The following is a 57,671-nucleotide window of genomic DNA, read 5'->3' as shown; positions in this document are numbered from 1 at the left end:
CGCGTCAACGAGCCGGAACTGAAAATTCTCTTCCTGCGGTTTGCCGAAAAAATGGATCCGCTTCGTTCAACGGTGCCGATCAAGGCCGCAGGCTGACAGTCCGCTCGACCAACCAAAATCGTATACTGGAATAAATGATGGGCCAAACGCGGCCGCGTCTGGCCAAGCCGACGCTCGACAAGGATCTCGAAAAGCTCTCCTCGGTGGAAGACGCCGCGCGCCAGACGTCGCGCGGGCTTGCAGCACCCGGTGCAGCGCTGCTGTTCATCGTGCTGGTGGCAATCTTTGCCGCTTCCTATGTGACCGGACATCCGGGTGCTGTGGTGGTGATCGCGGCCTCCGCGCTTGCGGCCTACATGGCGATGAATATCGGCGCCAACGACGTTACCAACAATATCGGCGCGGCGGTCGGCGCGCGCGCGATGACGATGGCGTTCGGCCTGGCGCTGGCGGCAGTGTTCGAAATCGCCGGCGCGGTGATTGCCGGCGGCAGCGTTGCCGGTACGATCGCCAACAACATCATGCGTGCCGGCGTAATCACCGATCCGAACGTGATGATCTGGGCGATGATGGCGGCACTGCTTTCCGCAGCCGTGCTGATCAACGTCGCGACATGGCTCGGTGCGCCGATCTCTACCACCCATTCGATCGTCGGCAGCGTGATGGGTGCAGGCATCGCGGCGGCCGGTTTTTCGGCAATCAACTGGGCGACCGTCGGCGGTATTACCGCAAGCTGGGTCCTGTCGCCGCTCCTTGGTGCCGCGATTGCCGCCGGCCTGCTGTTCCTGATCAAGGAAACGATCATCTACCGCGAGGACAAGATCGCTTCTGCCCGGATCTGGGTGCCGATCCTGATCGGCCTGATGGCGGGCGCTTTTGCGGGCTACCTCTCGCTTGTCGGTCTTGGGCAGTTGATAACGGTGTCAAAACTGACAGCGACCGCCATCACGCTGATCACGGGTCTTGCCGTCTGGCGACTGGTCATCCCTGTCATCGCCAGACAGTCGCGCGGACTGGAGAACCGCAACCAGTCGCTGCGCAAGCTGTTTCGCATTCCGCTGGTGTTTGCCGCGGCGCTGATGTCGTTCGCGCATGGGGCGAATGACGTGTCGAACGCGATTGGTCCGCTGGCAGCGATCGTTGCGGCAGCGCAACGCGGCGGCATGTCCGCACCTGTCGGCATACCGCTGTGGGAGCTGGTGATCGGCGGCCTTGGTATCTCGCTCGGCCTTTTGCTCTACGGGCCGAAACTGGTGCGGCTGGTGGGTGCCGAGATCACCAAGCTCAATCCGATGCGCGCCTATTGCGTCTCGTCTTCGACGGCGCTGACGGTGATCGTCGCGTCCTGGGTCGGTCTGCCTGTGTCTTCCACGCATATTGCGGTCGGCGCCGTGTTCGGCGTCGGGTTTTTCCGCGAATGGTACACGCGCCATTCGCGCCGCCGTTACGAGTATATGCGGGTCAGGGCCGGCAAGGATCCGGATGTCGGTCAGGAGCACGAACACGACGAGAACGAGGTGAAACGCCGTTTTCTGGTACGCCGCTCGCATTTCCTGTCGATCATCGCCGCCTGGATGATTACGCTGCCCGCATCGGCTGCGCTTGCAGCGCTGGTCGCGACGGTTATCTTCGCGCTGTTCGTCTGAGTTTCGAAAGTTTTCCCATGCGTGCCAATTTCCGGATACAGCGCCTGTTCATCGACGCACCTCTTGCGAAGGCAGAGCACCAGGAGGTGGGAGCGGAGCATTTCAACTATCTCGCCAATGTGCTGCGCTTGACTGAGGGTGCCGAGATCCTGGCGTTCAATGGGCGCGACGGCGAATGGCTGGCGAAACTCATCTTTCCGAGCCGCAAGAAGATCGCGCTTGAGCCGATCGAGCAGGTGCGCCCGCAACCGCCGGCACCAGACCTGCATTATCTATTTGCGCCGCTGAAGGTGGGACGGCTGGACTATTTGGTGCAGAAGGCGGTCGAAATGGGCGCCGGCACGCTTCAGCCTGTCATGACGCAGCATGTGCAGGGCAAGATCACCAGCATGGAACGGCTGCGGGCGAACGTGATCGAAGCTGCCGAACAGTGCGGCATATTGTCAGTCCCGCAGGTCCTTTCTCCGAAGAAACTCGGCGATATCCTCGACCACTGGCCGTCTGACCGGCGCATCATCTTTTGCGACGAGGGCGATGAGGGACAGAACCCGCTGACGATCCTGTCGACGATCGAGGAGACCAAGCTGGCGCTGCTGGTCGGCCCGGAAGGCGGGTTTTCCGAAGAAGAACGGGCACGTCTGCGGTCGCTGCCATTCGTCAGTGCCATTCCGCTCGGTCCGCGTATCCTAAGGGCCGATACCGCAGCGGTTGCAGCACTTGCCGTGGTCCAGGCTTCGATCGGCGACTGGCGTTAAACATGCTCCCAACCGGCGCGACAGATTTGACACACAGCTGCCTGTTTTTCTAAACCAGCGTTGAAAGAAATTCACTTGCACCGCACATCATTCCGGTCCACTCAGCCGGACGTTCGCTCTCTAAATACGGCACTCCGAACAAGGTAGTTTTCATGGCCCGCGACACCACCGACCAGACCCCGCTTTCTTCGGTGGCCGAGCTTTCCAGCTACATGGCCGAGGGACCGCGACCGAAGGAAAAATTCCGGATCGGGACCGAGCACGAAAAGTTCGTCTTCTTCAAAGCCGATCATTCGCCCGTGCCCTATGCCGGTGAAGCCAGCATTTCCGCGCTGCTGAATGGCATGCAGGAACGGCTGGGCTGGGAGCCGATCACCGATGGCGGGAACATCATCGGGCTTGGCGAACAATCTGGCATGGGCGCGATCTCGATCGAGCCCGGCGGCCAGTTCGAGCTTTCGGGCGCGCCTCTGGAAACGCTGCATGAAGTGGCGAAAGAGGCCGAGCAGCATATCGCCCTCGTCAAGGAAATTGCCGAGCCGATGGGCATCGGCTTTCTCGGCATCGGCGGCAGCCCCAAATGGACGCGCGAAGAAACGCCGCGCATGCCGAAATCCCGCTACGACATCATGACCCGATTCATGCCGAAGGTCGGCAGCAAGGGTCTGGACATGATGTACCGCACCTGCACGATCCAGGTGAACCTCGACTTCTCGTCCGAGGAAGACATGGCTGCGAAGATGCGGGTGTCGATGAAGCTGCAGTCGATCGCGACCGCGCTGTTTGCGGCATCGCCGTTTACCGAGGGAAAGCCGAACGGATTGTCCTCCTGGCGCGGCGACATCTGGCGTGACACCGACAACAGCCGCTCCGGCGTGCTGCCCTTCGTGTTCAACTCCGATTTCGGCTATGCCGATTACGCAGAATGGGCGCTCGACGTGCCGATGTATTTCATCGTGCGCAACGGCAAGTATCACGACTGTACCAATATCACCTTCCGGCAGTTCATGGACGGCGGGCTGAAGGGCACGGTCGACGACTGGCAGCCGACGATGGGCGACTGGATCAACCATCTTTCCACGCTGTTCCCGGATGTGCGGCTGAAGAAGTTCCTGGAAATGCGAGGTGCCGACGGCGGTCCGCTCGATCGCATTTCCGCCCTGCCCGCCTTTTGGGTCGGTTTGCTCTATGACGAGACGGCGCTTGCGGATGCGCAGGAGCTGACGAAGGACTGGACGTTCGAAGACGTCGTCCAGATGCGCGACACCGTTCCATCAAAGGGGCTTTCTGCAGAGATCCGTGGCGTGTCGGTTCTCGATATCGCCCGCGAGAGCGTGCTGATCTCCAAGGCCGGCCTCAACGCCCGCGCGCGCAAGAATGCCGAGGGCGACGACGAGACGATTTTCCTTCGTCCGCTGGAAGAAATTCTGGTGAAGAAAGCAACGCTTGCCGACGAAATGCTGGCGCTGTTCAACGGGCGCTGGGAAGGCTCGGTCGAGCCGGCGTTCAAGGACTACGCTTACTGAAACCCGCATCCGAGTGGCCCGATAATCCGCTTTGAGGCTCTGCCTTTCCGGCTATAATGGGGCAATCACCCGTGCCGGAAGGGATGCCCATGCTGCCATTGTTCGACATGATGATGAAGGCCGGAGGCGGCCAGGGCGGCGGCGCATCCATGGAGGCCTTCGCCAAGCAGTTCGGTCTTGCCCAAGAGCAGGTTTCGGAGGCGATGGCGGCGCTGATGCCCGCCTTTTCCTCCGGCTTCAAGCGCAAGTCTGCAAACCCTTACGACCTTTCTGACCTGATGAGCACCGTGTTTTCCGGCGCCTATGGCAAATATTTCGAAGACATGGGCAAGGCTTTTACACCGCAGGGTAAGGCGGACGGCAATGCCGTGCTGGAGAAGCTGTTCGGCTCCAAGGAAGTTTCCCGCGCGATCGCCGCGCAGGTGGAGAAGTTTACCGGCATCGGCCAGGACATCATCGAGAAGATGATGCCTGGCATGGCCAATACGCTGATGGGCGGCTTCTTCAAACAGTTTACAGGGCAGATGGGGGCGCCTTTCGCGACCCAGTTTCCGGCCGGCGGCGATACGTTCGGCCCGGCGCTGGAGACGATGCAGAAGCAGTGGATGACCGCGATGGGTTTTGACAAGGCGGCACCGAATCCGGACGCGACGAGCAATCCCTTGGACAATCCCTTTGCGCAGGCGATGCGGGCGATGTGGGGCCTGGAAAAGCCAGAGCAGCCGCAGCCTTCCGCCACCGCTCCGGGCGCTGCCCAAACCTATGCGGATCTCGTCAACCGGATGTTCGACAGCGGCGTCGAGGCGAATAAAGGCTACCAGAAGAGCCTGGAGACGATGTTCGACGGTTACTTCGGCACTGGAAAAGCGGCCAAGCCCTGAACGAAAAAGTCACTTGAACGAAAAAGCCCGGCGCGGATAAACCGGCCGGGCAAAGGCAGGGCTATTGGCAATCGCCCTGCGGGGAAACTTGAGGCTCGCTAGAGCCGCTTGAAGCGTGTACGCGCATGCTCGCGGGCGGCACGCGTCAGAAGCCGCGACGGGTCATCCAGAACGCCCGAACGATCGAGCGCCTTCACCACATCGTGGCGTGTAATGCCGATATCTTCGAGCTGGTAATCGTCGAGGTCGTGAAGGGAATTGGCCTCGAAGCGATTTCGAAGAGCGCGCCATACGGATTTCGTTCGAAGCATGATCTGCGCTGCAAAGCTGGTCTTCGCTGCTGCACGGTAAAGCTTCAGTTCGGTTCCGTAGTTGGTCGTGCTCATCGGATCATCCTTTCGTAAGGCACGGAGAGGCTCACCCCTTCCACAACGGCTTTGCGGAAAGGTTGCCCTTTGTGAAGGCATCCGGGAGGAGGCCTTCACTGGTTCTGATTTTGCATCGTGTTTATGCGGGAAAATCTATTGATCAGTCCAACGAATGTTTCTAATGATATGCATCAATCGCTCTTATGAATGACGTTCATCTGGAGGCCCGCATGTCCGCACCGCTCGACATTGATCAGCTACACACGTTCATCGCCATCATCGACACCGGCAGTTTCACCAAGGCGGCCGATCGGGTGTTCAAGACCCAGTCGGCGGTGTCCATGCAGATGCGCCGGCTGGAAGAACGGATCGGCAAGCAGCTGTTTGCCAAGGACGGGCGCGGCAACCGGGTGACGGCCGAGGGCGAAAAGCTGATGAATTACGCAAGGCGCATCATCAGACTCAATAACGAGGCGATCGCCGCCTTCGACGACAACCGCCTGGAAGGTTCGATCCGGATCGGCACGCCGGACGACTACGCCGACCGCTACATGCCCGAAATCATCGGACGGTTTGCGAAGACGCATCCCAATGTGGAGCTCTACATCGTCTGCGAACCCTCGGTCAGCCTTGCCGAGAAGATGGCGCGCGGAGAGCTGGATATCGCGCTCGTCACACACAACCCGCGTCAGCGGATCTCCGACGTGGTTCGCACCGAGCCTTTGTGCTGGGTGGGTTCGGCCAACCACACGCTGAAGGACGACGCGCCGGTGCCGCTTGCGGTCGGTCGGCGTGATTGCCTCTGGCGCCAGCTTTCCTGTTCGGCGCTGGATGCGTCAGGCCGCGAATATCAGGTCCTGTTTACGAGCTGGTCGTCGACCGTCGTTGCGGCGGCCGTGCTTGCCGGCATGGCTGTCTCCGTCCTGCCGGAATCGGCGCTGCGGCCCGGCATGAAGGTTCTGACGGCTGCCGACGGTTTTCCGCCCCTGCCACCCGTGCAGATCGGCCTGATGAAGCGGCCGGGGGTCTCACCGTCGCTGATGAACGCCATCACCGACCATATCACCGCCTGCCTCGACAATATCTCGCCGGCCGTGGTGCCTGACGATCTCGATGCCGACACCAAGGCGTTTCCGCGCATGGTGCGGTCGCGCGGTTCGGTGATGCCCGGCTGGTAATGCAGACAAGAACGTCGCCTGCCCTCAGTTGAGGGCAAGCCACACGGCCTGCCAGACCCAGAGCGCGCCCAGCGTGAAAAAGCCCAGCATAAACAGCGGCCGGCGATAGCGCAGGCGATTGCTGGTCACATGCACATAGGCATGGGCATAGCGGGAGGCGACGAAGAGCCAGGAGAGCGCCACCGTGCCCCAGTTGTCTGCGGTTGACGCATAAAGCACCAGGCAGACGACGTGAAACAGCACCGGCAGTTCGAACTGGTTCTTGATGTTGTTGTGAACCAGCAGGCTTTCTGCCGGTTCCTGCAGGTTCTCGCGAAACTGCGCTACCTCGACGCGGCCCGACCTTACGGCGGCAACGCGTTTCTTCGACAGCATCCAGTAGAGACAGAAGACGAGCGCGACATGCGCGATCATCGGCCAGAGCGTTGCATTGGTGGAAAGCATTGATCCTCCTGTCGTCATAAGAATGCATAGACGAAGCAAAGGCCGCCGACAACGGGCCGACGGCCTTCGTGAGACAGACTTGGATTATCGCGGCGTCAGGGTTTCGGTGCCGGATCCGTCCTGGCCGGAAATCGTCCAGGCACCTTCCAGCACACCATCATCGCGCACCTCATAGACGACGAGGCCGACTTCGCCATCCAGCACGTAGCCTGCGGCAAAAGCGTTCTCATAGAGCATGCAGATGCCGTTCGACGTAGCCTTCTTGCCCGAACCCGTCTTCCAGACGATGGCACAGGTCGTCTCGCTGGTCAGCTTGATGGTGGCGGTGCCGTCATAGGCGGATCCGTCGAGATTGGTGCCCTCAACCGTGTACGCGCCGGCCTTGACGGTCTGCGCCTGGGCAGGCGCAATGAAAGCGGCGCCCAGAAGCACCGCAGCAAGAACTGTTCTCTTCACGAAAGTCTCCCCTTAAGTCGATCTCTATCGACGACGAGAAGATATCAAAATTTGTGCTGGCGGATACTGGGGGCACGAAATAAAAAGGGCCGGGCTACTATGCCCGGCCCTGTTGTTTTGGACGTCGCTACGTTCAGGCGCCGGAGCCCGGATAGTTCGGGCTTTCGCGGGTGATCGTCACGTCATGCGGATGGCTTTCGCGCAGGCCAGCACCGGAGATGCGAACGAAGGTCGCCTTCTCCTGGAAGTCCTTGATGTCCTTGCCACCCACATAGCCCATGGCAGCTTTCAGGCCGCCTGCGAGCTGATGGATGACGCCGGAAACCGGACCCTTGTAGGGCACCTGGCCTTCGATGCCTTCCGGCACCAGCTTCAGGGTGTCGCGGACTTCAGCCTGGAAGTAACGGTCGGCGGAACCGCGGGCCATGGCACCGACGGAACCCATGCCGCGATAGGCTTTGAACGAGCGGCCCTGGTAGAGATAGACTTCGCCCGGGCTTTCGTCGGTGCCGGCGAGCAGCGAGCCGATCATCACGGCCGACGCGCCGGATGCGATCGCCTTGGCGACGTCGCCGGAGAACTTGATGCCGCCATCGGCAATGACCGGAATGTCCTGCGCCTGTGCCGCCTCGACCGCCGACATGATGGCGGCGAGCTGGGGAACGCCGACGCCGGCGACGATACGCGTGGTGCAGATCGAGCCCGGGCCGATACCGACCTTGACGGCGTCTGCGCCTGCATCGATCAGCGCCTTGGTGCCGCTTGCGGTGGCAACGTTGCCGGCCATGACGCGGACGTGGTTGGACAGCTTCTTGACGCGGGTGACGGCTTCGAGAACGCGGGCCGAATGGCCGTGCGCGGTATCGACGACCAGAAGGTCGACGCCGGCTTCGATCAGCCGCTCGGCACGCTCGAAACCATCGTCACCGACGCCGATCGCGGCCGCGGCGCGCAGGCGGCCCTGCATGTCCTTGGAGGCATGGGGGTTGAGCTGCGACTTTTCGATGTCCTTGACGGTGATCAGACCAACGCAGCGGCCTTCGCCATCGATAACCAGCAGCTTTTCGATGCGGTTGGTATGCAGCAGGCGCTTGGCCTCCTGCTGATCGACGTTTTCCTTGACGGTGATGAGACCCTGATGGGTCATCAGCTCGTGGATCTTCTGGGCCGGATCCGAGGCAAAGCGCACATCGCGGTTGGTCAGGATGCCGACCAGACGGCCCGAGGCTTCGACAACAGGAATGCCGGAAATGTGAAACGTCTTCATCAGGGCCAGCGCATCGGCGAGCGTCGCGTCGGGGCCGATCGTGACCGGATTGACGACCATGCCGCTTTCGAACTTCTTGACCTGGCGGACCTGTTCAGCCTGCTCAACCGGGGTCAGGTTCTTGTGGATGACGCCAAGACCACCGGCCTGCGCCATCGCGATGGCGAGACGGCTTTCGGTGACGGTGTCCATCGCCGACGAGATGATCGGGATGTTCAGCTCGAAATCAGTGGCAATGCGCGTGGCGACGCTGGTCTGGCCCGGCAGGACTTCGGAATGCCCCGGCTGCAGCAGCACGTCATCGAATGTGAGGGCGTCGAGACCGGTCGGCGTTTCTATAATACGAGCCATTGCCAATTCCTTCGATCTTAAAAATGCGGGACCGCTCAGGACCGTGAATACGTCCCGACGTTCCGGCAACAATTGCTTGGAAGTTGGCGAGGGCTGGTAACACGATAATGACAGGAAGGGAACATTTAAAACCCGGAGGCAGGCCCTCCGGGTTTGCATAGCTGTGAATTTACCGCGTCAATATTCGTCAGATATCGAACTGGTAGCTCTTCGGCACGAAGCGGTAGCCGGTTTCCTGCTTTTCGGCGTAGCCGACGGCGGGGAACGGCATGTGGTAGCCGAGGAAGGCGACCTTGTCGGTGGCGATCATGTCGAACACGCGCTTGCGGGTTGCGGCCGCCTTTGCCTTGTCCATGTCGAACTTGACCTCCCAGTCCGGGCGCTGCAGCGACAGGACGAAGTGGTTGGCGGTATCGGCCGTGAGGATCAGGCGCTTGCCCTGCGATTCCACGTTGAAGATCATCATGCCGGGCGTATGGCCGGGCGCGAGCATGCCGGTGATGCCGGGTGCGACGTCGTCGCCCTCTCCGATGAAGGTCATCTTGTCTGCCAGAGGCTTCACATTGGCGAGCACGGACTTCTGATTGCCTTCAGCGGGCGTTCCGGCGCGGGCGCCGTCGACCCAGAAATCATATTCCGTCTGACCGGTGATATAGGTCGCCTTGGGGAAGGCCGGCTTGCCGTCTTCCATCAGGCCGCCGATATGGTCGCCGTGGAGATGGGTCAGGACCACTTTCGTTACATCGCCCGGCATATAGCCGGCAGACGCCATGCCTTCGACCAGACGGCCGGCACCCATGGCATGACCCGACTGGCCGAAGCCCGTATCGAACAGGATGACGTCGCTGCCGGTATCAATGAGCGTCGGGGAAAAGCCGTTGACGAACTGATCGGTCGGCAGAAAGTTGTCTGCGAGAAGCGCGCTGACGGTCTCGGCCGACTGGTTGGTTCCAAACGTCTCGTTCGGAGTGCCGGAAGCGCGGGAGCCATCCTTCACCACGAGAACATCGAAGCTACCGAGCTTGAATTTGTGAATGTCGGGAGGGGTTACGCGATCGATTGCCAATTTCTTCTCCTGTGCCAGCGCTTTGCTGCTCATCAGCGCCTGGCCACTCCATATAGCCGGCGCCGCGAGGACGGCCAGTCCGGCACTTCCCAGCAGCGTGCGGCGTTCCATGCCCTTTGGTTCGTCCTTGAACGTCATGATCTCATCCCTCCGTTTGAAAGCTTTCGGGGGTGCACTGAAAATGCCCAAGCCCCGCACACGAATAGATAACAGGCGACAGGCAAAGGGAAACAAGCCTCACGCAGACGTGACATGGTCTCCCGGAAATTGACATTGTGCAATTGGCTTCATGCCGGAACAGGTCTAGAGCGGGGACGTTGAAGTGCGTCGCGTATCGCAGGCCCTCCCCATGAACCGCATCATTCCGCTTATTCTGGCCGTCGCTCTGTTCATGGAGCAGATGGATTCGACCGTCATCGCCACCGCACTTCCCACCATCGCCGCCGATCTCGGGGTCAGCCCGATCACGCTGAAACTGGCGCTGACATCCTACATGGTGGCGCTTGCAATGTTCATTCCGCTGAGTGGCTGGATGTCCGACAAATTCGGGGCAAAGAAGATCTTTCGCCTGGCAATCTGCGTCTTCATCGTGGGCTCGATCCTCTGCGCAATCTCCGAGTCACTGCTGCAGTTCGTGATGTCGCGCTTCCTGCAGGGCATGGGCGGGGCAATGATGACGCCGGTCGGCCGTCTGGTGCTACTGCGAACGACGAAGCGCAGCGAACTTGTTTCCGCCATGGCGCTTCTGACGATCCCGGCGCTGGTCGGGCCTTTGACCGGGCCGCCGATCGGCGGTTTCATCACCACCTATTTTTCCTGGCACTGGATCTTCATCATCAACGTGCCGATCGGCATCGCCGGCGTGATCCTGACCGGCATCTACCTGCCGCACGTGCCGCCGGTGGAGACGCCTCGAATGGACTGGTTCGGCTTTCTGCTGACCTCGGTTGCGGCCTCCGGCGTCGTCTTCGGCCTGTCGGTGATCGGCCTGCCGGCGCTGCCGCCGGTCGTCGGCATCACGGCCACGTTTGCCGGCTTTGCCGCCTGCATTCTCTATTATTTCCATGCCAAGCGGCACCCGTTTCCGGTGCTGAACCTCACGATCTTCAACGACCGGGCTTTCCGTGCCTCCACCACCGGCGGCACGATGTTTCGCATCGCGACCGGGGCGATCCCCTTCCTGATGCCGCTGATGCTGCAGCTGGGTTTCGGCCTCAATCCGTTTCAGTCCGGCCTCATCACCTTCGCCGGTGCGATCGGTGCGCTGACGGTCAAGTTCCTTGCAAGGCGGGTGTTTGCGATGACAGGCTTTCGAACCGCGCTGATCTTTGCCGGCATCCTTGGCGCAGCATCGACGGCGGTCAACGGGTTCTTCACGCCGGACACACCCCATATCGTGATCATCGGCGCGCTGCTCGCGGCAGGGCTATTCCGCTCCCTGTTTTTCACAGGTGCCAATGCTCTCGGCTATTCGGAGATTACGGACCAGCAGGCGAGCCAGGCGACGTCCATGGCCTCATTCCTGCAACAGGTGAGCCTGGCACTCGGCGTCGCGTTTGCAGCCTTCATTCTGGAGATGTCGTCGACGTTTTCCGGCAGCCAGCTGGCGCTCGCGGATTTCCATCTCGCGTTCTTTATCGTCGCCGCTGTTTCGGTATTTGCGGTGATCCCAATCCTCAAGCTCGACCCGATGACCGGCGCCGACGTATCGGGACACCGGCGCGGAGTGCGCGTCGGACAGGTAGAGCCGACACCGGGAGCCGGCGAGTAAACTCAGTCCCGGCCGAAGCCCTCGTCGCCCGCCTGTTCCCGCGGATCATCCTGTGCTTCGTCTGCTGCATCATCGCCGGGATGGTCGCCGGCCGCTTCGTTGGCGAGCCTGTGGGCCTGACCTTTGAAGTGTTTTGCAAGCAGGAACATTTCCACCGATTCCTGGCGCGACGAGCCGGGCTTGATGTGGATGACCTGCTTGAAATTCTTCTTCAGCATGTCGAGAAGGTCCTTCTCGGTGCCGCCCTGGAAGGTCTTCGCCAGGAAATGTCCGCCCTCGCCCAGAACCGAGACGGCAAAATGCGCGGCGACTTCACACAGATGCATGGTGCGCAGGTGGTCGGTGCGGTGGTGACCGGTGGTCGGTGCCGCCATATCGGACAGGACGACATCCGGCGTGCCGCCGATCGCTTCCATCAGCTGGCGCGGCGCGTCGTCATCGAGGAAGTCGAGCTGCAGGATCTTGACGCCGGCAAGCGGCGCCATTTCAAGAAAATCGATAGCCGCGACGCGCATATCGTCATCGCTGGATTCGGTGACCTTGGCGGCGATCTGCGACCAGCTGCCGGGGGCTGCACCCAGATCGATGATGCGGCGCGCGCCCTTGAGCAACTGGTGCTTCTCGTCGATCTCCAGAAGCTTGAACGCCGCCCGAGCACGATAACCCTCGAGTTTGGCGCGCTGGACATAGGGATCGTTGATATGGCGCTCCAGCCAGCGGCGTGAAGACGCCTTCAGCTTGCCCTTCTTGACCTTCTGGCCAAGCTTGCGACCGGTGCGGTTGCCGCCAACGGATGGTTTCGTCATTGCTTGCGTCCCGTTTCCTGCGTCTGCCCGTGGCCTGAATTATTCGTCTGATGGTGGCCCTGGCCTGAACCGTTGCCTGACCCCTGGCCGAACCTTCGTCCCCTGCCGCGGCGCCAGACACCGTCATCAGCCATCATATCCGTCAAAAGACCTTCGCGCAGCCCGCGATCGGCAACCCGCATGCGCTGGCTCGGCCAGCGGCGGCGGATCGCTTCGAGGATGGCGCAGCCGGCAAGAACCAGATCGGCCCTGTCAGGACCGATGCAGGCATTGGCGGCACGGCCGGCGAAATCCCATGAGAGGAGCTTTGCCTGCATGGCGGAAACCTCGGAATCCGACAGCCAGAGACCATCGACCTTGCGGCGATCGTAGCGTGGCAGATCGAGATGGACGCCGGCAAGCGTGGTGACCGTGCCGGATGTGCCGATCAGATGAAAGTCCTCGGCACCCTGCTGGTGCGGGGAACCGATCGGCGGGCAATCGAACTTCGACAGCATGCCCTCGACCTCATCGACCATGCCGGCAAAGACGGCCGGCGTGACATCACGGCCGCCATGGCGTTCCGACAGCGTCACGACGCCGACCGGCAGCGAGGTCCAGTGGGTAATGTGGTTGGCGAGCCGCGACGAGCGGCTGTCGCCGATGCGGATGACCGCGATTTCAGACGAACCGCCGCCGATATCAAACAGCACGACGGAGCGGGCCTCGCGACCGACCAGCGACGAGCAGCCGGACACGGCAAGCCGCGCCTCGGTTTCGCGATCGATGATTTCGAGCTCGAGACCGGTTTCCTCTGTCACCCGTGCCAGAAACGCCTCTCCGTTTTCGGCAGCGCGGCAGGCTTCGGTGGCAATCAGCCGCATGCGGCGGATCGGCCGGTGCGCAAGTTTCGACGCGCACACGCGCAAGGCATCGACGGCGCGATCCATCGCTTCCGTCGACAGGCGACCGCTTGCAGCCAGCCCCTCGCCCAGACGGACAATGCGCGAAAACGCGTCGATGACCCGGAACTGGCCCGGCCGCGTCGGCTGGGCGATCAGGAGACGGCAATTGTTGGTGCCGAGATCAAGGGCTGCATAGAGTTCGTCGCGGAAGCCTGCGAACTTGTCGGCGCCGGGAGAACCGTGGCTTTCATGCCCGAGCGCCGCATAACCGGCATGGCCTGCGGCCGAAACCGTCTTGGCGGTGACCAGCGGTCCCTGCTTGGCCTGCGTCAGCGGCCGACCCTGCGGGCCCCGACCGGCACGCTTCTTCTTGCGGCTCTGATTGCGATCCTGCTGCGGGCCCTGCTGGCGCGGCTGCTTTCCGACCGGCTTCGCGTCACCGCGCAAGCCTTCGCCCGCCGACGCATCAGCACCAATCGGTCGATCGCCACTCTCCGCAGATGGATTCGGCGCATGTGCGGAGTTCTCCGTGACCGCGGAGCGCGAACGGGAGCGACGGCGCTTGCGCTTGCGCGGATGCGGTGAGCCCGGCTCTGGCCGCCCTCCGTCGGACGTGCCACCATCCGGTTTCATGCCGTGCGAGCGTCCGGCCTGGCCGGCCTTTTCAGCCGGGCTTGCGTGCGCCATCGACGCCGCGTCACGGTCTTTGCCGTTTCGCTTCGCCTTGCGGCGCCGGGAGTTCTTGACATCCCTGCGCAGTTCCGCCGACGCCCCGCCTTCCGGCGGCTTTCCGCCGCTATCGGGGTTCATCACTTTATAAGTCCATCTCGCCGCGCAACACTTTGAAGCATGCAGCTGGCGTCTGATCGTTTCGTTGACCTGAAGATAACAGCCTCAGGCGCATTCGCCAACGGCTTTTTAGGGCGCGGCAAGCAGGACCAAAAATGATGTCGATTTTTTTCACAAAGGGTATTTGCAAGCGTCAAGTGTTTGGTTATAAGCGCCGCACACCGATGAGCCACAAGGCTTTTCCTGCTGGGGAATAGTTCAACGGTAGAACGACGGACTCTGACTCCGTTAATCTTGGTTCGAATCCAGGTTCCCCAGCCAATTCTCCCTAAAAGCCCGTAATTCCTTGATTTTCCAGTCGTGCCGGATATCGTTTTGGCATCATTGGCGACCTGATGCCCAGAACTGGTGCCCAAAGGTGATGCCCACGCCGCCCGAGCGCGGTGTGCCAGGCCTTGGGGAAAACACAGGGCAACACCTATGGCCGTACGCCACGAGGTCGAAAATCTGATCCGTCGAGGAAACATCTTCTACTGGCGGGCTCGCATACCGGCCGCCTTCCTATATTGCCGTCCTGGCAGTCGTCTTTCACTCAGCCTTCATTGTTCTGATCATAAGAAGGCTCAGATCATCGGCCGGACGCTTAATACCCGGCTCGCCGAACTAAAGATGAATTCGAAGGAAGTGATGACCACCAAGCAGCAGCTTCAGAAACTGTTCGAGCATATCCGTGACGGAATGCTCGGTAAGCTCGAGGACATCAGCTTGATGGCCAAGCGGGAGGGTCGCGCTGGTCACGTTTCCGAGATGGAACTCGATCTCGTAGCCGGTTGGGCCTACCGCCTCCTGGCCAAATTTGGCGCGCGCAGACCCCTCCCGTTAGAGGGCGACTGTATTGGGCTGAAATATCTCTTGAAGCATGGTGTGCCGGTCTCTCATATCGATGCGATCCGTGCGAACCATGTTGACGGATTGAAAGTGGCGGCGAACCCCGCGGTGGAAGCCGCTGTCCGGAACCTGATGGTCTCATTCGGCATTCCCGACGACGTCGTGAACCGGGAGCGGGCCATGACAAAGTTTTTCGAGGCCCGCTCAGACGCGTTGTTCGACATCGACCACCGCCATGAGTTGGTGGATAGAAGCCTCAGCGATTTTTTTGGCGGCAGCCGGGTGGCCGAGAGCACGCTGGAACCAACCGCAGCCACCACTTCACCACTCGCGCCTTATGAGGAGGTCCTGGAAAGACCGCCTACACAATCCACACAGGAAGAATTACCTGAAATCGCCCATCTCGATCTTTCACCCTCTCAGCCTGGCTTGCAAGCGACTACGCGTCTGGATGCAGAGCCGAGCCGCAGAGCGGTTGCAGTCGCAGACTTCGAAGACGAATGCCAGAAGCTGATCGCCAATATGGGCGTTGAATGGGTTCCGGCTACCGCCAGAGATGCGATGGCTCTTGTACGAACGTTCAAATCCGTCCTCCTTGAGCACGGCGTCGAGCATTCTGGGCAGATCGAGCAGTATCACCTTGGCATGTTGCGTCAGCACTTCAACGACATTCCGACTCACTGGGGCAAGAGCAGCCGGATGCGGGGAATGACGGCCCCCGAGCTTCGCGCAGAAGGCCGGCTCATGAGGGAAAAGGCCGAGGCAGAGGGCAAGAAACCGGAGGTTGGGCTGAGCGCGGCGACCATCCGAAAGCACCTTGGCAATCTCACGCATTTCATGAAACATCTGCGAGGCCACGGATATGTCATGGACGATTGGACGCTCGTTGGGCTTAGGCCTCGTAAACCAAATGCAAGCTTGATTCGTGAACAGCAATACAAGCCGACGCCGCAGGATATCGCCCCAATTTTTTCAAGCCCGATCTATGTTGGATCTCGCGATTTCGACAGGGGTCGGAAGAAACATGGGTCTAAGATCTTCCATGATTCCGTTTACTTTCTGCCGCTTCTCTTCACCTATCTAGGGGCACGTCGCAAGGAATTTGCGGGTTTAAGTGTCAGTGATATCGAGCGCGATGAAGACGGGTTCGTCATTGTCATTCAGTCAAACCAGATTCGCCGGCTGAAAAACGGACAATCGAAAAGAGTGCTTCCACTCCCAGACGAACTCGTACGCCTGGGCTTCATTCAATATCAGACAGCGATCAAGAAGCTCGGCTACGAGGCTCTCTTCCCTGATCTGTTTTCGGATAAAACGGACAACGACCCAGGCGATCGGTTCTATGATATCTTTACGCCCATCATGCGGGGAGCGCTTGGTCAAAACATGTGGGAACGAGCACTGCATGCGTTGCGGCACGGCATGGCTGACACGCTAAAGCAGGCAGGTGTCACAACGGAGGTCATCGATGATATCTCAGGCCGGATAAGCATGGGCAGCGAGACGAACATGCGTTACACGAACCCGGCGGGCATTCCATTGATGCGCAGCGCTTTGGCTAAATACCCGATCATCACATCAGTCATCGAACCAAAATCCCTGCAGCTTCTTCCTTGGATAGCAGAAAGACAGCCGCCCCCTTGGGCGCGTGGAGGAAAGAAATAGGGCATGCCGAGGGTCGGAAATAATTTCCGCATCGGCCCTCGTATTGCCTTATCGCAAACTCCGTCTTCGAGACCGGACTAGGATTTGGCCGTACGCTCTGAGCCCCCAAGGCATCGCAGCCCTGTCAGTCGAGTTTCAGATGACTTAACACGGCTGTTTCGTCGTGACGCCGAGTTATCCACGATATGGTTCCCACGAATAATGCCGAACGTCGTGAACTTTTCGGAAACAGCGCCGCTGTCTGCCTGCCGGTGCGCCTGACGACAGCAAAAACTGTCTCTCCTACCTCAGACTTCACGACAGTAGGCGCCTGGAAACCGATTCAGAATCAAACGGCGTTCTACGAAGTAATGGGGGGAATGCCATCACCTCATACGAACGCCGTTTGCAAAGGTCGACCTCACTTTAAAGCTTGATCCGTCAGTCCTCGGTCAAGACGTCAGGCGTGAAGAGAAGGTGGATCTTCCGACGGAAGCCCCAGGCACTGCCACCGTACTTGTCAACCAGGGCGTCGAACACCTCGTAGGAGGCAGCCTCATTGAAGCCTTGCTCCACCAGCCGCTTGACGATGATGTCTTCCGTGCGTTCGAGCTCGTGCTCGCGACCTTTGACAGTAGCCGCGACAATGAACCAGTGCATCAGCACTCGTGCGATGTCATCCCGGTCAGGTCGCTTCTCTGCTTTCTGTTTTGCTCGCAGCGCGCGCTGCCGTTCCTTTTGCTCACGGCTCCGCACCGCATCCGATTTTCTCGCCATACCGTCCTCCTGTGTCCTTGGCTCCCTCAAATGGTTGGAGGATCAGCCTACCGGCGCAAGCGGTTTCCGCGTGAATCAGAATTTTGGAAATCGGAATCGGCGCCGCGGAGTTCCGAATCGGATGAGCGCAACTTAATTCGATGTGCCCGCACGTTAAGACAAATGGTGATGACTTGCACGGTTGCAAACGGCGTTTGGGAATCGACAATTCAGAACTCTGAATCAGAAATCCGCAATCCTGAATCAAATGATCGCAATGTGTTTCAAGTTGCTGACACGTTGAGCTGAGTTAGCCGCGGCTCAGTTTGCATCAAGTCAAATCACTAACACCACCGGCCTGCCCGAGAATCCAGCCTTCCCAGGTTTTCACCGCCTCATCGGCTGGTGCACCTTCCGATCTGGTACCCGTCACGACGTCGATCATGCCAAGCAAGCCGACGGTGGCATCGAACCGGTCTTCTCCCGATTTGTCTGCCCCGAACCCATCGTCGATGAGCTCAAGCATGGCCGACCCATCGACGTCAGGGCGTTGCGAGATCCACCGTCCGAGATGGTGGCCAATAGCGCGACGACCGGACTGCTGCCGTTTGCTCCAGACAGGCCGACGCAAGATGCCAAGCTGGCCGTAGACATCTCCGGGATACGTCTCGGCAATCACCACGCAATGCGAGGCGGTCAGATCCGACAGGTTGCCGTCGAAGGGCCAGAGGCCGACGTCGGCCATCCTCGGAAGGATCACGTCTCGCCAGCCGGCAAGCGCCGCCTTGCCAACCTGATTGCCGCCAAGGGTCCAGAACAACGAGCAAGCCGCCTGGCGATCAGCCGTCGCACGCTCGCATCGCCGCAGCAGATCTTGTGCGCCTTCAGTCCCGAGCCCCTCGAACAGGTGGGCGCGCCGCGTGCCACCCGGACGCATTGGATAAAATGGGCGTTGCATCGAGATCTGGTCGCGGTGGCCGGCAACGGTGAACCAGTCGGACCAGGCTCCCTTGCCAAAGCCGGCCATTGCTTCCCGGAAGGATGTGAATCCGGTTCGACGTCCGTACCATTCCGGCAGACCGATCGGGAAATCAAAGCCGGCCAGCACTGCGCCGCTGATTGTCGCGCGCCGCTGCAGGCGATCGATCAGCGACGCGGTCTCCCCGACAGGCTCCGGCGCATCGATAGTCCAGCCACCCTGCCTTGTCCCGACAGCTACCGCCATCCATCGCTTGGACTTGTCGATGCTCCAGTCGCAATGTGCTATCACCGATACGTTCATGCCGTCTTCCCCCCACCGTTCAGGTGAGGGCCTTGTACCAGAACCAGTCGGGCTTGCTATGAGGGCTTGGCTTCGGGCTGCTAGTCGTAGGTTTCCCGAAGAATGGCCATGACCGCCGGTCCATCCAGCGCCTGGGCGTCGAACAGAGCACGCACCAAGGCATCGAGCGGCGGCCGATTGAGCTTGAGCACTTCCGTTGCCAACTCCAACCCCGTCTCGATGCGGACATGAACGCGGTCGGCGAGGTCCCGATCGTAGGTAAGTGCATCTGCAGGCGACTTGTGCGGCATGTACAGCAGTGGACGAACGTCACCCAGGCCAAGGGTGGTTTCCATCGCCAGCGCGAGGCTGGTCGCTCTGGCAAGGTCGGAGTTGTCGGCACCTGCTGACCCGGTCGAGGCCGACTTCAACAACAGCAGCTCCGCGGCACGACCAGCCATCAACATCGCCATCATGTTCTCGTGCCAGGCGAGGGTATCAGACCCGCCTCCGTAACTCAGCATGTTGTATCCGCCATCCCTGGCATCGATCGTAAGACCCTTCACTCCGCCGAGCCCAAGCGCGTGGTGGACAACAGCGTGTCCGGCCTCATGGATGGCAAAGCGCCATCGCACATCATGAGGTAGCGCCGGCCGGTGATCACGGATGCCTGCCTCGAGATCATCATACCGCAGCGGTCGCTTTTCCCGACGCGCGGTCAGCCGTGCCTGCCGGATGACGCGTTCGATGTCGGCGCCGGTCATGCCCATCGCACGGGTTGCGAGCTGGCGCAGCAGCGGTACCGCGTCGGCGGAGAGACTGTCCGCTCCAGGGCACTTTAATGCCACCGACGCTGGCGCCCCTCCAGAATGAACAGTCTGGGCTGCCAGTGCGGTTGACACCGAAGCGGGTAAGGCCGCGCTGGGATGTGAATGGTTCATAGCTGACCTCCTTCTTGCACAGCCTCGACGGACCCCTCAAAGGTCTCTGCCGCAAACGCCTCGCCGACAAGCTTGTCGAGCCGCTGTCGCTCAGTTGGCGCAGCACTCTGCGTCAGCACATCGATATCCTCACCGAGGTGGTGGGCAATGATCCCTGCAAGCGCCAGGATGTCGGGCTTGGGGATCTCGATATGGGTCTCAAGCCGGCCTGAGCGCCTGATAGCGTCGTCGATGTGTTCGGGTCGGTTTGTGGCGCCGATGACGATGACGCCCTCGCTTTTGACCGCACCATCGAGCAGTTCGAGCATCTTGTTGACGATCGTGTTCCAGTAGTCCGCATAGTCTCGATTGGGATCGACGCGCTTGCCGATGCCATCGATCTCGTCGATGAACAGGATGCTCGGAGCCTGGGCTCGCGCCTCAGCGAAGGTGCGGGACATCTTCGTGATGACGTCGTTGAGATGGCCCCCCTCCAGCCAGGTCGACACCGACGTCACTACCAGCGGGACCTGCAGCGTGTTGCACAGCGCCCGCGCAAAGCTCGTCTTGCCGGTGCCCGGCGGACCTGACAGCAGAAGCTTTGTGCTCATCTGCGACCACTCCAGGTCGCCGGTGCAGTAATCGCCAAGGTCGAGTTTGAGATCGAGCGCCCAGCGTTGCGCAGTGCCGTAACCGGAAAGTGTCTCGACCGTAACCGGTCGCTTGACGTGGCCGGAACTCTCATCCGGCAATGGCTCCGGCCGGATGATCTCTGCTCCCGACGGCTTTTCCTTCCTCTTCCACGCGGAGGAGTTGTCGGCATTCTTTGTCTCATCAACGGCCGACTGTCTTGCCGCAGGGTTCGCCGTGGATCTCTGTGCACCGTCGTCTTCGCCATCTTCGGCGTTGTGGGCGGCAAGCTGTCCGAGCACGATCAAAGCCTGCTCCAGAGGTCGACCCGGCCGAAGGGCAAGAACGAGATCGTTCAGCGTCAACAGCTTCGGATCGAGTTCCTGGAGACGCCGGTCACCGGGATCGATATCGCTGTAGACCGCCTGCAGCAGATTGGTCACCAAGGCGAGATCGACGGTGTCGGTGTGGAGCTGCAGATCGGCTGCGGCCCTGATCTGATCGGGGATATCGTTAAGCTGTTTAGCGATGGCGACGATCGGATAGTCACTGCCGAGCGCTGTCTCCAGACGATGCTTCATCGTTCGGCTATCGCGATGGATTCCTTTGCCGAGGAAGTGAACGAAACGGCGCCGTGTCTCGATGTCGGGAGGGACCTCCGTGTCGTGGTCGTAGAAATTGTCGCCGGTGGCGCCAGCATAGGGACCCGCGGGAACGATGCCCGTCATCTCGATCAACTTCAGAAGAGCGTCATTCCCGCCGTCCACCGGCGACAGCATGGTGATGATCGGTGCGGGTCGCCGCACGATGTCGATCACTTGGGCCAGGGTCATGCCACATGAGGAGACGGCACGCGCAAGCAGCAGGGACGCGGCAATGTGGACGACGCTGACCGGAGGCGCAGCAAGGCCAACCAGCCCGACGGCGTAAGCACGCCGGTCGAAGGCATGTCCAGGTGCGGCCCCCAGGGGCGGAGCGGAGCGATGCACGGCCAACCTTGAGACCAAGCCGGTCAATCGCCCTGCCGCGCCAAGGGAATGATGACCCGCCTGCGTGCCCGCCTCGCCGGTCTGTGGTCTTGGTGGTGCATGCAGCATGGATCCAAACGTCCTCGTCAACCAGACAAGATCGACGCCCGGATTGAAGGTCAGCGAACTGGTGTCAAAGGCCGGTGTGTAGCGGCGGACGAGATGACCGCCGATCTCGATGATCTTCAGGTCGAGCAGGCCGTTCGTCAGAGCATGGCGTCGGGTTTCTCGGGCGGCGAGATGACGAAGGCGGCGAACGGAGAGGTGAGAGAGCTTATCCATCAACGATTCTCCTCGGTCGCGGAAATAATTTCCGTTTTGGCAAACCGGGAGCGCGACCGACCGCGGGTTTTTGGTGGCTGCGGCGTGCTCCTCACGCGTGGACCCTCAAGCGCCCGCTGCCGGTGGGACCGAGCCACGTGAGGAGATGTGGCGGTCGTGACGGCGGACTGATCGGAACCAGACACCGGGGCTGAACGGTCCTCGAGCCAGTCGACGACCAGGCGGCAGGTGGCATTGCCGTGATCGGCGAGCTGCGTCAGCGGCACAGCGATGGCCGCGGGGATCGCCGCGCGCTGTCTTACATAGGCGAGCGACAGGCCGACTAGGACGGCCGGATCTAGGTGGCGGGTACAAGGCGATGAGACTGCGATGTCCGTCTCGACGGCATGGCAGATGATGGCTGGCCGTCGAGGTGACGGCGTAGAGGTGTTGGAAGCAGTGATCTTGGAAGACATGGATGGGCTCCGCACGCGGCGTCCGGAATGCGGACGGCGTTCATAGGAAGGGGGATTACGGGGGACAGAGAGACCGACGGTCACGAAGAAGCCCTGTGCGCCACAGCGCCGATTGGGGCTCAGTCAGTGCGTGGTCAGCCCGATCAGCTATCGAGTGAGCGACGGGCAAAGCCAACGCGGATGCGCAGCGGCTCGCGGATCGGCGGTAGTGCGTCCGCTGGTTCGTCGGCGACATCGAGGAAGGGCTCATCGACGAAGCGATCGTCGTCGCCCTCATAGCCAAGGGCGTTCAGATTGATCATCGGCCGATGCGTCGCCGCCGGTTTGAAGGTCTTGGTCGCTGGAACCGCGCCCGCCATGCCTAGAGCTTTTCGAGCTTCACTCTCGAGGAGCTGCTGCACCCGGATGCCGAAGCGGCAACGCAGCTCAGCCATGCAAGCGGCCGCACCATCGACCTCGAGAAGATCGTCGATCTCCGAGAGCGCCCAGATGCCGGTCTCATGACTGCTTGGACGGCTGGCACCATCGACGATCGCCACCCCGACCGCATCGACCATCAGACGCTTGTGGTTCTTGTACAGCCAGTCCGGCAGGATCATCGCCGCCGCCATCATCCTTGCTTTTAGTTCCTCAAGGCGGCTCGTGTCACCATACGAGGCAAGTGAGCGCTTGAGGTCGAGGATGGATGCGGAGTGGCGTTTGCGGTTCACCACGATCAAGTCTGGCGTGTAGCTGCCTTTAGCCGGTGCCTCGCAGTCGAGCTTGATGCCGTCGAGGTCATGCCAGGCGTTTCCGCCGATAGCCTCGATCGCCGTCTTGACCAGCGGCAGCTTGATCGACTGCGTCAGAACCGTCAGATCCGGGTTCGCCTTCGAGAGCCGTTCGACCGCCTGCTCGAGCAGTTTGCCTTCGCGGAACGAGATCGCCCGAACAAGCGAGGCAACCTGAACGTAATGCCCGAGGATCTCGTCGTTGGCAGGTTCACCATCCGCGATCGCGGCAATCGCTTTGTCGAGCAACACGTCGAGATCGGCTTCGACGTCGTCGAAGTGGACGCGGTGTGGAAAGCGTCGGAGCACCGGTGGCTCGATCGCCGTGATTGAAGCGCGGTTGCCGAAGCGGCGAACTGTGTGGGGAGCTTTCCCGTTGGTGGCAGAGTTTGTATGAGTATCCATAGCCCGATTCCTTTTCGCGAAGGCTGAGGGTCAGGCCCTTGTCAGTGTGTCCAGCACTGGCTTGGGCCGTTCGAAGTTCCGTGGATGGGAACGTCTCAAGGATGGCAGGACCCTGCCGGGATCTCAAGGATCCATCTCGGCCGAAGAGAACAAAGCCGGTACAAGGTTAACGGCGGGCTCACGTCGGCAAGAGTCTTAATGGCCGGCGCATGGCGGCAAGTGTTTTTGGAAGCTGACGGTGCCAGCCTCCAATGGTCGTGCTCAATGTACATTATCGGGAATGAAGTCTTCTGAGCTGAATTGCGGGAAGTCTCGGGTTTCGATGTACGTCTCCACGCCATGGTCCCCGAAGAACCCGAGAGTTTTGTCGTCGTCGTGCGCATCAGCCGGCGCGAGTGGAGGTGCAGCCTCAACCTTGACCTTCGCCACGGCAGCTTTTCGAGCTCCGGCACGGGAACCAAAACCGAATGCTTCGTTCACTGCCTGCTCAGTCTGCGCGCGCTTCACGCTTTGGATCGACTTGGTCGCGGTCTTGCCCACTTCAGACGCTGCCGTGACGTCGCTGTCTTTGGTCTCAGTCACAGCGGCTGGGTCTGGCCAGGCCGGCGACTTGGTTTTCGACGTCGCCCACTCCAAAGCCGGCAAGACCTTCACTTCGAGCCAGGAACGCAGATGCGACGCTTCGGGCCAGCTATCGATGCCGGCCATTGTATGGAGGATATCCCACACCTGAGCCCAGCAGCTCTCTTTCGGAAATGTTGTGTCCCAGACCACGCTCGGATCGAACCCACCCGGTTGCACGAACAGCGCCAGGCTCTTGAGCTCAGCCTTTGCCAGACGGGCTAGGAGCACAACCTCTTCGGCGAGTTTCGACTTGACGACCCGTTTGCCGGAAAGTGCTGCGGCAATCTTGGTCTGGATCTCTGCGATGTGCGTGAGGAACAGCCTGAGACCTTCCTTCACTTTCGCGACAATCATCGCTTTGAGGCCATCCACGCCGCCAACATCCGCCGGGTCGACAGGCATCGCTGAACTGTTGTCGGCACCACTGGCCAGGATCGCCTGCACGTCCTTGACCTTTATCGAGCCGGCTTCTTTGCACAGATCGATCGCAGTCTGGATTTGATCTTCTGTCGCCGCCGTCAGTCGGAACAATACGGTCGAATTGACGCCGAGTTCGACCAATGTCGACCGGTACGGCGCAAGAGAGCGATGAACGGCGCGGAAATTGCGGGCGTGCCGTTCCGTCATGCCGCAGCACGTTCCAGCCCATTTCCCAAACGTCTTCTCAGGAAGAATTTCGCTGGCATCGGCAAAATGCTTGCCGAGTTCAAACGCCTGCTCAGTCGATTTTCTGCCGAGACTGTGGATGTGCGAGGCGCTGGCCTCAAGTCGCTCCTTGGTGTCGCTGCCGATCTCGTGAGCAGCGTAGTCGAAAGAGGAGAGAGAAGCAGTCCGAGTTGATAGAGTTTTCATGTCATTGTCCTTTGAATGCGTTAAGCGTCACCACATGTATTAATGTGGTGACTCATGATAGTTTGATTGACTATCAAAGGTTTGTCAAATTTTGCTCTGCCGAGACATTAAGTAAATCTCGCGGTTTTGCTTTACAAAATACTATTTATACTAAGCCAATTTGCGGATTTTTGGCACAGAAAAAATATCTTGCTTGCTGCTTTACTTCTGCGCCCTTCCTGTTCTCCAGACGTCATTTCATCGGGCCTTTGAGGAGTGCGCATTCGATGTTGACACCCGCTGATCCAGCCAATGACAATTGCAGCATCTTTTAGGGCCGGCGCACCGACCAACACGTGGCTCACCAGCAGACCAGCGGTGCCTCACGGGATGAAATACCTCGTTGGCAAGTTTCGAGAATAAGGAGCGGAAATAATTTCCGGTAAGGCTCGGGGCGATGAACCGACGGCGACGCGCTGTTGACGCTTGGGAAGCGCAAGTACTACCCAGCGCGCATTTCGCTTGGCATCGACATGGATGCAGTCCACTCACATCAGGCGATTTGGGTGTTACCCTTCACCAACACGAGATGGTCTGGGCGAAGCTCCTGCTCCCCGTCCCATCGGTAGGCGCATGGGGTGCTTGGATAATCCAGGCATGCGGCGTTGGGGGCGTCCAGCACGGGCGAACCATGCATCTTGTAATGCCCGAAGAAGACCGGCTTCGCCGAGCGGTCATAAAACCGGATTGCGGAGCTTTCGGGCACGGGTAAGTCCGGCAATTGCTGATCGGGCGGAATGGAAAGCGCCGCGGCGTGCCATGTCCTGTTACCGGCCTCCCACCACCGCAGCCGGGCTGATGTTCGGCGATGCCCTTTGAAGTCAAGAAAGTTTACTCCCTCCGGCAGCTCTGCTTCAGGACCTTTCAGGATCGAAAGAACGGCGTCGGCAAAGGGCGTCGGCTCGTCTTCGAAGGCTAGTTCCTGCAGATCCTGTCTGCGCAGGCGTCCGTCTTCTACGCGATCCGTGATGGTCGAAATATGCGCATCGTCCCAATAAGCATGAACCAGCCGTAAGCCGGGCAGGTCGAGGTAAAGCGGTAGGGTGAGAAACCAGTCCAGAACGTCTTGAGCTTGGCGGCTTCCCAAGGGAAACTCTGCTAGAAATGTTTCGTGCTGCGCGGTGTTCTTTGGCGTGTGCGCCCTGATAAACCCGCTCTGAACCGGGCCGGAGCATCGGCCTGGTGTGTGATACAGCAAAGCGTTGAGTTCATGATTGCCCATTATGGCAATCGCGGCCCCTTCGCGCTCCATGCGCCTTACGGTGTCGATCACGGCAGCGTTCGCCGTCCCGCCGTCGATGAAATCGCCGAGAAAGGCTGCGACACGTCCTGCCGGGTGTCGCAAGCTCGTTGATGTTTCTTCATATCCGAGCTGCGCCAGAGTGCGATTGAGCCGGTCGATATCCCCATGGATGTCGGGAATGATGTCCAGTCGAAGATGCGGTTCAGTCATAGCCAGTCTCACCATTGCCGTGTCTGTCAGAAGCGGCGCTGACTGTCATCAGGACCGCGCGTCTCCCTTGACGTATGAGCGGAAATTATTTCCGGCTGGATCCGACCAATATTATTTGACTGCAATTTCTCGCAGCAGCAGCTCCGCTTGAGCCAGCACCGTTTGCACAGCCTCCTGCTCAAGGTCGGGCGGATATCCGAACCGCTTCAGAATACGCTTCACCAGAATCCGCATTTTCGCTCGGGCACTTGCCTTGTGCTGCCAGTCGACAGTGACCGAGCCACGCATCTGCTCGACGAGCTCGTGGGCAATTACGCGGAGTTGCTCGCTTCCCATTGCCTCAACGGCGCTGTCATTACCCGCTAGGGCATCGTAGAAGGCAATCTCCTCCAGAGTAAGCCCCATCTCTTCGCCACGGGCGGAAGCGGCCTGCATCTCCTTCGCCAAGGCAATCAGTTCCTGGATCATCTCGACAGTAGAAATGGCATTAGCATGGTAGCGCGTTACGGCTTCCTCCAGCCGACGTGAAAAGGTTTTGGCCTCGACCACGTTGGATTTCGAGCGGCTCTTAATCTCGCCGTTAAGCAGCTTTTTCAACGCCTCCAGGGCAAGATTTTTTTTCTCCATCTTCTGGACGTCGGCGAGGAACTGGTCGGACAAAACGGAGATGTCAGGACTCTCGAGGCCTGCAGCTTTGAGGATGTCGACGATCTCGGCATTGGCTACAGCCTGATTGAGAAGTTGCTCGACAGCCAGTGACTTTGCCCTATCGGAAATCTTGCCAGTGGCTGTGGTCTTGACGAGTGCTGCTCTAACAGCTTGGAAGAAACCCACTTCATCCCTGATCTCGGCGGCATCATCACTGGCAGAGGCAAGCGCATAGGCCTTGCTGAGTTCCAGAATTGCATCCTGATATCGCCGGTGAGCTTGTTTCTTGGACTCTTGGCTCTCGACTTTTGCGGCTTCGGCCTGCTGCCATTTCAGGATCCAGTCGATGCCGTCTGCAAGTGCTCTGAGCCGCTCGAAGGGCTTACCCGATATGCCGAGCATGTAGTCATGACCAGCGAACATGCCGCGGACGATCTCGTACTTCTCCAAGAGGAGCGCGACGGCCTGTTCCTCATCGATCCCCGTTTTGTCACGGTCAGACTGGGAATACTGGGCAAGCGCCTTTTTCAGGTTGGTGGCGATGCCGATGTAGTCCACCACGAGGCCGCCCGGCTTTTCCTTAAAAACACGATTGACGCGGGCAATCGCCTGCATCAGCCCGTGGCCTCGCATTGGCTTGTCGACATACATCGTGTGCATGCAAGGCGCATCGAACCCCGTCAACCACATGTCGCGCACGAGGACGAGCTTTAGCGGGTCCTCGACCTTCCTGGCCCGCTTGGCAAGATCGTCGCGGCGCCGCTTGTTGCCGATATGCGGCTGCCAGTCGAGCGGATCGGAGGCCGAGCCGGTCATTACGATCTTGATTGCGCCTTTGTCATCGTCATCGGAATGCCATTCGGGACGAAGGGCGACGATCTCCTTGTAGAGATCAACGCAGATGCGCCGGCTCATGCACACTGCCATGGCTTTGCCCGGCAGGCCTTCGATCCGCTTTTCGAGATGCGCAACAAGGTCTGCAGCGACCTGCTTGAGGCGTTTTTCCGCACCTACCAGCCGTTCAACCGTGGTCCACTGAGACTTCTGTTTCTCCTGCTCGGTCAGCGTCTCATCTTCGAGCATCGCCTCAATAGCAGCGTCGATCTTCGGCTTCTCATCCTCATCCAGGGTAATCCGGGCGATGCGGCTTTCATAGTAAATGGGCACTGTTGCACCGTCTTCGACGGCCCGGCTAATGTCGTAAATATCAATGTATTCGCCGAAGATGGCCGGCGTATTCACATCGGTTGCCTCGATAGGGGTGCCCGTGAACCCCATAAAGGAAGCATTCGGCAGCCCTTGGCGGATGTAGTGGGCATAGCCATAACTGCGCTCACCGGTCTCCCGGTTCAGCTTGACGTCAAATCCGTACTGGCTGCGGTGCGCTTCATCTGCCATGACGATTACGTTTCGGCGCTCGGTCAGAACCGGAAACACCTCCTCGCCCTTTTCAGGCGTGAACTTTTGCACGGTGGTGAAAATTACGCCGCCGGAAGCGCGGTTCAGTAGTTTGCGCAGATCGTCGCGACTCTCGGCCTGTTCCGGGGTCTGGCGAATGAGGTCCTTGCACAGGCTGAAGGTGGCGAAGAGCTGATCATCAAGATCGTTACGGTCGGTGAGCACGATCAGGGTGGGATTTTCCAGCTCACGGGATCGCACGATCAGCCCGCCGAGGAAGGCCATCAGCAGGCTTTTGCCCGAACCCTGCGTATGCCAGATCACGCCGATCTTTCGGTCTCCCTCCGGCTTCACCGCTTCGACAGCGCTAGTGATGGCTTTACGGGCACCGTGGAACTGATGGTAGCCGGCAATGATCTTGAACGGACCGTCTCCGAGGTCGCCAAACACCGTGAAGTCCCGGATCAGCGCCAGAAAGCGCTCTTTATCGAACACACCGCGAAGCAGCGTATCCATCTCATAGGGGCCGTGGGGCGTGAAGTCGCCATCTGCACCGGTCACCGAACGCCAGGGCATGAAGCGTTCTTCGTCTGCCGTCAGCGAGCCGATCCGCGCCAGCATGCCGTCGGACGCCACCATCACAGCGTTGGTGCGAAACAGCGACGGGATCTGCTGCTTATAGGTCTGAAGTTGCTGGTAAGCCTGATCGATGGTGGCGGTCTTGCTTGCGGCATTCTTGAGCTCAACGATGCCGAGCGGCAGGCCGTTGACGAAAACCATCACGTCAGGCCGGCGCGTGTGCTTGCCCTCGGCGACGGTGAACTGGTTGGTGACGAGAAAATCGTTGTTCTCTGGATTCTCGAAATCGATCAGCCAGACTTTGTCGCCCTTCACCTCGCCATCGCCTATGCCAAATTCGACATCGACGCCCTCGGTGATCAGCCGATGAATGCGGCGGTTCTCTTCGATCAAGGACGGCGTTTCCGTGATCGAGAGTTGCCGGATCGCCTGTTCGCGGGCGTCTGCCGGGACGTTCGGGTTCAATCGCTCGACTGCAGCGGCAAGCATTTTGGAAAGCAGCACATCCCCGTAGGCAAGACGGGCGGGAGCCGAACCATCGGGCGAAATGACCTGCGAGGGCTGGTAGACATAGCCGAGCTCCTGCAAGGTCCCGAGAACGACCTCCTCCACCAACCCTTCGGAAAAGCCAGAAGGTGACGTCGAAGCTTGTCGGTAGAGAATATCTTCCATGGCCCCCTCCCGCCGCCTATCTCAGACGAAGCGCTCCTTGATATAAGTGATGGCCTGGTCGCCCGTCATTTCGCGCGAGGAATTGCCATTGCGGACGTAGAACCGATCCTGAGCAGCGCCGCCCTTGTCGGCCAGCTTGATGTAGATCGGCTTGTTGGCCGGCAGGATTTCAACCCGGCAGATTTCCTTCTCGTCAACTTCCGGAAAGGCAAGCTTGAGCTTGGTTGCCGCAAAGGCTTCGCCGAACGAATTGATGATCAGGGTCTTGAGATGGAGCTCGAAGTTGTCGCGGTTGGCGAACTTGAGGGATTTGTAGTCATTGTCCAGACCGGCGATCTCGCCACTGTCGGCGACGCCGATTAGAAGCGTACCACCATGGGCATTCGCGAAGGCGGCAATCGTTTTCATGATCACGCCCTCCAGCTCCTTGTTCACGGTGCCAAGCTTGATGTCCCAGCGCAGGGTCTGCTTGAACTCGACCTCCTCGTTCTCTCCTTCGGCAATCATATCCTCGAGCGAGACCTTTTCGGCGACCGCATGGGTCTCGGCCAATCCCTCAAGCCAGGCATTCAGGCTGTCAGCGAGCATCTTGCGGCGGGTCTTGAGGAACAGCTCGTAATTGTCGATCTGCCACAGTTCCCGATCATCCGGGACGAGTTGCAGGCCGAGCGCGTTTGGCTGGTTCTGGGCGACGCCGGAGAGATAGGCCTCCGTTTCCTTGGCACCTTTGGATCGGTTGGCGGTCTGGGTGAGAATGGCGCGGTTGGTCAGTTCCTGCGCCAATTGATAGCGAAGCCTGTTCTCCTGGCCATAACCGGCTGCCTTCAAGTTGGCGAAGGCGAAGATGTGGTCGTATTCCAGCTTGTACTTCTCGCCCATCGGTTGATGGATCGAAACGCCTGTAGTGAGACATTTTGCGCCCCGGCTCTTCAAATGCCAGCGCAACAACCCGAACAAAGGGTTTTGCACGGCACTGCCCACGAATTCGTCCGGCGTGATCGCGATGTTGCCGCCACGATCCTCGCGGATCACATCCAGAAGTCGATCAAAGGGCGTTTCTGACGTCGCGACAATCTTGAGGTCATGATCCAGCTTCTGCGGAAGCTGGCTGACGTAACGCCGGCGAACCTGAGAATAATAAAACCACTTCACCACTTTCTGAATGTCGTTGTGGCTGAGATTGCAGTTCATCCGGTGGCAATAGGCGACGATCGGGATGACCGCATAAATTGAGTTGATCTCATCGGTATGGTCGACGAAGGCATGGCCGCGCAGCAGGTTCGCCACATAGTCCAGAACCTTGCCGTCAAGCGCCTTCCAGACGTCGCGGATCGCATCGTTGTTGTCCACCGAATGCAGCTTGCGCATATCGGAGCCGCCCTGGTGCAAAATAGCCAGCAGCGCGTAGACGATGAAATCCAACTTGAAGATGAAGCCGTGCTTCTTCAGCGCGTCGAGCTTCTTCTTAAAGACTTCGCGGGCCTGCGGCCAGTATCCGGAAATCTGCGCCAGCGCGAGCTCGGCATCCGTCAGCGCCACGCCGCCGGCATTGACGATGTAGAAGATATCGATTGCTTCGCGCAACGAAGCCTTGATCGGGATGTTCTGCTCGGGGAAGTCTCGGTCCAATATTCCTTGCACCGCCGCGAACGTATCGTCGATCTTGTTTTCGTCATCCCGCGAAACCTGGCGTCCTGCCTCTTCGAGATCTCGGACGACATCTCGTGCCCGCTTTTCACGGCTGAAGATTTTCGTGATGTTCAACCAGCGTGGATCACTCTCCATGCGCTTCTGGTAGTATTCGATTTCCCGCGTTTCGACATTGACGTGAAGCCCGCGGGTATCCTCGGTGATCTCCTCGAGCGTATAGTAGGGCGGCAGCTCGCCGCGGATCAGCATGTACAGCGTTGTGACGCGTTGCTGGCCGTCGAGCAGGATCTTGATCGCCCCCTGGAGCGGATCATAGACGTGACCGCCCTTCAATTCGGGTGGCTGGTTGGTATCCCAGGTCAGGATGGTGCCTGTCGGATAGCCCTTGGTCATCGAGTCGATCAGCAGCTTGGCGTCTTTCTTCTTCCAGACATATTCGCGCTGGAAGGCCGGCACGAAGAGTTGCCGTTCGTCGATTTTTTCCAGAATGCTGCTGATTTTCATGATGCAAGTTGATCCTTCATCAAAGTTCGGTCGTGCAGTTCTATTTTCATAGATCGCGACAATCTATTGTCACCAATCCTATCGGACCGTGTTCGCCCTCTGGCTCTCGAATGGGCCGAGACAAATAGCCATCGGTTGGAACGATGTAGTAAGGAATCTCTCCGTTACGTATCTGCGTCCGACCATTCAGTTTCCCTACACTCGGAAAAAATAGACTTCGGCCTTGCTGGGAGCAAACCAGGAAATGCCAGGGCACACATCGCGCTTCCAACGACGCAAGATCTTGATAGCCATGCCTCTGGATTTTGCGAGCAGGACCAATCAGGCAACCCGCCTCGTAAGGGGACGGCATGGCAGACTTTCGCCACCGCGATTTCGCGCTCTCCTTTGAGTAAAAACACAGGATCGGCAGTAGTCGGTCACGCTTAGCTTCTGCGATCAGCATATCGACCTGCGGATGCGGAGCCGACTTCGCCTTGTAGGTAAACAGCCCTGGAAACTGCATGGTATTCTTAGGTAAGCGTTTTGCTTGCACCCGCATCTTTAGCGTATATTTGCGGCCTATCAGGTGCCACTCCCAGTCGGCACCGTTGCGTGCCTCTTGTCGTTTTGTAAACGTTCGGATCTTCACTATCTTAGAGTGACGGCGCCAGATCTCCAGCAGCGTGCTTTCCGTGATGGTTTCTTCGCCGTAAGAAATGGCAGATCCATATGCCAGATGCAGGTTCCTGGAAACGGCATCCCCTAGTTCTAAAAAGGTTCTACAAAGACGTTTCGCTGCGGGCTTCACTGCGCGGCCTCCATCAAATCTTCGGCCGCGGAAAGGCGGATTTCTCCACACATCAGCTTGGGAAGGAGTAGGTCGCGGGTGGCTTCCAACGTCTTGGTCTCGCGCTTTGATGCCACTATCCTTGTTTCGAAAGCCTCCACAATGGCGGCGAATTCGCCCGCGACCTCGATGCCGGGATCGACGAAAGTAATAGCTTTGAGGCTCCGTGTTGGCGACGCGATGGCAGGAACCCCTGCCCCACCCGCGTTCGCCATCCAAGCTCGCTGACCAGCATCAGAAAGGAAGAAATAGTATAAGAACAAGGAGGAAGTTTTCATGGGATCTGCGCTGAGAAGTACCTGGCTCTGCGAGACGACATATTTCTCGAAAGTAGCACCTGGATAAATTCGACCGACCTGACCCAATGTTCCACGATGGGTGAACACGATATCTTGCGCGCGAGCGATTGAGCCTTTGAGCTCTTCAGCCTTTTCGGGTTTCAAGAAGACGAAATCGCTATCAACAAATCCAGCTGAGAGGTTCTTTCCACGTATGACCGGAACACCATGGTCGACAAAGTTATCTTTAGTGATCCGAGATCCAAATGGTCCCATCGCAACGCGAGCAGCAACATCCGATATCTTGCGTTCACTCCACCCTTCCGGCAACCCATCATCACCAAGCGTGGCGGGGAAGAGATCCGCAAGGGCTTGTGCCCGCTCGGCATCCTGCACGAGGCCGCCCATGATGGTGACCGGATAGGTTGCGCCTTCCAGCTTGCGGCGGGTGGGGCCGAAATCCACGAACCAGTCGTGGAAGATCGCTTGTGCCATCGACTCCAGCGTCTCGTTCATCCGCCGGTTTAGTTCGATCTTGTCGTCGAGGGACGCAAATATTCCTGCAATGCGAGACTGCTCGCTTCTCGGAATAATCGGGATGGGTAGTGACTTCAGTCGATCGGTCTCCAAGACGCCGGTTCCGTGACCAGCAGATGTCACCCACTCCAATAGCTGAGGTTTTTGTGCCACAAGCGAGTAGTACAGAAACATGGGATCGACAGCGTCGAGTGCGGATATCGCTTTAATATCCTGATTAAACGTCAGGGGTTTGCTGCTTTTGACGACACGGATCTCGCTGTGAAGAGACATACCTCTGACTGCAACGTAACATGCGTTTTCAGGCGCCAGCTTGGTGCCATTGCCTACAGCGGTTGAGGACACACTTTGCTCTGTCGTTCCAGTCCAGTTCCCCATGTCCCTTGGCGTCAACCAAGGCACATTGCCACACCACAAAGCAGCGTCCGATTTCCGTGGCGTGCCTCCTGAAAAAAGCACTGCGACTTGCTCGAGGGGCTGCGTTTCGAAACGTGTCACTGCGTAATCTCTCCGAGGTTCGACACAATGCGCTTTTCGATCGCTTGTCCTTCAGCGAACTGCATTAGTAACGTCTCCCTCAAACCCTCGAACTTCTCCGCGAACGTCACCCCATCGTCCTCGACATCCGCCGCACCGACATAACGCCCCGGCGTCAGCACGTGGCCATGGCCACGAACCTCCTCCAAGCTTGCCGATTTGCAGAAACCCGGTTCGTCCCCATAATTCGCCCAACCGTTCTTAGCCCGCGTTTCCGGCTTGGAGCGCCAGCGATGATAGGCGCCTGTGATCTTGTCGATATCCTCCGCCGTGAACTCGCGGCGCACCCGGTCCACCATGAAGCCGAGTTTTCTGGCGTCGATGAAGAGGATTTCGCCGCGCCGGTCACGGTGGCCATTGGCGCTCTTGTCGCGGGCCAAAATCCACAGGCAGGCGGGGATCTGGGTGGAAAAGAAGAGCTGGCCCGGCAGGGCCACCATGCAATCCACCTGATCCTTTTCGATCATCTCCTTGCGGATGTCGCCTTCGCCCGATTGCTGGGAGGACATAGAACCATTGGCCAGCACCACACCGGCCGTGCCGCGCGGAGCAAGATGATGGATGATGTGCTGCAGCCAGCCGAAATTGGCATTGCCATTCGGCGGCTTGCCAAACTTCCAGCGGGCATCTTCCGCCAGCCGCTCGCCGCCCCAATCGGAAATGTTGAAGGGCGGGTTGGCGAGGATGAAATCGGCCTTCAGGTCCGGCAGTTCATCGCGGTGAAAACTGCCCTCGTTGTTCCAGCGGATATCTGCATCGATGCCCTGCACGGCAAGATTCATCTTAGCCAGACGCCAGGTAGTGTGGTTGATTTCCTGGCCATAGACGGCAATGTCATTGCGCCGCCCGCCATGCTCCTCGATGAACTTTTCCGACTGCACGAACATACCGCCCGAGCCGCAGCACGGGTCATAGACACGGCCCTTATAAGGCTCCAGCATCTCGACCAGAGTGCGCACCACGGACCGCGGCGTGAAGAACTCGCCTCCACGCTTGCCTTCCGAGCCAGCAAAACCGGAGAGAAAATATTCGTAGACCCGACCCAGCAGATCCTTGGCCGTGTCCTTGCTGTCATGCAGGCCGATATTGGAGAAGAGATCGATCAGCTCGCCAAGCATGGTCTTGTTCAGCGTCGGACGGGCATAATTCTTCGGCAGAACGCCCTTCAGCCCCTCGTTCGACGGGAAGCGCTCGATCGCCTCCATCGCCTCGTCGATCAGCTTGCCGATCTCCGGCCGCTTGGCATTGGCCTGCAGAAAAGGCCAGCGGGCCTCCGTCGGCACCCAGAAGACGTTTTCTGCGAGATATTCTTCCGGATCTTCCGCATCGGCATGCTCGTCCGCCTTCAGCTTGACGTGGAGACCCTCGAAGGCGTCGGAGATGTATTTCAGGAAGATGAGGCCAAGCGCCACATGCTTGTATTCCGAGGGCTCCAGATTGCCCCTGAGCTTGTCCGCAGCCTTGAAAAGCTCAGCCGTAAAGCCGAGGTCACCATTATTCTCTTTCGCCACGAAGGCATTCTCCCCAAATCATATTGGGGCGACAGTAGGATGAGCGGCGTTAACAAAGGCTAAGGATCTATCCTGGGTTGCTTCGCGCGATTTTTAGCGCCCAGTCTTAGCGTAAAGCAAGAGCTCCTCTTCGGTACGCGTGCCACTACCCCTTTGCACAGGTGAAGGGCTACCAAGGATCAACGCGTTGGAGCCGTTAAAAGCGGCCGGATGGAGCGGCCAGTTACTGCCTGAGCCAGTTCTTCGTCCAAGGCATGGGCGGCGACCAGCTTCTCGTCCGCTGGGACCTGGTCGCGCAAGGCGTATAGTTCGTCGCGTGGCGTTTGATCAACGTCCTGCGAATCTCTCGGGGGCACGAAGGCGCCAAGCCTGAAGCCGGGATAGCGACCACGGGTGCAGCGATGCCGGGCGCCTAGAGAACGACAGAATTGTTCGGCAACCTAAGTCGTTGCGCCCACCATTAGGCATCCGCCTTCGGCCAACGCAATTTGCCTCTCCCAATACGCAGGGCCTCAACCAGCGTCGTGTTTCCCGGCAATCGACCCGAGAAGAGGCTGGGCTTGGGATCGACTGCTGACTTCTTGAATGCAGCGACTCTTTGATAGTCGGGCGTCGCCAGCCAGGTGCGCCCATCGCCATCGTCGGTGACAACGCGATAAAGGCCGGCAGGCGGTGCGGTGGCGATGTCAAGCAGACGTTTGTAGTGTTCGGTCGACCACTTCTGGATGCCGCCGCTGAGGGCCTCGGTACGGAAGCGTGCCCATAGCGCAGCGGTGTCGGGCGTCGGCCATTGGCCGGTGTCTGTATAGGCCGTGATCTCGTCGGATTCGAGCCAAACCCGCATCTCGGCGGGCGTGACGAAGATCGGTTTGGCATCTTCGATCGCGGCGATAGCTGCACGCCGTGAAGGAAGGCCCGCGCGGATCAGCATCGCCATCATGAACTGTGGGACGCCAGTTTCGACCGATCCCGCCGCACCACCCGCCACCGTGTCTGGCGACCAGCCGAGCGACATTCGGCGGGTGCGGACAGCTTCTAGCGCCCAGACTAGGCGATAGGTGAAGGCCTCCTCGACCGGGCGCATGTTCTGCGGCCCAATCTTGGCGACATCCTCACCAGAAACCCAGCTTCGGAGGATGACTTTCCAGTTCGCGGGCAGCGCTTTCGCCTTATCAGGGATGAACGGCCGCATGAACAGCAGGCGCTCCCCAAGGCCGCTGAGCGCATCGACAAGCTCGTCGATGTCACCGCTCAGCGATGCCACGTCAGCACGGTCGAGCAGTGCAGCCAACTCGTCGGCCATTGCGTCGATTGAGAGGCCTGCCTCAAGGCCAACGCCCATAGCAAAATGCCCGCGCCGCGCCGGCGCAGTGGTGGTTTTCCAAATAAGATCGGCACGTGCTTCAAACACCTTCTTGTGCAATGGGGCGACGTCCTCGTCTTCGCGGGCGATTTGACGTGCCCAGAGCGATCCTTTGAGCGCTTCATCCAAGAGCTTCGGCAGGTCAGCGCGATCGGCATCCAGCGCTTCGATCAAGCCGAATACGGTCGCGTCGAGGCGCTCGACGATTTGCGATAGCGGCTCCTCATCGACGCTTTCTTCCTCGTCACCGCCCCCGCCACCGCCTTCATCTTCTTCGCCATCGGCACCGCCATCGTATTCCGCGCCGGCAGCGAGGCGCTCGGCGACCGCCGCTTCTTCCTTGGTCGATCTCCATGCTTCGCGGGCATTGGCGAGATATTCCCAGGCATCATCGCGATCCAGGACACCTTCGCGGGACAAGCGATCAAGGATCTCGGCGACGATCTGGATGAGGCCGCTTTTCAGAGTGCGGGCCTTGGCGGAGGCGACCAGCGTTCGCCACTCCTTTTTCCGCCAATCGATCTTGTCAAACATGACGTGGACTATGAGCCCTTCGACGTCCACGAAGGCACGCCCGGCGCGGCCAGCGACGTTCGCGAACTCCTCGCCTTTGATCTTCTCGGACGCCCGATACAACGCTGGTACCAACAAGACGGCGGCGTTGAGGTTTAGACCCTGTGACAGCGTCGGCGACGCGACGATGACTTTCAGGACACCCTCAGACAGGAGGGCTTCCAACTCACGCAGGAACGGGCTAGGCAGCCGGCCATGGTGGATAGCGACGCCCGCTTTCAAGCAGGCGACGGCGGGATGGTCCTCGCCCAACCATTCTTTTCCCACCTCTAAGGCACGCGCGATGGACGTTTCGTCTTCCAGCAGCGTGTTCAGATAGCCGCGCTTACAAAGGTCTACAACTTGTTTGCCGTAACTCTCGACCCAATTGGCCTGGGTAGAGAAGATCAGGGTCCGCTTGCCCTGGCCTGCGAACTCCCACGCCGCGAACAAGGCGAGGTGTGAGTTTTTGCGCGGATAGGGCTTCTTCTCTTTCCCAAGCGCCGCTTTCTCTACAACGAACTTGTCCAGAAAGGGACCATCCTCGTCGAGGTCGAGCCGGAGCGACCCTTCTTTACTCCGCCAGGTGAGTGCGCCGAACCGCTGTCGCGTGGGTCGCCAGTCGGAACGCACCGGCTCGCCCGGTTCGTCCAAGCGAATCCATGCGGTGAGATCTTCTAACTCGTCGCCGCTGGGCAGAATTGCGGAGAGACAGACAATCCTGCGTTCGCCAGCATCCGCGCGGCGAAGCAAACGTTGCACCAACGTCTCGTAGCGTATTTCGCGCTCGCTTGGGCCGATCATGTGGCCTTCGTCGAGGACGATCAGGCCGACATCATCAATCACCGACGAGTCGCTTCTCAACGCGAAGTCGAGCTTCTCGGGCGTCGCGATGATTATCTCGCGGGTGCGTAAAGCGTCTTCATCGCCAGCCGAAAGACCGCTGGCGCCATAAAGCGAGGAGACGCTGAAATCGAGCGGCGCGAAAGTCTTTCTGAAGGACCGCTCGGTCTGGGCGGACAGGGCGCGCAATGGCGTCACGATCAACACTCTGCGTCCGGATGACAGGGTCATCAACGCGGCGATCTCAGCCACCCGCGTCTTACCGGCGCTGGTAGGCAAGGCCACGACCAGATCGTCGGTGACATCGGTGGAACGCCGGGCAGCTTCGCGCTGCGATGGCCATAGCTCCACCTCGGAGGTCTTGCGGGCATAGAGCGACGAGATGAACAGGCGCCGCAGATCGGGGTATCTCTCTTCTGTCCCCTCAGGCGGGTCGGTCGGCAGGGTCTGATGCAGCGAATGCTGCCAGAGGTCGTCGACTAGATGGCGGCAGAGATTCGAAATCCACCACAGCGGCACATTCTCCGCATTGTCCGCCAGACTGACTGCCGTGGTGAGCAGCGTCCGTGCGGTCTCGAGCGGCTCGGATTCGCCTGTCTCGAGCGCGAAATCAAAATACGCCAGCGCTCGGCAAATCGTCGTGTTGAGGATAGTCGACAGCACCTCGTCGATATCAGGCTCTTCTCCTCGTAGCGCCTCCGCGATCTGCTCATCGCCGTGAACGTCATCGTCCAGCCATTCGCGAACGAAGCCACGCAGTTGCTCGAGATCGCGCAGGATGAGGTGTCGAATCGCTGTTTCACCCGGCGAGGCGTTGAGGTCGTCTGCCGTCTCGTTGAAGAGCGAATAGGCGACCGCCGAAAAGCCGGCCAGATGGTAGGCAGCAGCAGCGATCATGCGACGGAAGCCGCGGTCGCGTGCCTCCGGATCGCCGTTGCGCACCAGGGCTTCGAACGAATTGGCCGCACGCTCGAACGCCTTGCTGGTCAGCTCTGAGGCGCCAGCCTGGGCACGCAGGGCCATCGCGCCCCGAAGCAGTGCAAAGCCGTGTTCGGCGAGATCGGTTTCAATTGTCGCGCCGAGGGGTGGCGCATTCGGTGGCAGCACGCCCTCCTGTCGCATAAGCGACCAGGCCGCACCGCGATATAAGAGGCCCCCAAGGATACCGTCGGCGGTAGCGGTCGTCAAGAATACCGTCAGTTCGTCAATCGTCTCCAAGGTCTTCCGCCTCCTGATACATGGCCGCGATGAAGTCCTGGTGATCTTCGACGTGAATGTTCACAACGTAGTGGTCCCGGTTGGTCCCTGTGGCGTCGAGATCACCCTTCAAAGACGCGTGGGGCCCGTTGCCCGACACGGTGAAAAGCATGTGGTCGATGCGATCGGCGCGAAGTGATTTAAGGCCTACCTCGTCACGGAGGCTGCGGCCCAGCGCATTGTCGTCCGTTTCGTTGCTCTCCAACAGGCGGTTGGCAACGAACAACAGAGAATCGGGTGTGCAGCGGCCGTTATCGCGGTTGAGTACATTCCGCGCGCTCGTGACCGTGGCCTTGCCGAGCAGCTTATTGCTTTTTGCTTCGCCCTTTAGGAGCCAGAGCTTCTCACCAGCCTCATCATATCCGGCGCCGATGAAGTCGTCGCCACGCATGGCCATGTTGCGGCCGTCCTTATAGCGGAGGCGGCGCACCGGGACGCGCAGGCCGATCTCCTCCTCGACTAGCTCAGTCGCGAGAATTTCGCCGAGATCGCCGGAGCGGCCTCTCGGAGTTCGGGGCATCGCCTCTCTGAGGATACTGGCGGCGACATTATATCCAAGTCGCTCGACGTCGTCGGCGATGCGTTCAAGTCGATCATAGTGCGAACGGACAGTCTCGGCGAGGTCATCGCGAATTTCATCTCGGCCCGCGTGCTTCTCAACATAGGTCCAGTAGTGCTTCCGCTTGTCCTTCTCTTTGGTGGCATCGCACCACCTCTTGTATAACTTCCCCATATTACCCCCGAAATGGTGTTCTTCTGCCCCTGCGCGATCAATACGGGCCGCTTGCCCTACGCGGTTCAACCGCAATTCAATTTCGTCTGTAAGCATAGACCGAACGCAGAATCGATGCTCAGGCACAAAACCTATCGTAGTAGATCGGGTGCGATTCAATCGAAAATGTCAATTGCACCCTAACTTCCCTACTCACATCAGAAGAGAGGGCTCCTTTTAGAATTCAGCGAAGGGATTTTCATTGACAGGAATAATGGCGCATAGCGTAAATTATTTCCGCAGTATCCGCTGAGGATTGAGGTGCGGGCCGCCTTCGCCGGACGTCGTCTTTACACAAATGTGAAGCCCTCCGAGCGTCCAGGCTAAAGCTGGGAGGAGTGTTTGAATTTGGCTTGATGACTTGTGAATGTTGAGCCATTAGAGCTCTGAAAGCGAACGACCTTTAAACATCAATCAGTTCGATACGATCTTTAGCCCAATAACGGGCCCGTATTTTTTCGTTAACTGGGGGCGCGTATATTTGATGTTGCCCTAGCTCTAGGAATTCGGAAGTGCCGGCAATGTACAGTTTCGACGGGAGAGACCGATCTTCATGGGGTCAAACCTACTGACTGATTGCCGTACAACGGGGTGAGGACTTGGACCTAAAAGCTGAAACAGAAATAAAGCCCTTTTTGGCTCAGATGGCATCCACCAACCAAGTGTCTGATAGTGCGTCAGCGTTGATCAAGTACGGTCGCGAGTTTCGCCCGTTAGGTCCGAACCCACCTTGGTTGCGTGTCGGTGCCCGCCAAAATTGTTTCAATAATTCGTTGGCATACGCCGTTGTGCGTAGTGATGTTTCCTATGCCGAGGGGTACGCAATAGAACCGGACCTTGTCATTCCAGTACATCACGCCTGGTTAGTCGATTCTACCGGGAGAGTGATCGATCCTACATGGTCTGACACCACTGATCATCTGTATTTTGGCATTGCGTTCAAGCGTGATTTCGTAATCGAAACGATGAAGAGGAACGGTAACGAAGCCGGGATCCTGGTCAACTTTCATCTTCTGAGGCGGCGATACCGTACGCCGCAGCTACTGGAAGAAGCGATCAAAGCGGCGCAGGTCGAATAGAGCTTCGCTTCGTGCTTATCAGGACTTGGCGAACAAGATATCGTCGAGCGGGCTCAGCTTGTGCAGGAACGCTTGGCTTCCGCAGGCAAACCGAAGCTTGGAGGTGAGATCAGTGCGATCCCAGTCGATCGTGTAGGCGACTCCGAGATTGGCGAGGATCGGGAGTGCGGCCATGACATCCCATGTCGAGTCCCCTCAATGACAGATAGCCGTCGGTCTCGCCCATCGCCACTTCAATCAGCGACATGGTGGCAGACCCGCAAAGCCGGAAATTGATGCCGAGATCATCCGAGATGAAACGGATGGCTTCGAGCTGGTCGGCAGTCGAAACCGTAGGGTGGAAACTGAACCCCGTCGATGCCCGCGACAGGTCGAAGGCCGGCAGCGGCTTCATCGGAGAGCCGTTGCGGCGCGTTGGCACCGTATCACCCCCGACAAGGGTCAGGTCGCGAACCGGGGCATGGCTCACGCCAAAGACCGGTCGCCGGTTCTGGTAAAGCCCGATCGAGACCTCCCAGTTCTGGCCATCACGCACGAAATTGAAGGTCCCGTCGATCGGGTCGATGACCCAGATACGGCCCGACGTGCCGGGGACATCGCCACCTTTCTTGCCGAATATACCGTTGTCCGGGAAGGCGTCCATCAGCCGGCGATCAGAAGTTCCTCCACCTGCCGGTCCGCCATGGTGACGAGATCGAGGTGTCCCTTGCTCTCAACAGGAAGGTTGGCCAGTGACCGGAAGTGGGTTAGCGCCAGTTCCCGGCTTGCCTCGCGATGCTTTCGACGATGATCTCGGGCGAAGGTGCCGACAAGGCAGGCGTATGCATGTCAGCCACGGGCGCGGCCCCTCAACCTTGCCATCTGGGCGACGTCATCGCCCATTAACTGATCCAGCTCAGCCGAGACGATGTATCGTGGTTTACCTGAGTGATACCGCTCGCTGCTCGTCGTTTCGACCATGTAGCGTCAGCTACTCTCGACGTTCTCGGCAGAACAGAGTCGAAGGCGAAATCTCGAGATGACACCACGTCCTTTGATATCCCCAGATCCATGAAGACGGTCTTCAGGTTAATCATAGCCACACTCTCGGCACGTGACGCTCTCTGATTCACGAGAGATTAACTTATTCCCAAATACAAGTGTCGTGGGTGGTAGCTTAGCAAGGTTAAAGCGCTCGTAGAGGCTCCGGCATCTAGGAGAGACCCCGGTTCGATTCCGGGCCGCCAGAATGCAAGTAACGTTGCATTCTGGCGGCTCGGAATCTAGGAGGCGAGTGTGGACGACGCGAAGCGTAAAGCTATTTATGAAGCTCAGTGCGCAAACGTCAGAGCTCTCCTCGCTGCTCGTAAGCAGATCAAAACCAATATAAATGAGGCGCTGAGGACTAGGAAAGACCACCAGGCTGAGACTTTAACGAAAACTCTAGCTGTGGTGTTTACTGCATGGGTCGAAGCCAGCTTTTCTAAGCTGTTGCATACTCCGGATGGGTTCGATTTGGCGCAGATTGCGGCGGTTAAGACCGTATCGAGTAAAAACGTTGTCCAGGGTTGGGAGAAGTGTATCGACGTTGCTATCCAAGAGCATGACGCCGATGCGAGCGGCTTTGATCAGTCAGACAGGCAGCGTCTTCAGACCGCAGTTGCAGACCTAATCAAAAGTCCGAGTGAACTCAGAAACAAGATCGCTCACGGCCAGTGGGTTCGGGCCCTTAATGGCAAAAACACGGATGTTAATCAAGCAGCCACCGAAGATATATCTGAACTGTCAGTCGTTAAGTTAGACATGTGGTTTGATTGCCAGACGAAGCTCTCTGTAATAGTCGAGCACTTAATTGTCTCTCCGAATAAGGCTTTCATAAAGACATACCGTAAACTTATGGATGAACTTGAGGATATGTTTCGTAAGCGGTCGAGCTGGACCTTGGAGGCAAAAAGATCACGTCTGAGGCAGAAAAGAACTGTCTATAATAGCTAGATGTGCTTTTTCTTGGAGTGATTCTCCTGGGTGTGGGGAGCTGTGCCGGGATAATCCTTGGAACCCCTCCAGGGGCGTCCTACGCGTGACCTTGAACCGCGCCGGGTTTGCCGGAGGCTCCAACTTCTGAGAAAGTGGAGCCACTATGAGCAAGACAACGAACAAGTTTTCACCTGAAGTCCGTCAACGCGCCATTCGTATGGTGTTGGATCACGAAGCTGAGCACCCTTCGCGGTGGGCTGCTGTTTCATCTATTGCGGCCAAGATCGGTTGCTCGCCAGCCACGCTGCACGAATGGGTCAAGAAGACCGAGGTCGACAGTGGTAAGCGAGCAGGCCTGCCGAGCGATGTCGCCGAGAAGATGAAGGCTCTGGATCGGGAGAACCGCGAGCTTCGTCAGGCCAACGAGATTCTGCGCAAGGCTTCGGCCTATTTCGCGATGGCGGAGCTCGACCGCCCCTTCAAACGATGATCTCGTTCATTGACGAACACCGTGGGGTGTTCGGGCAAATGCCGACTATTGGGCCGATCTGCAGGCTTTTGCCGATTGCCCCGTCAACCTACTTCGAGAACGTCGCCAAGCGGCTGGACGTGGATCGCCTGTCGGTCCGAGCCCGCAGCGATATCGGCCTGAAGATCGAGATACGCCGGGTGTTCAATGAGAACTTCCAGGTCTATGGCGTGCGCAAGGTTTGGCGGCAGTTGCAGCGGGAGGGCTTCGACATCGCCCGCTGCACTGTTGCTCGGCTTATGAGGGCAATGGGGCTGCAGGGCATCATCCGTGGCAAGCCGATCCGAACGACGATCAGCGGCAAGGCCGCCCCATGCCCACTCGACCGCGTGAACCGGCAGTTCTTTGCTCCCGCGCCGAACATGCTGTGGTTATCCGATTTCACCTACGTGGCGACTTGGCAGGGCTTCGTCTACGTGGCCTTCGTCATCGATGCCTTTGCACGCCGCATTGTCGGTTGGCGGGCAAGCCGGACCGCACATGCGGGCTTCGTCCTCGATGCCTTGGACCAGGCGCTTCATGATCGGCGGCCCGTCCATCGCGGTGGGCTAATCCACCATTCCGATAGGGGCGTGCAATACGTGTCCATTCGCTATTCCGAGCGACTGGCGGAAGCGGGCATCGAGCCCTCCGTCGGAAGCGTTGGCGACAGCTATGACAATGCTCTCGCTGAAACGATCAACGGTCTTTACAAGGCAGAGGTCATCCATCGGCGAGGACCATGGCGCAACTTCGAAGCTGTGGAGTTCGCCACACTCGAATGGGTCGATTGGTTCAACAACCGCCGTCTTCTGGAGCCCATAGGCAACATACCGCCAGCCGAAGCCGAGGAGCAGTATTACGCCAGCCTGGACGCACCAGCCATGGCCGCATAACTTAAACGAAATGGCCTCCGGCAAACCCGGCGCGGTTCACCTTCACATCATTGGAGGTCACATGGCAACAATCGGAAGACTACGAGGACGCTGACAAGCGCAGGTGCGTCGTCGCGGCATGAAGCCTCGGTGCAAGTCCTTTGACAGCAAACTCGAAGCCGAGAGGTGGGCGCGCGATCTGGAAGCCCAGGTCGATCGCTTCGGCGCTGCCCCAGACACAAAGATCCACGAAAGCACGACGCTCAGACAGCTTCTGAAACGCCACCAACGTGAGATCTAGCCGACCAAGCGCGGGTCCATACAGGAGATCCAGCGGATCGACGTGCTTCGTCGTCATGATCTCGGCTACCGGACGTTGATCGGTCTCAGCCAGCAGGACATCGCGTCGTTTCGGGACGAGCGGCTCCAGTCGGTAGCTCCATCTACGACCGTCCGCGAGCTGGCTACCCGCAGCGTCGCTACCGCGGAAGCCGGCGAGCGCCTTCGTCAGACCATAGGTCCGCATCTCGACGGGATCGAAGCAGGATTGGCGGCGCTGGGGGAGCTTCGAGATCGACCTGCAGGTCATCTGCGGGTCACATCCGTCGAGCATGCTTCAAAGACAATCCTGGGCCCTGCACTGGCAAGGTTACTACCGACTATCCTGAGATCACGGTGGAGATCATTGACGATTACTGACTGACCGACATCGTGGCGGACTGGTTTGACGCCGGCATTCGGCTCGGCGAACAAGTGGCACAGGATATGGTGGCAGTCAGGAGCGGGCCTGGTTTCGAAATGGCGGTGGTCGGTTCTCCATCGTATTTCGAGACGCGGACCGCGCCCGTCACGCCCTATGATCTGACAGGCGTTGTGTGTATCAGCCTGCGCCTTCGGACGTCTGGAGGATTTTGGTCATGGCCGTTTGCCAAGGACGGGCGGGAGCTGAAAGTGCGCCCGCAGGGGCAGGCTGCCTTCAATGCGATCGGTCTTGCGCTCGATATGGCATTGGCAGGCGTCGGGCTGGCGTATCTGCCGGAAGATACCGTGCGTGAACACGTCGCCACAGGACAACTAATCCAGGTCCTGGCCGACTGGTCGCCTCCCGCGTCGGGCTATCATCTCTACTACCCAAATCGTCGCCAACTGACGCCTGCCTTCGCCCTGATCGTCGATGCCGTTCGCTATCGTAGCTGACCGTACGTTTCGGCCCTCGCTGGAAGCCCGGTTCTGGCGCACAAGCGACGTGACGCGGCCACCGGACGATGTCTGCTTTAAGACAGGTATCATTACTTCCCCTACGACCGACATGGGGCGCAAAGCGGAAATAATTTCCGTACTGGCGCGGCACGGCTGAAGTTCTGATGACCGCTGTTGGCGAACAAAGGAATGCCGAATCCGACACTATGCTACCTTTCGGGCAGGCGGGACCAAGACCTGTATGACCGGAATGCGCCCTCAAACCGGCCGTTCGACCAATACTCGCGATTTCCTCAAAGTCGACATTGCTTATGGCGTATCCTCCGAACTTATGTCGACCAAGCCTGTACGCTGGTTAGCGGTACCCTGCCCGACCGCCTGGGATCATGTTGAGCCGCCTATTGTCGTCCCAATGGCCGCGCACCAGCGCTTCTTCCGCTTTATAAAGCGCCTCGGCATCGTTCGTGACGGCCATCACCTTATGGTGGATGTAGGTCACTCGCTTCGCCTCCAGTTCCTCCCGCAGTGTACGGTGGAACAGCAGGTTGCTGCCCAGGCGCATCGCGCGCCGATGCTCGGCCCAACGCGTCTTCCAGCTTCGAGTTGTGATGCCGACGTAGAAGTAGCCATCGACGGGGTAGGAGCCGCCCTCGCCGAAAATGTGTTGGTAGAGCACGAACGACTTCTTCGGCTCATCATTCGGCGCGATGAGGATGTGGGCAGGTGCCGAGAACAGGATGCTCGGTTCCATCACGTGCGCTGACGGCATGTTAATGTCGAAATTGCGCGCTGCGGCCATGAGCGCCGGGTCAGTCACAAGATCGAGGCGGATGACAGGAGATAGTATAAGCTCGCTGGGTTTTTGAGGTTTGCCAGACCTGTATTCGTTTGTGCCGATCGACACGCTCCTATGTCCCTCGCGCATGCGTTTCAGAGGCGCGACGAACTTCAAGCCGTTTCGCATCGCGACCATATGGAAATCCGGGATTGCGTCGCCAGCGTTAATCCGGATCACGCCACCTAGCTCTCGCGCGCTTGTAAGCCAGAACCTGCCGTAGTCCGTCTCACACCAAACGCGCAGCCGTTGTTCGACCTCGCCATGTAGCTTGTGCATCGGGGTTGGGGTAAGATGCTTCCACCATGCCCTGTCGATTGAAACCAGGCTGGTCATCGCCTATCCAGCCGCTGGCTGCTTGGCGGCTTCCGTGGGCTGGCAACAGGAGGAGCCGCTACTGCGCCAACCGGCGCCGCGGCCACTCCGCTATCTTCTGAATGGTCATCGTTGATGCGCATCATCATACGGTAGTGCGCGCCGTGCCCTGTGCGCTCGAACACCTTTCTGAACACGTTCAGGTAGCCTTGTACGGCATTGTCATCTACGGCGACGTAGATGTCATCGTGCGAACTGTGCGATCCGTCGTTGATCCACGAGAACAGCGAGGCGCAAATCTGGGCGTCGCGACCTTCAAAAAGTGCTACAATCTCGTCCTGCTTCAGCCCGCCGAGCATGGTTAGATAGTTCTCGACGATCCGGCGCATCGTGTTCTGGATCGTGAGGTTCGGTCGGTCCGGGTTGCGCACCTCATCCCACAGCAGCTCGTAGGATGTCTTGACCGGGTTGTAATCGTAGTGGGTGACCGAGGACACGTTCTCCCGCTTCCGAACGATCCAGAAAGTCTCGAACTGTCGCGCCTGGCCACGGCGCTCGCGGTCGAAGCTGACCTCTTTGTGAAAGTAAATGTTGTGCGTGAGCACGAACACCTGCCGCACGTTGCCTGCGTTCTGCCGCACGTCGGAGATGACCTTCCGGATCAGTGCACTGACGACGAACAGGACGTCAGCGTCCAGACTCGAGACGGGATCGTCGAATACCACAACCTTCTCGACTGCGGTGCCGGTGGTCGAAGTGCTGCCAGCTAGTTGGTGATAGAAGTAAAGGAAGGTGATAAAAGAGCGCTCACCCTCGCTCAAGGAGTGAGCTGCGTCGCTCCCGTCCAGTCGAACGAGGCGATACATGTCGTCGCGCTCACCAGCCACCTCGAGCCGGAAGTTGGAAAAGCCGTACTGGCTGAGTATCCTATTGATGGACTCTACCGTCGGGCGAACGCTGGTGATCGTCTCCTCGATCGCGGAGAGTTGGCCTCTTAGCTCCGCTCGCCGCGTGGTTTTGTCGCCAATGCTCCGGCGCATACCGTCTATCGCGCGGCTAAAATTGCTTGTTAAGGTCAGGTAGGTGTCGAGGTCGGTGCGTCTTTCTTCGACGACAAACCTCCATATCTGCGCGGTCAGCGTCGACTTCGCGCTCGCGAGGTTGCGGACGGTGGCGTTGTACACCTCAGTCGCCTCATTCGCGGCTGCGATCAGGGAAGTGATCGCAGCCGTTAGAGCGACTGTAGCGTCGAGTTCTACCACACCACTCGGCTCCTTCCTTTTCGCCGTAATGCGTTGGATGTTGAGTTCGAAAGCAGTCTTCAGCGCCGCGGTGCGTTCGCCAAGGATGACTGGGTCCACAAACCTATGTGGCGCCGCAACAAGGGCGTCAATGCGAGAGATGACGGCATTGATGGCCTGCTCGTACGACGCCGCGAGAATGTCAATCGAGGCGAGATCAGCCTGATACTGCTCGTCGAAGAACGCGTTGAGATCATCACGCAGTCCGGCGGGCGCTGGTTGTTGGCAGAATGGACAAGGGCCGTCGGCCTCGGTCAGATATCCAACGCCTTGCTTGACCCAATCACTGTTGCCGAGGCGGCCAATGAGAGCGGCCACGACCACATCATCGCGGCCGACAATGCTTCGCGCGAGGATCGGAGAAACCTCCAGACTCGCGAAAAGGTCAAAGGAAATCGGAGCGATCACGATCTCCGGCGTCGCGATATCCTGGAAAACGGTGGCCGCCTCTGCTTTCAGGGCGTCCACCGTCTTCAATTCCGAAATGTTACGCTCTGCCTCGGCAAGCAGTTTCGTGAAGAAGTCGCTCTTCTTGCCACGGTATCCCGTGAAGGCGTCCATGAACGCGTCCTTGTGGTCGACCTGCGACTTCCAGCACGCCTCGATCAGCGCTGAGCGCGCCGCTGCAAGTTCGGCCTCGCGCCCGCCGGTGCCGTCCTCTCCCACAAGGTTCCGGCGCAGGTTTACGATGTCGCTATCGAGTCGTGCGATCTCGGCCGAAAGACGCTCTATCTCCGCTACCGCCTGTGTCGAATCCTCACCGAGCGTAAAGATGCCCTGCATTTGGTCGCCGAAGCTGGCCTCTGCGAAATCTCGGTTAAAGACCAGGGTCGCGAGCTCGCGTCCGTCGCGCCAACTGACAGTATATCCCGCACAGATCGACGGGTCGTGGACGGCGCGCGAGATCGTCGTCTTGCCGCAGCCGTTGTGGCCGAACAGGTAGTTGATCTTCTTCAGATCCGTCAGCCGCTCACCGGTGATCGGATAGGTCGCCACGTCCGCTATTTCGATCTCAGTGATCAAGCGATTTCCCCCAACACCACTCTACCCGCGATATCATCTTCAGGCGGTCCCATAACTGACATGGGAATTTACCAGCCAACTCCGTCGCAAGGACCGACAACGCAACCTTAACTAGCAAAAAGTATTGGAAACGCCTTTAACAGGCAAGTGGCTTCATGCGTTTACTGATATTCTGTGGGCTTAAAATTTGCATGATCCTCACCCAGTTCAACAAGGCATGTGGAGGCGAGCCTGCGAACTATGATCCCTACTATCTCATAGCACTCGTGGTCGTCTCATGCTGTCCAGCGGAGAAAATTCGAACCGATACCTGATGTCTCGGACGCTCTGTATATTTCCGCTTCATCAGTCTTACTCTTCGGAACCGGACCGACAGCTTACAGCCCCTCTCCAGTCGTCTAGCACCCCTTCACGACGTCCGCATTATGACGTGCTGCGTATGAGGCCGCACCCACGAGGCGATCCCTGGTGCAGGCGAGCGCGACGACCGCCTGCATGGCCGACAAAAGAGCGAAGAAGTAGCAGGGCGCAGAAGCGCCGCAACTTTTGTCCAAGCGGAAATTACCTCCACCATCCCCGCCGGTTGACTGATGCCCAAAGCCAGGGCACAAAGGTGACATCCACGGTCGCTCGCGATCAGAAAAAACACAGCGAATTCGGCGCTTCATCTAAGCCATTGAAAAGACAGTGAGAATCCAGGTCTCCCAGAGAAGTCTTTTTCGACCGAATTTTCGATCCAAATTGGCGACCATCTCCCGCACGGAAAAGTGGCGTCTTGTGAATAAGTTGGGCCATCTCGTCGCAATTTCTTCGGCTATCCGTCGCGTTCGAGGATGGCTGATGATGTTGGCTGGGGACCCGTTCAACTGCCTCCGAAAACGTTTGGAAAGAACTTGTCTCTCAGGCGTGCCGCAAGATCCTTCCCGTTTGCCACGTCGACGCTGCCGGTCTCGACTACCGTCTCCTGACCTGTGATCCGGAACTGCGCCTGGACACCCTCATTGGCGCCAAGCCCATCGTGATGGGGATAGAGCAGAGTCAGCTTAGGTGACTTGTAGAGATGAGCGTAGGCCATCATCTGGTAAACATCACCCTGAGAAACACCCAGCTTCGGATCATCAATCCGCGCGGATATTCGTTTCCATTTCGTGTCGATGACATGGGCTACCTGTCCATCCCGCCAGATCAGGATGTCGGGCTTGGTTTGAAACAAGGCGCGGTCGTTCTCGACAGAGGTGAGGCAGAAGAGCCGCCCACCCTGCAGCGTAACGCGGAACTCGGTTCCGGCGAGAGCGCGCGTGACCAGTCGTCCGACATACTCCTCAAAAAGGGCGTTCATCTCGAATAGGAGGGCACTCCCTTGTCCCGAGCCACTGCTAGTCGTCTGGTATCGACTACGCAAGAACAGTTGTGCCATGCCGAACAGATCCTGCCAGGCGCGATTTGTCCGGTCGATGATGACCTCTCGCCATTTCAGGGCTGGCACCGGAACATCTGAGATATCGGCATAAACAAAGGCCAATTCGCGAAGGCGCTGCTGATTGGCCGGACTCCGTGACATCCTTGACACATGCACTACGGCGGCTTTCATAATTTGGTTGAGCGCGATGTCTTGCGATAAGTCATCGAAGCGACATGCGAGGCGTCCGGGGTTCAAGGCATGACGAGTAAATTGACGCGGCACATCGAGCGTGCCGCGCAGCGCGGGAAGATCGTCCTCATGATCGAGATAACGCCTAGGCATACCGCGACGGATCGCTTCGGTCAGCTTGTCACAGAATATCCGGATCAGGATCTCAAGAAGGGTCTCGCGCTGCCAGTCGAGGTCTGTAATCCGCCCCATTTCGATCTTCAGATCCAAGGCGACCGCGAGCATATGGACGAGACGCTTGCGGATAGCAGCGTTCTGCCGCTCCGCCCCTTCTGCTCGCATAACGTCGATCTTTGGGAGGATTTCAAGGCTGCAACCCTGCGCAGCAATTACACCCACGACACCTCGGGCCCGTAGCTCGTGCCGCCGATCCTCCAGCACACCACCCCCGCCCCGGCCGGCAAAAGGCGAGGTCTTGGTCAGAGCAACCAGCCGGCTAGCAAGATGTGCTGGAATGGAGCCCTCCACGTCGCCATGGGGCAGCGTATCCCACTCCCGCACAGTGTAGGACGACATCAGACCTCAAACTCCGAGAAATCGAACGAGTCTTTAACGCGCCAACGTAGCTTTTCACCGGAGAGGTCGTCTTCGGCAATGCTCGCAGGAGCGGCAAGTCGCCGTGCTTCCAGAAACCGCGGCTTGCCTTGCCCGGTGTCGCCCAGAACGGCGGCAACCTTGGACCAGTCCTCGTAGAAATACTCCGCCAACAATGGGATTACTTTGTGGCGCATTACCTCCTCGACATCGCCACGTGTCGCGCAGCCGGTAAAATAGGCGTGGCCAATCTGATGCTCCCGGTCGAAGAGAAACTCGACCCGGTCGTTGATCGTGGTCAGGAGGTTCCGCAGATCAATCCCGCCCGTATTTGTGGGAAGAACCAACGGGTTCGGCATCAGCTCACGGAACGTGAACCGGCGGCGCAATGCGGTATCGAGAAGCGCAATGGACCGGTCGGCCGTGTTCATGGTGCCGATGATGTGGAGGTTCGCTGGAACCCCGAAGGGTTTCTTCGAATATGGCAACACGAGGCGGATTTCGTTCGGCATACCCAGCCGCTTGTCGGGCTCCAAAAGCGTGATCAACTCGCCGAAAACCTTCGAGATGTTTGCTCGATTGATCTCATCGATGATCAAAACATGATCCCGTGCCGACTGATTTGCACGAGGTGTCTCATCACCGAAAACAATTGCTTCCAGGGCGTCCCAATCCACCAGTGACTGATTGAGCTTGTAAACTGAATGACGTCTGAAACCTCTGGCGTAAAAGCGGCTTCGTTCTGCTCCGGCGTCTTCTCGCCAAAGCCACTCTACATGCCGGCGATGCGGATGGAATGCTGCCTCGGGGTCGTAGAAATATTCACCAGTGACCCTGCCAAACGCCTGCATTCGATCACGTCCATCAGAGACCACGACATAATCACCAACCTGCATGTCTGCCCTGAAAGAGAAGGTGATTACGATGTTTCCATCGTGGCCGGTCGCGTCGGGATCCTTCTTTGCTCTCCATTCAGATTGTATTTCATCGAAGTCGTCGAAACGTTCGTTCGACCAGTCAATGTCACCGCCCCAGCCCACATGGATGAGGTTGTTGTCTAGGCCAAATCGAATCCGGTAACGGTCCTGCTCAATTTGCCGGTTCCCGAGTGCGACCTTGAACACGCGTGCAGAGCGGTCAAGCCTGCGCGGGGATCCTTCAGAGACTTGGTCGAGCCGTGCGCGCTCGCTGACTCGCTTGAATACGCCGTCGTGGGATTTCAAACGAAAACCGGTCGTGACTTCAACATCCTCGGGCCCCTCGCCGGCTTCATCGCCGGTGCTTGGCCGAAGGCCTTCGACAAATTCCTCGTAAGACATAGACTGGTGGAAGGTGACGAACTCGATCCTTCCCTCGCTGACTAAGCGTCGATACTCGACCATCAGCGCGTTACGCTTCTCGCTCCCCTGAAGCGCCGCTGCTACCTGTTCCCCAAGACAAAGCCGAACGGCCTCCCATGCGGTGCGGTAGGTCTTGCCTGTGCCCGGTGGCCCATAGAGAATCAAGTTGGTTGCTGAACGCGTTGAGCCTGCACTTTCTTCTGTCACGGTGGCCGCCTTCGCTTGTGATGCGAGCTTGTAGGTGAAGATGGTGGAGCTGCTGGGGTTCGGGTCGGTATGTATTGGCGGTGGCACCTGAGCCAATTGCTGAAACTTCTCGCCTCCGAGAGCTTGGCAGATATTAGGAAACGCATCTTGCAGGCCCATGGTCGCGGCGAGATCGCCAGCTCGAACGGAAACCTCAGTCGCGCCCTGTTCCCGTGCCGGCTCGATGAAGTAGTTCAGCGCACAAAGCCTAATACGGTCGGCGCCTCGCAGCACATGTTCTTCCTTTGGTATTTCAGAGGGAGTGTCATCACTGTCGACAATGATGAAACCGCTGTTATGCAGTAGTGAAACCGGGCCGCTCGGCTGGTTCCAACCACCGTGAATATCGGTCGTGCCCAAGAGAAACGCCACAATGGGCTTTGTGGGGTAGAGGCGGTTCTCGCGACCGCGGGTAGAACGCACCCAATAATCTCGCGGCTCACCAAAAGCACTGAAGATATCCGCATGGGCACCGCGGCTCCGAAATGCTTCGAATGCATCGCAAGCAGCTTCTATGGCAGCGCGTGAGAAATGACTTGGCTGCTCGTTAGTGCCGCCCTCCGGCGGAATTCCTAATTGCCGAGCGATCTCTGGATCGAGCTCGTACCGAACGAGTTTCTGAGCCCCAAACGTGAGGTAGTTGACTGAGCCACCCGAGAACGCCTGGCAGCGAGCCGCAAGCCCATCGATCAACATAGCGCGTGCTACTTCCAGCCAATGTTCTGTGTGAATGGCTTCGTCGGCCCGGTTGCTGGCGCCCTTCGGCTTTATTTTGAAGATCGATCTTCCTGTTCCACCATCCCGTACGGGTCGATAAGGCAGCCCTTCGCGATCGTAAAAAACGAGCGGTCTGTCTGTGGTGAGCAAGGTCATCTATGGGTCTCCAAAAGCACGCGGCGTGTTTACCAGACTTATCTGCTCGTTTGCATTACCATTCACCTCGCGGAGCCTCCGTGGTCCGAAAGTAGAGCCGGCCATTTGACACACAGTACAGCGGAGTTGATCCGGCCAATGAAACAGGAAACTGATGCCGCGTAATCTCCTCCGCCAATGAAGCGGTGATGAAGACAAGAAAGGCCCCTCTTACTACCCTGACGCACCCATTTTGTCTGACTGAACTGGAACGGCGCGATCGGTCAGACCTTCACTTGTGACAGAAGCATCGATGGCACCGCCTCACGTAGCCGCCAGGTCACCGTAACCGGCATCTCGCCTGTCCAGGTTACGAAGTCCACCTCGCCACAGTAGATGAATGGTGCCGGCTTGGGTCCGATCTTCTTCGTCTTGCGAACCAGCAGATGGATGTGTAGGCCCAGCCCGCGATGGTCGCGGATCATCTCACCATGCTTGGACGCTTGCTTGGTCCTGTTTTGGCTTTGCCATGAAAATTCCGTGGCAGAGATGAAGTGATCGGCATAGCGGTGCTCGTCGAGCATCCCCTCCTTCTCTAAGGTGACCAGCAGGAAGATATGAGGCGGTTTTGGCACGAAGCCCGCGTTCCATGTCGCCTGATCGAAGGTCAAGCCGAAGGCTGGAGGGATGTTTTCGCGTGAATACCGCTCCCAAAGCTGAAGGCCGGCTTGTGCCTGGCTTTGCGCACCCATTGGCTCTATATGCCACGTATTGTTTTGGAAACGGAGCCGGACACGATCGCCTCTGCCAGGCAGCCCGGCATCGTCGCCGAACCATCCGCGCAAGATTTTAGGCAACTGGTTGGACGGCTCGCCGGCTCTTCGCACAACGTTGATTGCAATCTTGCCAACCGTCGCCACCATCGGCTGACCACCGACGACGACATCCAAGGGACCTTCTGCTAACTGGGCCACACCGGACGTCGTTGGGAGGAACAGGATAGGCAGTCCGCTCGTGTTTCGCGCAACGCGGCAGACGGCGTCCGCCAGCTCGTTGTGACCTCCACTTCTGCTCAGATATTGCGCGAGACGCCAATCGAGGATTTCCTGCAGCAGATGGCTAAAGGTCTCCCTGTTCCTCGGCGCTCTCGCGAACCTAAATAGCTCTCCTTCCAGAACGAAATAGGGCGTGCCGTTGCTGTCCCGCAGCTTCGTCAGGACATCTATCGGAAATTTGAGTAGCACCGCTCTAAGCGCTTTCCGATCCGCGAGATCGACAGAGAAATCCTGCTGGAGCTTGTGAATGCGGAAGGCCAGCCGCGCAACGCGCCCGACAATCTGATCAACGGTGCAGCGATCCTGCACGGTCTCCCCGTCGAACAGTGCCAACATCGTCATGAGCTTGTAGCTCCGGGTCAGTTCGGTTTTCTCCATTTCGCGGAAGAAATCCTCATGCTCCAACCAGGTCGCTCGCTCCAGATCGTCCAACCCGCGCATTCGTACCACGAAGCCGAGCCAGGAGCGTTCGCTGCTGCTTCTCGGATTGCTGCCGGAATGAAAAACCTCCGACGCTGTGGGCCGGACGCCATGCCGCTCCAAGAAGTCGCGGTAGAAATCTTCCAGCGCATTCTCGGTACTGGCCGGTTTTACCAGCATGCGCAATATGTCGATCGTAGCGAGATCGTAGGTCACTTCGCAACCGGTTGGCAGACTGATCTGATCGCCTTGGAGCTTTTCCAGGAGCTCTCGGATGTGGCCGCTGGACGACGCATCAACATTCGCAATCGAGGCAATCGCGCGGAGCTTCGTGAGGAAGATGCGATGGTTGCCGATATAGTCGATGACGACGAGACGGTCCTTGTTCGCAGACTTTCGCAACCCACGTCCGAGTTGTTGCAGCCAGATGATGGTCGATTCCGTCGGGCGTAGCATCAATACGGTGTCGATGCTCGGGACGTCGACGCCTTCGTTGAACATGTCTACGGCAAACACCACGTCCAGTTCGCCCGCTTCCAGTCTCTGGAGCGAAGTAGCCCGCGGTGCAGAATTTCCGCCGGCGTGAACGGCAACAGCGGAGACGCCCTGCTGGTTGAAGAAGTCGGCCATGAAATCGGCATGCGTTTGGGAACAGCAGAAACCGATGCACTTCGTCCCACCTCGCAAGCGATACTGTTCGAGCGCGTTCTGCGCGCGCGCTTCTGTAGCGACGGCGGCGGTAAGCTCGGTTAGGTCGAACTGGGCACTACGCCAGGGGATATTCCGGTAATCGACATTGTCCGGGACGCCGAAGTAATGAAAGGGGCAGAGATGCCCGGCTTCAATCCCTAGATGAACACCGGCCTGGAAGACGAGGTTCTCCTGGCAAAGACCGAGGAGATCAGCTCCATCGCTCCGCTCGGGCGTCGCGGTTAGACCGAGGAGAAACTGTGGTTCGAAGTAATCGATGATGCGGCGGTAGGTCGTCGCTGCTGCATGATGGAACTCATCGATGACGACATAGTCAAAGGTGTCCGGGCGAAATTGCTTGATCTGGTTTACCTTGCCGAGAGTTTGAACGGAGGCGAAAAGGAGATCGGCATCCGTGTCCTTGTAATCGCCCGACAACCTTCCGATCCGAGCTGTCGGTCGCATACGTCGAAATGTCTCGATCGCCTGATTGAGTATTTCCTCGCGATGGGCGACGAAGAGGATGCGACGATATTCGAGGCGATTGCTGTCAAAGGCTGCCAGCCAAGTCTTGCCAAGACCGGTAGCGAGAACAACGAGGCCCGCAGTAAAACCGTCCTGCCGCGTGTGCTCGAGCGCTGCGAGGGCCTGCCGTTGGATGGCGTGGGGTTCGGGAGGGGGCAGCGGCAGCTCGTATGCCAAGCCAGCATCTTTGAAGCCTAGCGGATTTCTCCGGCTTTCATAGCGGTTGATCCACTCCGAGGTGACGGAGACGGCACTATAGGAATTAAACAGGTCTTGGAAGCCATTGGTGATCTGGGGGAAGGCCGATCGGTCGTGGCTGGAAATGACCTTGTAGTTCCACTCGATGGATGTGGTCAGCGCCGCCTCTGACAGGTTCGAACTGCCGACGAATGCCACGCCCTCCCTGCCCGACAAAAAGATATAGGTCTTGAGGTGAAATCCTTGTGCCGCAGCCTCGAAGACCCGGAAAGTCAGATCCCCGTCGAGATCGGCTAAACGCCGCAGCGCCATCGGCTCCGTTACGTCCATGTAGTCGCCGACGAGAATTCGGGCTCTTCCGCCACGGGCTAAAAAATCTTTCAGATGCTCGACGATCAGTCTGGCCCCGCTGTCAAGCAGAAATGCTACTGCGATGTCGCAGGCGTTTGCCTCGTCCATATGCATGATCAGATGGGGCAGAAGGTGGTCGCCTCTGCCAGTGATCAAGCGCTTCAACGCTCCGGTGCTGCTCACTTCCTGGGCAAGGTAGTTGGCCTTGTGCGGAATAACGTGCCTGACGCCGCCTCTCGGATCGTCGACGTCACCCATGTAGCGCGGAATGACGTGCAGGTGAAAATGGGAGACCGTCTGCCCCGCAGCTTCAGCTAGATTGAACCCGACGTTGTACCCGTCTGGCTTATGCTTTCGTTCGATCTCAATTTTGGCCCTGTCGATGTTCTGCCAGATCGACTGCTTCTCGTCCGCTGAAAGATCGTCCCATGTCGCCGCATGTCGTCGTGGAACGATGAGTAAATGTCCTGGCGACACCGGGAAGGCGTCCCACAGGGCGACGACTTGATCGTCCATAAAGGCGATGCGGCTCAGTTCGGCGGTGCAGAAAGGGCATTGGATCATCGGCAAACTATGGGCCGCATCGCCGATG

39 protein-coding genes, 2 tRNA genes, 1 pseudogene and 1 other annotated feature (2 of these 43 cut by a window edge) are annotated in these 57,671 nt (G+C 58.8%); of the genes and pseudogenes, 14 read left to right on the top strand and 28 right to left on the bottom strand.

Annotated elements, in window-relative coordinates; genetic code table 11:
• The 5 genes from ACQY1K_RS03195 to ACQY1K_RS03175 form a co-directional block, all read left to right on the top strand.
• Positions 1 to 96 carry the 3' portion of an NUDIX hydrolase gene (locus tag ACQY1K_RS03195; protein WP_174195683.1) on the top strand. 411 nt of this gene lie to the left of the window's left edge, so the window shows 96 of its 507 coding nt (coding positions 412–507); its start codon lies beyond the left edge, outside the window; the stop codon is at positions 94 to 96.
• Positions 97 to 137: 41 nt separating this feature from the next.
• A complete protein-coding gene (locus ACQY1K_RS03190) occupies positions 138 to 1,646 on the top strand; it encodes an inorganic phosphate transporter (protein ID WP_430258890.1) in 1,509 nt (502 codons plus the stop codon).
• Between the two features lie 17 nt (positions 1,647 to 1,663).
• Complete coding sequence (locus tag ACQY1K_RS03185) at positions 1,664 to 2,401, top strand: 16S rRNA (uracil(1498)-N(3))-methyltransferase (RefSeq protein ID WP_430258291.1); 738 nt, start codon at positions 1,664 to 1,666, stop codon at positions 2,399 to 2,401.
• A 152-nt stretch (positions 2,402 to 2,553) separates the two neighbouring features.
• On the top strand, positions 2,554 to 3,927 hold the full coding sequence (locus ACQY1K_RS03180) for a glutamate--cysteine ligase (protein WP_430258290.1): 1,374 nt from the start codon (positions 2,554 to 2,556) through the stop codon (positions 3,925 to 3,927).
• An 89-nt stretch (positions 3,928 to 4,016) separates the two neighbouring features.
• Complete coding sequence (locus ACQY1K_RS03175) at positions 4,017 to 4,808, top strand: DUF937 domain-containing protein (RefSeq protein WP_062453738.1); 792 nt, start codon at positions 4,017 to 4,019, stop codon at positions 4,806 to 4,808.
• 98 nt (positions 4,809 to 4,906) lie between these two features.
• Here ACQY1K_RS03175 and ACQY1K_RS03170 read toward each other — a convergent pair whose 3' ends face one another.
• A complete protein-coding gene (locus ACQY1K_RS03170; protein WP_062453739.1) occupies positions 4,907 to 5,194 on the bottom strand; it encodes a DUF1127 domain-containing protein in 288 nt (95 codons plus the stop codon).
• A gap of 212 nt (positions 5,195 to 5,406) precedes the next feature.
• Here ACQY1K_RS03170 and ACQY1K_RS03165 point away from each other — a divergent pair, with 212 nt between their 5' ends.
• Positions 5,407 to 6,354, top strand: coding sequence for a LysR substrate-binding domain-containing protein (locus tag ACQY1K_RS03165; RefSeq protein ID WP_062580164.1), 948 nt, complete (start codon positions 5,407 to 5,409; stop codon positions 6,352 to 6,354).
• 24 nt (positions 6,355 to 6,378) lie between these two features.
• Here the strand turns inward: ACQY1K_RS03165 and ACQY1K_RS03160 are convergent, their stop codons facing one another.
• The 4 genes from ACQY1K_RS03160 to ACQY1K_RS03145 all read right to left on the bottom strand — a co-directional run bounded on the left by ACQY1K_RS03160 (position 6,379) and on the right by ACQY1K_RS03145 (position 10,076).
• Complete coding sequence (locus ACQY1K_RS03160) at positions 6,379 to 6,798, bottom strand: MAPEG family protein (RefSeq protein ID WP_062453740.1); 420 nt, start codon at positions 6,796 to 6,798, stop codon at positions 6,379 to 6,381.
• Positions 6,799 to 6,882: 84 nt separating this feature from the next.
• On the bottom strand, positions 6,883 to 7,254 hold the full coding sequence (locus ACQY1K_RS03155) for a hypothetical protein (RefSeq protein ID WP_062453741.1): 372 nt from the start codon (positions 7,252 to 7,254) through the stop codon (positions 6,883 to 6,885).
• A 133-nt stretch (positions 7,255 to 7,387) separates the two neighbouring features.
• Positions 7,388 to 8,872: an IMP dehydrogenase gene (guaB, locus tag ACQY1K_RS03150; RefSeq protein ID WP_062453742.1), complete on the bottom strand. Its 1,485-nt coding sequence runs from the start codon at positions 8,870 to 8,872 to the stop codon at positions 7,388 to 7,390.
• A 187-nt stretch (positions 8,873 to 9,059) separates the two neighbouring features.
• Positions 9,060 to 10,076 carry an MBL fold metallo-hydrolase gene (locus tag ACQY1K_RS03145; protein ID WP_425503192.1) on the bottom strand — a complete coding sequence of 339 codons (1,017 nt, stop codon included), beginning with the start codon at positions 10,074 to 10,076 and terminating at the stop codon, positions 9,060 to 9,062.
• A gap of 211 nt (positions 10,077 to 10,287) precedes the next feature.
• Between ACQY1K_RS03145 and ACQY1K_RS03140 the strand changes: the two genes are divergently transcribed.
• Positions 10,288 to 11,709 (top strand): MFS transporter, encoded by a 1,422-nt coding sequence (locus tag ACQY1K_RS03140; protein ID WP_192076467.1) that lies wholly within the window; start codon positions 10,288 to 10,290, stop codon positions 11,707 to 11,709.
• Positions 11,710 to 11,711: 2 nt separating this feature from the next.
• Here the strand turns inward: ACQY1K_RS03140 and ACQY1K_RS03135 are convergent, their stop codons facing one another.
• Together ACQY1K_RS03135 and ACQY1K_RS03130 are read right to left on the bottom strand one after the other, a co-directional pair.
• Positions 11,712 to 12,515, bottom strand: a complete 804-nt coding sequence (locus tag ACQY1K_RS03135; protein WP_062579257.1) for an RlmE family RNA methyltransferase — start codon at positions 12,513 to 12,515, stop codon at positions 11,712 to 11,714.
• The gene (locus ACQY1K_RS03130) at positions 12,512 to 14,212 is read right to left on the bottom strand and encodes an exopolyphosphatase (RefSeq protein ID WP_174195675.1); all 1,701 of its coding nucleotides are present in this window, start codon (positions 14,210 to 14,212) and stop codon (positions 12,512 to 12,514) included. The genes ACQY1K_RS03135 and ACQY1K_RS03130 overlap by 4 nt, the downstream gene beginning before the upstream one ends.
• 223 nt (positions 14,213 to 14,435) lie before the next feature.
• On the opposite strand from ACQY1K_RS03130, the gene ACQY1K_RS03125 reads away from it, so the two are divergent.
• Positions 14,436 to 14,509, top strand: a tRNA-Gln gene (locus tag ACQY1K_RS03125).
• A 159-nt stretch (positions 14,510 to 14,668) separates the two neighbouring features.
• Entirely contained in the window at positions 14,669 to 16,741 is a 2,073-nt protein-coding gene (locus tag ACQY1K_RS03120) for a tyrosine-type recombinase/integrase (protein WP_430258289.1), read from the top strand.
• A gap of 420 nt (positions 16,742 to 17,161) precedes the next feature.
• On the opposite strand, the gene ACQY1K_RS03115 is transcribed toward ACQY1K_RS03120, so the two are convergent.
• From ACQY1K_RS03115 to ACQY1K_RS03045, 15 genes are all read right to left on the bottom strand, one after another.
• Positions 17,162 to 17,497 (bottom strand): hypothetical protein, encoded by a 336-nt coding sequence (locus ACQY1K_RS03115; protein WP_430258288.1) that lies wholly within the window; start codon positions 17,495 to 17,497, stop codon positions 17,162 to 17,164.
• A 310-nt stretch (positions 17,498 to 17,807) separates the two neighbouring features.
• Positions 17,808 to 18,758, bottom strand: coding sequence for a DUF429 domain-containing protein (locus ACQY1K_RS03110; protein ID WP_430258287.1), 951 nt, complete (start codon positions 18,756 to 18,758; stop codon positions 17,808 to 17,810).
• An 80-nt stretch (positions 18,759 to 18,838) separates the two neighbouring features.
• On the bottom strand, positions 18,839 to 19,585 hold the full coding sequence (locus tag ACQY1K_RS03105; RefSeq protein WP_430258286.1) for an ATP-dependent Zn protease: 747 nt from the start codon (positions 19,583 to 19,585) through the stop codon (positions 18,839 to 18,841).
• Between the two features lie 89 nt (positions 19,586 to 19,674).
• Positions 19,675 to 21,597, bottom strand: coding sequence for an AAA family ATPase (locus ACQY1K_RS03100; protein WP_430258285.1), 1,923 nt, complete (start codon positions 21,595 to 21,597; stop codon positions 19,675 to 19,677).
• Positions 21,597 to 22,052, bottom strand: a complete 456-nt coding sequence (locus tag ACQY1K_RS03095; protein ID WP_430258284.1) for a hypothetical protein — start codon at positions 22,050 to 22,052, stop codon at positions 21,597 to 21,599. The genes ACQY1K_RS03100 and ACQY1K_RS03095 overlap by 1 nt, the downstream gene beginning before the upstream one ends.
• A 143-nt stretch (positions 22,053 to 22,195) precedes the next feature.
• Positions 22,196 to 23,227, bottom strand: a complete 1,032-nt coding sequence (locus ACQY1K_RS03090) for a hypothetical protein (RefSeq protein ID WP_430258283.1) — start codon at positions 23,225 to 23,227, stop codon at positions 22,196 to 22,198.
• A 261-nt stretch (positions 23,228 to 23,488) separates the two neighbouring features.
• Positions 23,489 to 24,703, bottom strand: a complete 1,215-nt coding sequence (locus tag ACQY1K_RS03085; RefSeq protein ID WP_430258282.1) for a hypothetical protein — start codon at positions 24,701 to 24,703, stop codon at positions 23,489 to 23,491.
• A 532-nt stretch (positions 24,704 to 25,235) separates the two neighbouring features.
• A complete protein-coding gene (locus tag ACQY1K_RS03080) occupies positions 25,236 to 26,195 on the bottom strand; it encodes a metallophosphoesterase (RefSeq protein WP_430258281.1) in 960 nt (319 codons plus the stop codon).
• 111 nt (positions 26,196 to 26,306) lie between these two features.
• The gene (locus ACQY1K_RS03075; RefSeq protein ID WP_430258280.1) at positions 26,307 to 29,492 is read right to left on the bottom strand and encodes a type I restriction endonuclease subunit R; all 3,186 of its coding nucleotides are present in this window, start codon (positions 29,490 to 29,492) and stop codon (positions 26,307 to 26,309) included.
• Between the two features lie 21 nt (positions 29,493 to 29,513).
• Positions 29,514 to 31,646: a GmrSD restriction endonuclease domain-containing protein gene (locus ACQY1K_RS03070; protein ID WP_430258279.1), complete on the bottom strand. Its 2,133-nt coding sequence runs from the start codon at positions 31,644 to 31,646 to the stop codon at positions 29,514 to 29,516.
• A gap of 46 nt (positions 31,647 to 31,692) precedes the next feature.
• On the bottom strand, positions 31,693 to 32,436 hold the full coding sequence (locus ACQY1K_RS03065) for a DUF6615 family protein (RefSeq protein WP_430258278.1): 744 nt from the start codon (positions 32,434 to 32,436) through the stop codon (positions 31,693 to 31,695).
• Entirely contained in the window at positions 32,433 to 33,749 is a 1,317-nt protein-coding gene (locus ACQY1K_RS03060) for a restriction endonuclease subunit S (protein ID WP_430258888.1), read from the bottom strand. Before ACQY1K_RS03060 ends, ACQY1K_RS03065 begins: the two co-directional genes overlap by 4 nt.
• A gap of 35 nt (positions 33,750 to 33,784) precedes the next feature.
• Positions 33,785 to 35,338, bottom strand: coding sequence for a type I restriction-modification system subunit M (locus ACQY1K_RS03055; RefSeq protein WP_430258277.1), 1,554 nt, complete (start codon positions 35,336 to 35,338; stop codon positions 33,785 to 33,787).
• A gap of 460 nt (positions 35,339 to 35,798) precedes the next feature.
• On the bottom strand, positions 35,799 to 39,314 hold the full coding sequence (locus tag ACQY1K_RS03050) for a DEAD/DEAH box helicase (protein ID WP_430258276.1): 3,516 nt from the start codon (positions 39,312 to 39,314) through the stop codon (positions 35,799 to 35,801).
• Complete coding sequence (locus tag ACQY1K_RS03045; RefSeq protein ID WP_430258886.1) at positions 39,301 to 40,086, bottom strand: HamA C-terminal domain-containing protein; 786 nt, start codon at positions 40,084 to 40,086, stop codon at positions 39,301 to 39,303. The genes ACQY1K_RS03050 and ACQY1K_RS03045 overlap by 14 nt, the downstream gene beginning before the upstream one ends.
• Positions 40,087 to 40,724: 638 nt before the next feature.
• On the opposite strand from ACQY1K_RS03045, the gene ACQY1K_RS03040 reads away from it, so the two are divergent.
• On the top strand, positions 40,725 to 41,204 hold the full coding sequence (locus ACQY1K_RS03040) for a hypothetical protein (protein ID WP_430258275.1): 480 nt from the start codon (positions 40,725 to 40,727) through the stop codon (positions 41,202 to 41,204).
• Between the two features lie 109 nt (positions 41,205 to 41,313).
• Here the strand turns inward: ACQY1K_RS03040 and ACQY1K_RS03035 are convergent, their stop codons facing one another.
• The gene (locus ACQY1K_RS03035; protein ID WP_430258274.1) at positions 41,314 to 41,847 is read right to left on the bottom strand and encodes an inositol monophosphatase family protein; all 534 of its coding nucleotides are present in this window, start codon (positions 41,845 to 41,847) and stop codon (positions 41,314 to 41,316) included.
• A gap of 502 nt (positions 41,848 to 42,349) precedes the next feature.
• On the opposite strand from ACQY1K_RS03035, the gene ACQY1K_RS03030 reads away from it, so the two are divergent.
• From ACQY1K_RS03030 to ACQY1K_RS03015, 4 genes and pseudogenes are all read left to right on the top strand, one after another.
• Positions 42,350 to 42,431 (top strand) — tRNA-OTHER (locus ACQY1K_RS03030).
• A gap of 48 nt (positions 42,432 to 42,479) precedes the next feature.
• Positions 42,480 to 43,178 carry a hypothetical protein gene (locus tag ACQY1K_RS03025; protein ID WP_430258273.1) on the top strand — a complete coding sequence of 233 codons (699 nt, stop codon included), beginning with the start codon at positions 42,480 to 42,482 and terminating at the stop codon, positions 43,176 to 43,178.
• A 145-nt stretch (positions 43,179 to 43,323) separates the two neighbouring features.
• A protein-coding gene (locus ACQY1K_RS03020; protein WP_430258272.1) for an IS3 family transposase occupies positions 43,324 to 44,564 on the top strand; the annotation gives its coding sequence in 2 pieces (ribosomal slippage) (positions 43,324 to 43,618 and positions 43,618 to 44,564; 1,242 coding nt in all).
• Positions 43,605 to 43,733: a sequence feature (AL1L pseudoknot), on the top strand. It overlaps the preceding gene by 129 nt.
• A 118-nt stretch (positions 44,565 to 44,682) precedes the next feature.
• Positions 44,683 to 45,740 (top strand): annotated as a pseudogene (locus tag ACQY1K_RS03015) (LysR substrate-binding domain-containing protein).
• Between the two features lie 358 nt (positions 45,741 to 46,098).
• On the opposite strand, the gene ACQY1K_RS03010 reads toward ACQY1K_RS03015, so the two are convergent.
• The 5 genes from ACQY1K_RS03010 to ACQY1K_RS02990 all read right to left on the bottom strand — a co-directional run.
• Positions 46,099 to 46,914 carry a hypothetical protein gene (locus ACQY1K_RS03010; protein WP_430258271.1) on the bottom strand — a complete coding sequence of 272 codons (816 nt, stop codon included), beginning with the start codon at positions 46,912 to 46,914 and terminating at the stop codon, positions 46,099 to 46,101.
• Entirely contained in the window at positions 46,911 to 49,217 is a 2,307-nt protein-coding gene (locus tag ACQY1K_RS03005; RefSeq protein WP_430258270.1) for an AAA family ATPase, read from the bottom strand. Before ACQY1K_RS03005 ends, ACQY1K_RS03010 begins: the two co-directional genes overlap by 4 nt.
• An 862-nt stretch (positions 49,218 to 50,079) precedes the next feature.
• Entirely contained in the window at positions 50,080 to 51,384 is a 1,305-nt protein-coding gene (locus tag ACQY1K_RS03000; RefSeq protein ID WP_430258269.1) for an McrC family protein, read from the bottom strand.
• Positions 51,384 to 53,861, bottom strand: coding sequence for an AAA family ATPase (locus ACQY1K_RS02995; RefSeq protein WP_430258268.1), 2,478 nt, complete (start codon positions 53,859 to 53,861; stop codon positions 51,384 to 51,386). The genes ACQY1K_RS03000 and ACQY1K_RS02995 overlap by 1 nt, the downstream gene beginning before the upstream one ends.
• 263 nt (positions 53,862 to 54,124) lie before the next feature.
• A protein-coding gene (locus ACQY1K_RS02990; RefSeq protein WP_430258267.1) for a DUF3427 domain-containing protein crosses the window boundary here: on the bottom strand, positions 54,125 to 57,671 show its 3' portion. Its footprint extends 80 nt past the window's final position; 3,547 of the gene's 3,627 nt are visible here — the last part of the coding sequence; its start codon lies off the right edge, out of view — the gene reads right to left on this strand; the stop codon is at positions 54,125 to 54,127.

The sequence above is a fragment of the Neorhizobium sp. IRS_2294 genome (genome assembly GCF_050500145.1).
In the GTDB taxonomy this organism is placed as follows: domain Bacteria; phylum Pseudomonadota; class Alphaproteobacteria; order Rhizobiales; family Rhizobiaceae; genus Neorhizobium; species Neorhizobium soli.
Note: the sequence above shows the minus strand (reverse complement) of the source record. Positions and strands in the feature narration are given on the sequence as shown.

Bases quoted from the DNA above. Each gene is read 5' to 3' on its own strand.
- ACQY1K_RS03190 (WP_430258890.1), top strand. From the start codon at position 138: ATGGGCCAAACGCGGCCGCGTCTGGCCAAGCCGACGCTCGACAAGGAT.
- ACQY1K_RS03185 (WP_430258291.1), top strand. From the start codon at position 1,664: ATGCGTGCCAATTTCCGGATACAGCGCCTGTTCATCGACGCACCTCTT.
- ACQY1K_RS03180 (WP_430258290.1), top strand. From the start codon at position 2,554: ATGGCCCGCGACACCACCGACCAGACCCCGCTTTCTTCGGTGGCCGAG.
- ACQY1K_RS03175 (WP_062453738.1), top strand. From the start codon at position 4,017: ATGCTGCCATTGTTCGACATGATGATGAAGGCCGGAGGCGGCCAGGGC.
- ACQY1K_RS03170 (WP_062453739.1), bottom strand. From the start codon at position 5,194: ATGAGCACGACCAACTACGGAACCGAACTGAAGCTTTACCGTGCAGCA.
- ACQY1K_RS03165 (WP_062580164.1), top strand. From the start codon at position 5,407: ATGTCCGCACCGCTCGACATTGATCAGCTACACACGTTCATCGCCATC.
- ACQY1K_RS03160 (WP_062453740.1), bottom strand. From the start codon at position 6,798: ATGCTTTCCACCAATGCAACGCTCTGGCCGATGATCGCGCATGTCGCG.
- guaB (WP_062453742.1), bottom strand. From the start codon at position 8,872: ATGGCTCGTATTATAGAAACGCCGACCGGTCTCGACGCCCTCACATTC.
- ACQY1K_RS03145 (WP_425503192.1), bottom strand. From the start codon at position 10,076: ATGACGTTCAAGGACGAACCAAAGGGCATGGAACGCCGCACGCTGCTG.
- ACQY1K_RS03140 (WP_192076467.1), top strand. From the start codon at position 10,288: ATGAACCGCATCATTCCGCTTATTCTGGCCGTCGCTCTGTTCATGGAG.
- ACQY1K_RS03135 (WP_062579257.1), bottom strand. From the start codon at position 12,515: ATGACGAAACCATCCGTTGGCGGCAACCGCACCGGTCGCAAGCTTGGC.
- ACQY1K_RS03120 (WP_430258289.1), top strand. From the start codon at position 14,669: ATGGCCGTACGCCACGAGGTCGAAAATCTGATCCGTCGAGGAAACATC.
- ACQY1K_RS03115 (WP_430258288.1), bottom strand. From the start codon at position 17,497: ATGGCGAGAAAATCGGATGCGGTGCGGAGCCGTGAGCAAAAGGAACGG.
- ACQY1K_RS03110 (WP_430258287.1), bottom strand. From the start codon at position 18,758: ATGAACGTATCGGTGATAGCACATTGCGACTGGAGCATCGACAAGTCC.
- ACQY1K_RS03100 (WP_430258285.1), bottom strand. From the start codon at position 21,597: ATGGATAAGCTCTCTCACCTCTCCGTTCGCCGCCTTCGTCATCTCGCC.
- ACQY1K_RS03095 (WP_430258284.1), bottom strand. From the start codon at position 22,052: ATGTCTTCCAAGATCACTGCTTCCAACACCTCTACGCCGTCACCTCGA.
- ACQY1K_RS03090 (WP_430258283.1), bottom strand. From the start codon at position 23,227: ATGGATACTCATACAAACTCTGCCACCAACGGGAAAGCTCCCCACACA.
- ACQY1K_RS03085 (WP_430258282.1), bottom strand. From the start codon at position 24,703: ATGAAAACTCTATCAACTCGGACTGCTTCTCTCTCCTCTTTCGACTAC.
- ACQY1K_RS03080 (WP_430258281.1), bottom strand. From the start codon at position 26,195: ATGACTGAACCGCATCTTCGACTGGACATCATTCCCGACATCCATGGG.
- ACQY1K_RS03075 (WP_430258280.1), bottom strand. From the start codon at position 29,492: ATGGAAGATATTCTCTACCGACAAGCTTCGACGTCACCTTCTGGCTTT.
- ACQY1K_RS03070 (WP_430258279.1), bottom strand. From the start codon at position 31,646: ATGAAAATCAGCAGCATTCTGGAAAAAATCGACGAACGGCAACTCTTC.
- ACQY1K_RS03045 (WP_430258886.1), bottom strand. From the start codon at position 40,086: ATGGGGAAGTTATACAAGAGGTGGTGCGATGCCACCAAAGAGAAGGAC.
- ACQY1K_RS03035 (WP_430258274.1), bottom strand. From the start codon at position 41,847: ATGGACGCCTTCCCGGACAACGGTATATTCGGCAAGAAAGGTGGCGAT.
- ACQY1K_RS03010 (WP_430258271.1), bottom strand. From the start codon at position 46,914: ATGACCAGCCTGGTTTCAATCGACAGGGCATGGTGGAAGCATCTTACC.
- ACQY1K_RS03000 (WP_430258269.1), bottom strand. From the start codon at position 51,384: ATGTCGTCCTACACTGTGCGGGAGTGGGATACGCTGCCCCATGGCGAC.
- ACQY1K_RS02995 (WP_430258268.1), bottom strand. From the start codon at position 53,861: ATGACCTTGCTCACCACAGACAGACCGCTCGTTTTTTACGATCGCGAA.